Origin of the sequence: Terrimonas pollutisoli (assembly GCF_029360765.1) — a bacterium.
Lineage (GTDB): Bacteria > Bacteroidota > Bacteroidia > Chitinophagales > Chitinophagaceae > Terrimonas_B > Terrimonas_B pollutisoli.
Genome location: NZ_JARKNA010000003.1, coordinates 57,672 through 115,342, shown reverse-complemented (window position 1 = coordinate 115,342; position 57,671 = coordinate 57,672). Strand labels below are relative to the sequence as shown.

Annotated in this window: 53 protein-coding genes (2 of these 53 cut by a window edge); 36 read left to right on the top strand and 17 right to left on the bottom strand. The window is 41.5% G+C overall.

Going from position 1 to position 57,671, the window contains the following annotated elements:
- The 5 genes from P2W73_RS07040 to P2W73_RS07020 form a co-directional block, all read left to right on the top strand.
- On the top strand, nucleotides 1–93 hold the 3' end of the coding sequence (locus tag P2W73_RS07040) for a nuclear transport factor 2 family protein (protein WP_276501297.1). It extends 333 nt beyond the left edge of the window; the window shows 93 of its 426 coding nt (coding positions 334–426); its start codon lies off the left edge, out of view; its stop codon occupies nucleotides 91–93.
- A complete protein-coding gene (gene crcB, locus P2W73_RS07035; RefSeq protein WP_276501296.1) occupies nucleotides 90–464 on the top strand; it encodes a fluoride efflux transporter CrcB in 375 nt (124 codons plus the stop codon). Before P2W73_RS07040 ends, crcB begins: the two co-directional genes overlap by 4 nt.
- Before the next feature lie 48 nt (nucleotides 465–512).
- On the top strand, nucleotides 513–1,055 hold the full coding sequence (locus tag P2W73_RS07030) for an inorganic diphosphatase (protein WP_276501295.1): 543 nt from the start codon (nucleotides 513–515) through the stop codon (nucleotides 1,053–1,055).
- Nucleotides 1,056–1,082: 27 nt separating this feature from the next.
- On the top strand, nucleotides 1,083–1,487 hold the full coding sequence (locus P2W73_RS07025; RefSeq protein ID WP_276501294.1) for a sulfite exporter TauE/SafE family protein: 405 nt from the start codon (nucleotides 1,083–1,085) through the stop codon (nucleotides 1,485–1,487).
- Nucleotides 1,488–1,558: 71 nt separating this feature from the next.
- Nucleotides 1,559–2,188, top strand: a complete 630-nt coding sequence (locus tag P2W73_RS07020) for a hypothetical protein (RefSeq protein WP_276501293.1) — start codon at nucleotides 1,559–1,561, stop codon at nucleotides 2,186–2,188.
- On the opposite strand, the gene P2W73_RS07015 is transcribed toward P2W73_RS07020, so the two are convergent.
- A complete protein-coding gene (locus tag P2W73_RS07015) occupies nucleotides 2,162–2,929 on the bottom strand; it encodes a C40 family peptidase (protein WP_276501292.1) in 768 nt (255 codons plus the stop codon). The genes P2W73_RS07020 and P2W73_RS07015 overlap by 27 nt on opposite strands.
- 160 nt (nucleotides 2,930–3,089) lie before the next feature.
- On the opposite strand from P2W73_RS07015, the gene P2W73_RS07010 reads away from it, so the two are divergent.
- From P2W73_RS07010 to P2W73_RS07000, 3 genes are all read left to right on the top strand, one after another.
- A complete protein-coding gene (locus P2W73_RS07010) occupies nucleotides 3,090–3,674 on the top strand; it encodes an RNA polymerase sigma factor (RefSeq protein ID WP_276501291.1) in 585 nt (194 codons plus the stop codon).
- A gap of 7 nt (nucleotides 3,675–3,681) precedes the next feature.
- Nucleotides 3,682–4,044 (top strand): hypothetical protein, encoded by a 363-nt coding sequence (locus tag P2W73_RS07005; protein ID WP_276501290.1) that lies wholly within the window; start codon nucleotides 3,682–3,684, stop codon nucleotides 4,042–4,044.
- An 85-nt stretch (nucleotides 4,045–4,129) separates the two neighbouring features.
- Nucleotides 4,130–4,564: a DoxX family protein gene (locus tag P2W73_RS07000; protein ID WP_276501289.1), complete on the top strand. Its 435-nt coding sequence runs from the start codon at nucleotides 4,130–4,132 to the stop codon at nucleotides 4,562–4,564.
- A 3-nt stretch (nucleotides 4,565–4,567) separates the two neighbouring features.
- On the opposite strand, the gene P2W73_RS06995 is transcribed toward P2W73_RS07000, so the two are convergent.
- Entirely contained in the window at nucleotides 4,568–5,047 is a 480-nt protein-coding gene (locus tag P2W73_RS06995; RefSeq protein ID WP_276501288.1) for a nucleoside deaminase, read from the bottom strand.
- Nucleotides 5,048–5,220: 173 nt separating this feature from the next.
- On the opposite strand from P2W73_RS06995, the gene P2W73_RS06990 reads away from it, so the two are divergent.
- Entirely contained in the window at nucleotides 5,221–5,721 is a 501-nt protein-coding gene (locus P2W73_RS06990) for a hypothetical protein (protein ID WP_276501287.1), read from the top strand.
- A gap of 2 nt (nucleotides 5,722–5,723) precedes the next feature.
- On the opposite strand, the gene P2W73_RS06985 is transcribed toward P2W73_RS06990, so the two are convergent.
- Nucleotides 5,724–7,097, bottom strand: a complete 1,374-nt coding sequence (locus tag P2W73_RS06985) for a UDP-N-acetylmuramate--L-alanine ligase (RefSeq protein WP_276501286.1) — start codon at nucleotides 7,095–7,097, stop codon at nucleotides 5,724–5,726.
- A gap of 52 nt (nucleotides 7,098–7,149) precedes the next feature.
- Nucleotides 7,150–7,659 (bottom strand): YdeI/OmpD-associated family protein, encoded by a 510-nt coding sequence (locus P2W73_RS06980; protein WP_276501285.1) that lies wholly within the window; start codon nucleotides 7,657–7,659, stop codon nucleotides 7,150–7,152.
- A 105-nt stretch (nucleotides 7,660–7,764) separates the two neighbouring features.
- Here P2W73_RS06980 and P2W73_RS06975 point away from each other — a divergent pair, with 105 nt between their 5' ends.
- Entirely contained in the window at nucleotides 7,765–9,183 is a 1,419-nt protein-coding gene (locus P2W73_RS06975; protein ID WP_276501284.1) for a sialate O-acetylesterase, read from the top strand.
- Nucleotides 9,184–9,189: 6 nt separating this feature from the next.
- Nucleotides 9,190–9,480: a YciI family protein gene (locus tag P2W73_RS06970; RefSeq protein ID WP_276501283.1), complete on the top strand. Its 291-nt coding sequence runs from the start codon at nucleotides 9,190–9,192 to the stop codon at nucleotides 9,478–9,480.
- 2 nt (nucleotides 9,481–9,482) lie between these two features.
- On the opposite strand, the gene P2W73_RS06965 is transcribed toward P2W73_RS06970, so the two are convergent.
- A complete protein-coding gene (locus tag P2W73_RS06965) occupies nucleotides 9,483–10,001 on the bottom strand; it encodes a DinB family protein (protein ID WP_276501282.1) in 519 nt (172 codons plus the stop codon).
- Between the two features lie 221 nt (nucleotides 10,002–10,222).
- Between P2W73_RS06965 and rbp the strand changes: the two genes are divergently transcribed.
- A complete protein-coding gene (rbp, locus tag P2W73_RS06960; protein ID WP_276501281.1) occupies nucleotides 10,223–10,519 on the top strand; it encodes an RNA-binding regulator in 297 nt (98 codons plus the stop codon).
- A gap of 148 nt (nucleotides 10,520–10,667) precedes the next feature.
- Here the strand turns inward: rbp and P2W73_RS06955 are convergent, their stop codons facing one another.
- Entirely contained in the window at nucleotides 10,668–11,237 is a 570-nt protein-coding gene (locus tag P2W73_RS06955) for a DsbA family protein (protein ID WP_276501280.1), read from the bottom strand.
- Nucleotides 11,238–11,972: 735 nt separating this feature from the next.
- On the opposite strand from P2W73_RS06955, the gene P2W73_RS06950 reads away from it, so the two are divergent.
- Entirely contained in the window at nucleotides 11,973–12,386 is a 414-nt protein-coding gene (locus tag P2W73_RS06950; protein ID WP_276501279.1) for a hypothetical protein, read from the top strand.
- 73 nt (nucleotides 12,387–12,459) lie between these two features.
- Here P2W73_RS06950 and P2W73_RS06945 read toward each other — a convergent pair whose 3' ends face one another.
- A complete protein-coding gene (locus P2W73_RS06945; protein WP_276501278.1) occupies nucleotides 12,460–12,720 on the bottom strand; it encodes a hypothetical protein in 261 nt (86 codons plus the stop codon).
- A gap of 664 nt (nucleotides 12,721–13,384) precedes the next feature.
- Between P2W73_RS06945 and P2W73_RS06940 the strand changes: the two genes are divergently transcribed.
- The 6 genes from P2W73_RS06940 to P2W73_RS06915 all read left to right on the top strand — a co-directional run bounded on the left by P2W73_RS06940 (nucleotide 13,385) and on the right by P2W73_RS06915 (nucleotide 18,664).
- On the top strand, nucleotides 13,385–14,260 hold the full coding sequence (locus P2W73_RS06940) for a glycosyltransferase family protein (RefSeq protein ID WP_276501277.1): 876 nt from the start codon (nucleotides 13,385–13,387) through the stop codon (nucleotides 14,258–14,260).
- 73 nt (nucleotides 14,261–14,333) lie between these two features.
- Entirely contained in the window at nucleotides 14,334–14,996 is a 663-nt protein-coding gene (locus P2W73_RS06935; RefSeq protein WP_276501634.1) for a heme exporter protein CcmB, read from the top strand.
- Nucleotides 14,997–15,186: 190 nt separating this feature from the next.
- Nucleotides 15,187–15,894: a cytochrome c biogenesis protein CcsA gene (gene ccsA / locus P2W73_RS06930; protein WP_276501276.1), complete on the top strand. Its 708-nt coding sequence runs from the start codon at nucleotides 15,187–15,189 to the stop codon at nucleotides 15,892–15,894.
- 41 nt (nucleotides 15,895–15,935) lie between these two features.
- Entirely contained in the window at nucleotides 15,936–16,157 is a 222-nt protein-coding gene (locus P2W73_RS06925; RefSeq protein ID WP_276501275.1) for a CcmD family protein, read from the top strand.
- 66 nt (nucleotides 16,158–16,223) lie between these two features.
- Nucleotides 16,224–17,639 (top strand): Glu/Leu/Phe/Val family dehydrogenase, encoded by a 1,416-nt coding sequence (locus P2W73_RS06920; RefSeq protein ID WP_276501274.1) that lies wholly within the window; start codon nucleotides 16,224–16,226, stop codon nucleotides 17,637–17,639.
- A 215-nt stretch (nucleotides 17,640–17,854) separates the two neighbouring features.
- The gene (locus tag P2W73_RS06915) at nucleotides 17,855–18,664 is read left to right on the top strand and encodes an META domain-containing protein (protein WP_276501273.1); all 810 of its coding nucleotides are present in this window, start codon (nucleotides 17,855–17,857) and stop codon (nucleotides 18,662–18,664) included.
- Between the two features lie 84 nt (nucleotides 18,665–18,748).
- Here the strand turns inward: P2W73_RS06915 and P2W73_RS06910 are convergent, their stop codons facing one another.
- The 8 genes from P2W73_RS06910 to P2W73_RS06875 all read right to left on the bottom strand — a co-directional run bounded on the left by P2W73_RS06910 (nucleotide 18,749) and on the right by P2W73_RS06875 (nucleotide 30,751).
- Complete coding sequence (locus P2W73_RS06910) at nucleotides 18,749–23,914, bottom strand: PKD domain-containing protein (RefSeq protein ID WP_276501272.1); 5,166 nt, start codon at nucleotides 23,912–23,914, stop codon at nucleotides 18,749–18,751.
- A 161-nt stretch (nucleotides 23,915–24,075) separates the two neighbouring features.
- On the bottom strand, nucleotides 24,076–24,501 hold the full coding sequence (aroQ, locus tag P2W73_RS06905) for a type II 3-dehydroquinate dehydratase (RefSeq protein WP_276501271.1): 426 nt from the start codon (nucleotides 24,499–24,501) through the stop codon (nucleotides 24,076–24,078).
- A 39-nt stretch (nucleotides 24,502–24,540) separates the two neighbouring features.
- The gene (locus P2W73_RS06900; RefSeq protein ID WP_276501270.1) at nucleotides 24,541–25,104 is read right to left on the bottom strand and encodes a GNAT family N-acetyltransferase; all 564 of its coding nucleotides are present in this window, start codon (nucleotides 25,102–25,104) and stop codon (nucleotides 24,541–24,543) included.
- 4 nt (nucleotides 25,105–25,108) lie between these two features.
- Nucleotides 25,109–26,215 (bottom strand): glutamine-hydrolyzing carbamoyl-phosphate synthase small subunit, encoded by a 1,107-nt coding sequence (carA, locus tag P2W73_RS06895; protein ID WP_276501269.1) that lies wholly within the window; start codon nucleotides 26,213–26,215, stop codon nucleotides 25,109–25,111.
- 197 nt (nucleotides 26,216–26,412) lie between these two features.
- The gene (locus P2W73_RS06890) at nucleotides 26,413–26,841 is read right to left on the bottom strand and encodes a PepSY-like domain-containing protein (RefSeq protein WP_276501268.1); all 429 of its coding nucleotides are present in this window, start codon (nucleotides 26,839–26,841) and stop codon (nucleotides 26,413–26,415) included.
- 466 nt (nucleotides 26,842–27,307) lie between these two features.
- Nucleotides 27,308–29,131, bottom strand: coding sequence for an STN and carboxypeptidase regulatory-like domain-containing protein (locus P2W73_RS06885; protein ID WP_276501267.1), 1,824 nt, complete (start codon nucleotides 29,129–29,131; stop codon nucleotides 27,308–27,310).
- Nucleotides 29,132–29,146: 15 nt separating this feature from the next.
- Nucleotides 29,147–30,121 carry a FecR domain-containing protein gene (locus P2W73_RS06880; RefSeq protein ID WP_276501266.1) on the bottom strand — a complete coding sequence of 325 codons (975 nt, stop codon included), beginning with the start codon at nucleotides 30,119–30,121 and terminating at the stop codon, nucleotides 29,147–29,149.
- Between the two features lie 6 nt (nucleotides 30,122–30,127).
- A complete protein-coding gene (locus P2W73_RS06875; protein WP_276501265.1) occupies nucleotides 30,128–30,751 on the bottom strand; it encodes an RNA polymerase sigma-70 factor in 624 nt (207 codons plus the stop codon).
- A gap of 196 nt (nucleotides 30,752–30,947) precedes the next feature.
- Here P2W73_RS06875 and P2W73_RS06870 point away from each other — a divergent pair, with 196 nt between their 5' ends.
- Complete coding sequence (locus P2W73_RS06870; RefSeq protein WP_276501264.1) at nucleotides 30,948–31,694, top strand: hypothetical protein; 747 nt, start codon at nucleotides 30,948–30,950, stop codon at nucleotides 31,692–31,694.
- A 40-nt stretch (nucleotides 31,695–31,734) separates the two neighbouring features.
- Here P2W73_RS06870 and P2W73_RS06865 read toward each other — a convergent pair whose 3' ends face one another.
- Nucleotides 31,735–33,279: a hypothetical protein gene (locus tag P2W73_RS06865; RefSeq protein ID WP_276501263.1), complete on the bottom strand. Its 1,545-nt coding sequence runs from the start codon at nucleotides 33,277–33,279 to the stop codon at nucleotides 31,735–31,737.
- 209 nt (nucleotides 33,280–33,488) lie between these two features.
- Here P2W73_RS06865 and P2W73_RS06860 point away from each other — a divergent pair, with 209 nt between their 5' ends.
- The 14 genes from P2W73_RS06860 to P2W73_RS06795 all read left to right on the top strand — a co-directional run bounded on the left by P2W73_RS06860 (nucleotide 33,489) and on the right by P2W73_RS06795 (nucleotide 54,274).
- Nucleotides 33,489–34,655, top strand: a complete 1,167-nt coding sequence (locus P2W73_RS06860; RefSeq protein ID WP_276501262.1) for a 2-isopropylmalate synthase — start codon at nucleotides 33,489–33,491, stop codon at nucleotides 34,653–34,655.
- Nucleotides 34,656–34,667: 12 nt separating this feature from the next.
- A complete protein-coding gene (leuC, locus tag P2W73_RS06855) occupies nucleotides 34,668–36,071 on the top strand; it encodes a 3-isopropylmalate dehydratase large subunit (protein WP_276501261.1) in 1,404 nt (467 codons plus the stop codon).
- Between the two features lie 175 nt (nucleotides 36,072–36,246).
- Nucleotides 36,247–36,828, top strand: a complete 582-nt coding sequence (gene leuD / locus P2W73_RS06850) for a 3-isopropylmalate dehydratase small subunit (RefSeq protein WP_276501260.1) — start codon at nucleotides 36,247–36,249, stop codon at nucleotides 36,826–36,828.
- The gene (locus P2W73_RS06845; protein WP_276501259.1) at nucleotides 36,828–38,297 is read left to right on the top strand and encodes an ATP-binding cassette domain-containing protein; all 1,470 of its coding nucleotides are present in this window, start codon (nucleotides 36,828–36,830) and stop codon (nucleotides 38,295–38,297) included. Before leuD ends, P2W73_RS06845 begins: the two co-directional genes overlap by 1 nt.
- A gap of 22 nt (nucleotides 38,298–38,319) precedes the next feature.
- Nucleotides 38,320–39,435 (top strand): 3-isopropylmalate dehydrogenase, encoded by a 1,116-nt coding sequence (gene leuB, locus P2W73_RS06840; protein ID WP_276501258.1) that lies wholly within the window; start codon nucleotides 38,320–38,322, stop codon nucleotides 39,433–39,435.
- Nucleotides 39,436–39,906: 471 nt separating this feature from the next.
- On the top strand, nucleotides 39,907–40,803 hold the full coding sequence (locus P2W73_RS06835) for a branched-chain amino acid transaminase (protein ID WP_276501257.1): 897 nt from the start codon (nucleotides 39,907–39,909) through the stop codon (nucleotides 40,801–40,803).
- A complete protein-coding gene (gene ilvD / locus P2W73_RS06830; protein ID WP_276501256.1) occupies nucleotides 40,800–42,485 on the top strand; it encodes a dihydroxy-acid dehydratase in 1,686 nt (561 codons plus the stop codon). The genes P2W73_RS06835 and ilvD overlap by 4 nt, the downstream gene beginning before the upstream one ends.
- 67 nt (nucleotides 42,486–42,552) lie before the next feature.
- Nucleotides 42,553–44,322 carry a biosynthetic-type acetolactate synthase large subunit gene (ilvB, locus tag P2W73_RS06825; RefSeq protein ID WP_276501633.1) on the top strand — a complete coding sequence of 590 codons (1,770 nt, stop codon included), beginning with the start codon at nucleotides 42,553–42,555 and terminating at the stop codon, nucleotides 44,320–44,322.
- A gap of 61 nt (nucleotides 44,323–44,383) precedes the next feature.
- Complete coding sequence (ilvN, locus tag P2W73_RS06820) at nucleotides 44,384–44,974, top strand: acetolactate synthase small subunit (RefSeq protein WP_276501255.1); 591 nt, start codon at nucleotides 44,384–44,386, stop codon at nucleotides 44,972–44,974.
- Between the two features lie 5 nt (nucleotides 44,975–44,979).
- On the top strand, nucleotides 44,980–45,456 hold the full coding sequence (locus tag P2W73_RS06815; RefSeq protein ID WP_276501254.1) for a DinB family protein: 477 nt from the start codon (nucleotides 44,980–44,982) through the stop codon (nucleotides 45,454–45,456).
- 29 nt (nucleotides 45,457–45,485) lie between these two features.
- Nucleotides 45,486–46,616: a ketol-acid reductoisomerase gene (ilvC, locus tag P2W73_RS06810; protein ID WP_276501253.1), complete on the top strand. Its 1,131-nt coding sequence runs from the start codon at nucleotides 45,486–45,488 to the stop codon at nucleotides 46,614–46,616.
- Nucleotides 46,617–46,627: 11 nt separating this feature from the next.
- Nucleotides 46,628–47,917, top strand: a complete 1,290-nt coding sequence (gene ilvA, locus P2W73_RS06805) for a threonine ammonia-lyase (RefSeq protein WP_276501252.1) — start codon at nucleotides 46,628–46,630, stop codon at nucleotides 47,915–47,917.
- 202 nt (nucleotides 47,918–48,119) lie between these two features.
- Nucleotides 48,120–52,637, top strand: coding sequence for a glutamate synthase large subunit (gltB, locus tag P2W73_RS06800; RefSeq protein ID WP_276501251.1), 4,518 nt, complete (start codon nucleotides 48,120–48,122; stop codon nucleotides 52,635–52,637).
- A 47-nt stretch (nucleotides 52,638–52,684) separates the two neighbouring features.
- Nucleotides 52,685–54,274 (top strand): glutamate synthase subunit beta, encoded by a 1,590-nt coding sequence (locus P2W73_RS06795; protein ID WP_276501250.1) that lies wholly within the window; start codon nucleotides 52,685–52,687, stop codon nucleotides 54,272–54,274.
- 182 nt (nucleotides 54,275–54,456) lie between these two features.
- Here the strand turns inward: P2W73_RS06795 and P2W73_RS06790 are convergent, their stop codons facing one another.
- Nucleotides 54,457–54,588, bottom strand: coding sequence for a hypothetical protein (locus tag P2W73_RS06790; RefSeq protein WP_276501249.1), 132 nt, complete (start codon nucleotides 54,586–54,588; stop codon nucleotides 54,457–54,459).
- 412 nt (nucleotides 54,589–55,000) lie between these two features.
- On the opposite strand from P2W73_RS06790, the gene P2W73_RS06785 reads away from it, so the two are divergent.
- Nucleotides 55,001–57,181 carry a tetratricopeptide repeat-containing sensor histidine kinase gene (locus tag P2W73_RS06785; protein WP_276501248.1) on the top strand — a complete coding sequence of 727 codons (2,181 nt, stop codon included), beginning with the start codon at nucleotides 55,001–55,003 and terminating at the stop codon, nucleotides 57,179–57,181.
- A gap of 107 nt (nucleotides 57,182–57,288) precedes the next feature.
- On the top strand, nucleotides 57,289–57,671 hold the start of the coding sequence (locus P2W73_RS06780; RefSeq protein WP_276501247.1) for a SusC/RagA family TonB-linked outer membrane protein. The gene runs 2,557 nt beyond the window's last position; 383 of the gene's 2,940 nt are visible here — the first part of the coding sequence; the start codon lies at nucleotides 57,289–57,291; the stop codon falls past the right edge of the window.

The following is a 57,671-nucleotide window of genomic DNA, read 5'->3' as shown; positions in this document are numbered from 1 at the left end:
AATAAAGTGGATTCGTTAAAAGTAGTAAAGAACAATGGTGTTTGGATGGTGGATTTTAAATACATTTTTCACAAGACCGATAACCTGCCATGATAAAAAATATCTTATTGGTAGGTTTAGGTGGCGGGCTGGGTAGTATCGCACGGTATATTTGCCAGCGTTGGGTGCTTACTGCATTTCCTCACTCGTTTCCTTTTGGCACTTTTGCGGTGAATGTGATCGGTTGTTTTTTGATTGGTCTTTTCTGGGGCATCACCTTTAAATCTTTTGAAAGCAATGAACACTGGAAACTTTTTCTGATGACTGGAATCTGTGGTGGATTCACAACCTTTTCAGCATTTACCCTGGACGGAATGGGCCTGATAAAAGAAAATAAACCGACTCTTTTCCTACTTTATATTTGCGGCAGTGTAATCGTGGGACTATTGGCTACCTATGGCGGCATGAGATTATCGAGAGGCTAAAGCTATATTTCGACTATAAACTATTAAACTTAAAACAAACTATTTCCTATGCTCACAGTTAATCATCCCTGGCACGGCGCTCATTATGGCGAGAAGGTTCCTCAAAAAGTAAATGCATTAATTGAAATACCACAGGGATCAAGAGCAAAGTACGAGGTTGACAAAGCGACCGGCTTGTTGAAGCTGGACAGGGTGATCTATTCTTCTTTCCATTACCCTGTTAACTACGGATTTATCCCGCAAACACTCGGACAGGATAATGACCCGCTCGATATCCTGGTACTCTGTTCGCAATCTATTCAATCGCTTTGCCTCGTTGAAGCAAATGTGATTGGCAATATGCAAATGATCGATGCAGGGGAAATGGATGATAAGATCATTGCAGTAGCTTCAAAAGATCCCTCGGTCAATCACTATCACAATATTGAAGACCTTCCGGATCACTTTCTCCTTGAACTCCGTAACTTTTTTGAACAATACAAGGTATTGGAAAATAAAAAAGTGGAAATAGACAATTTCCAGGATAAGTATACTGCCTGCAAAGTCATTGAAGCCGCTATCGCTTACTATAAAGAACATTTCAAACATTGATTGGTGAACCCGCTTCAAAAAAGAACTATGACGGCTGAACTGGTGATCACTATTTTGCTGATTGGTCTTTTCGCCGGCATATTAAGCGGATTGGTGGGTGTAGGTGGTGGTCTTATCATCGTACCTGCACTCATCTTTTTCCTGGGATTTACGCAACACCAGGCACAGGGAACTTCATTGGGGTTATTATTATTACCGGTGGGAATACTGGCCGTGATCAACTATTATAATAAAGGGAATGTCGATATAAAAGTGGTGGCTGTGATGAGCATTGCATTTATTGCCGGCGGATATCTTGGCAGCAAATTGGCTTTGCGGCTGCCGGAAGACACGGTAAAAAAGATATTTGCCGTATTTCTTTTCTATTCTGCTTTTAAATTGCTGGGCTGGGACAAAGCTATTTTCAATTCCATAAAGGAATTGTTTAAATAACTATAATCATTTTAACAAACCGGTATAGCTGAGATCGAAGGGTTGCATTTAGATTTGAGCAAGCTCCGCTTATGAGAAAAATTTTACTCGTCTTTTTCTTAATTGCCGCATTTCATGGCGAATCTTTCTCACAAGATGGGTTGTTCCAATTCTCCAAAAGTTATTTCCGTTCTGATCCTTTTGCTGGTAATTTCAGTGACTTTATAAAACACCTGCTCAATGATCCTGCTATCCAGAACAAACAGGTGCTACATAGAACAGATACAAGCTTATTTTACTTCTTTGGCGCCTATAAAAACTATAATCCATTTTTCTTTAAACCCCGGTATATAGAAGTGAGGCTGCTGGAGTCTCCGATTCAATATGCGGATTCATTACCAACCGATACGATATTGATATACCAACTGACTGCGTATGCCGAACCAGGCGACGTGGGAAAACAGGAAGTGAAAAAAGAATTTGAGAAGATCCACCGTCAAATTAATAAAAGATTTTATACCAGCAGCTATAAGGAACTGAAAACAGGTACCACTATTACAGGCGGTGTCCACAACTATTTTGTTGGTTTTGCCTCATTGGCGCCGGTCTCAGTGCTTTGGGCAGTTTTGGATGAAACCAATGAGCCTGTTCTTAATATTATACTGCGCATGAAATCAAGTAACAACCAGGCAGTATTAGCGACATCGCTTGATAACCCTTAATGAGTGGGTTCGTTTTCCCGTTTCGCTATTGATAATTCCTTTCTTGTCAATGTTATCAATTCTTACTTTACCTGACGCATGTATAATCTGCTCACTGTTCAATAAAATTCCGACATGAACGATTTCTTCTTTGTCATCAAAAAATGCAAGATCGCCACAGATGGCCTGCTTTAATTTTCTTACCTGCACTCCCTCCTGGGCCTGCTGCCACGCATCACGGGGAAGATCAACTCCCATCATTTTAAAATTCACCTGCACAAAACCACTGCAATCAACGCCAAACATGGTTCTGCCACCCCACAGATAGGGAACGTTTAGCCATTGTCCGGTCAATTGCCGGATCAATTCTTCACTGATCGGCTGATCATCTCTTTTCAAATAACTTGCGTCGAGATGATAAGTCATACTATTGATACTTCCATGTCCTTCGTTAAAGCCCGGAAGCGTTGATGCCATTGGAACGCTCATTTTCATCTCCCCGATCCTGACCGTATTAAACAATCCAGCGGCGAGAAAGGAACAATAGCTATTCGCCAACTCTTCATCGATGGGGTGCAATAGCGTATTTGTCATCCAGCCTTCATAGCCATCATGAAGGCTCCTCACCTTTACCCACAGGTTGCCCCGCTGTTTCAGTACTTTCACCGTTTCGCCAAACAATAGTTGATTGGTCATCTCGCTTTGATGTCTTGCTTTTCTTCTGACCGGTGCTGCCGGCACTACTACCACTCCAAAATTCATGTCATAATTTTTTCGAAAATATTAAAATACTACTGCTGTCATTATTATGAAATTATGTCTTCTTTGCATCTTAATAGAGAATGAATTATTGTTATTCCTATATGGCAAATAAAAACAGAAGTGAAGTGTGGATATAGTATAAAATCCCTATTTTTCCTTTGTGAAGGCAGAGAAATATAATCATATAACCGACCAGGAACTGCTTCAGAAATACCAGGCTGATCATAACAGTGAGTGGCTTGGTGTGTTATTGCAGCGCTATACGCTGTTGTTATTGGGTGTTTGTATGAAATACCTTAAAAATGAAGAGGAAGCAAAGGATAGTGTACAACAGATCTTTCTAAAAGTGATCCAGGAACTGCAAAAATATAAAGTAGATTATTTTAAGTCGTGGTTGTACATGGTGGCAAAAAATCATTGCCTGATGAAACTGCGGGACAAGCAAAATAAGATACCGGCAGAACTGACAGAGAAATTGATGGCAGCACCTGAAGAAGAAACCGACTGGCAGGCTATGGTACAAACAGACCAGGTGATGGAACTAATGGAAGAATCATTAAAAGAATTAAACCGCGAGCAACAGGAGTGTGTAAATTTGTTTTACCTGCAGAAAAAAAGCTACCAGGAGATCAGTGATATAACTGGGTTTAGCATGTTGCAGGTAAAAAGCTATATACAAAATGGAAAACGAAACCTAAAACTACTGATTGAAAAAAAAATAAAGGAAAATAACCATTGGCAATAAACTCCAAATGCAGGAAAACCTGAAAGACATATTATCCCATTTGACTACAGACATTGATCAGGAGACTTTATTGCTTTACCTGCAAGACAAGCTGCCAGTCGAAAAAAAGCATGAAGTAGAAAAAACATTGGCCTCAAATGAGTTTGCCAATGACGCTTTGGAGGGTCTTCAGCAATTTGGCGACAAGAAGCAGATTGCTCATTTGGTTGAAACCCTTAACAGGGATCTCAAGAAGAAGATAGAAATGAAAAGCCTTCGCCGCGAGAAATTGAAGTTAAAAGACCAGTCATGGCTGTATGTCGCCATTTTTATATTTATTATCCTGATCGTTCTCAGCTACATGATCATTCACCGGATGTTGCAGCAATAATGCATTGTTTTATTTTTTGCTCTCTTTAAAAAATCGTAACTTTTACAGTCAACATAACATATTTCAGTTCTTTAAACTTTTTGTTATGGGTATGCTACATCAACTTGAAGAATGGAGTACCACCCATCATCCCCGGTGGCTGGTATTTTTAAGAGTTGCCCTGGGCATTTGTCTAATCATAAAGGGCATCTCATTTATGAATGATTCTGTCGGTCTTGAATCCCTGCTGGCAGATACAAGCATGGGCTTTACGAATACCTGGTTGCCCATTTTTATCACCTGGGTTCACATGCTTGGCGGCTTTTTCATTATTGTTGGGCTTTTTACAAGGGTGGCGACACTTTTCCTGATACCTGTATTGTTAGGCGCTGTTTTCTTCGTCAACATTCCGAGAGGTATTTTTGCTCCGGGATCTGAATTCGGTTTTTCGCTGGTAGTGCTTTTATTGCTGATCTTTTTCTTTATTGAAGGCGGCGGCCCTTTGTCATTGGACGATTATTTCAAACGGAATCCGAGATAAATATCAATACAGTTTTTTGTCCTCCATTGACTTCCATTGGGCAAAGACCTCCTGCGCCAGGGGGTGAGGAAAATGAATAAACGGAATTTTCCGGTCGAACATCGGGGCATTTATTTCTTTATAGATAAAATCATCGTCGAACTGGATGGCCGCGGCATCCTTTTTTGTATTGGCGTAAATCACACGCTGCGGCCTCGCCCAATAAATGGCTCCCAAACACATCGGGCAGGGCTCACAACTGGTGTATACTTCGCACCCGGTAAGTTGGTAATTATTTAATTTTTGACAGGCATTCCGAATGGCAACTACTTCGGCATGCGCCGTCGGGTCGTTAGACGAGGTAACCATATTGCATCCTTCCCCTACTATTTCATCCCCCTTTACAATCACACAGCCAAAAGGACCGCCATGTCCATCTTGCATCCCAAGCCTGGAAAGTTCAATGGCCCTTTCCAGGAATTTTTTTTCTTTTTCTGACAGCATAGTGTTTGTTTTACAAATGTGATATTTTTTGTGCATTATCACCTGTTTATCCACAGTTTATCACCCTTATTCCGCCTAATATGAAGTTAATATTAATTTTAAGTTAACTCCCCGGAGGCTATCCAAATCTCACTATTTTCAACAAATAGTCGCACACTCAAAACGATTTTGTTATGAAATGGGAAACCTTTACATCCACTATTGGTCAAACGGTGTATACCCTTTGCAATAATGGCAAGAAATTAGTGACACTTGTTTTCAATTCATCTTCCAATGCTGCAAGAATAGAATATGCCGATGAAAAACGAGTGTTCCTTATACGGGATGAAGGGTTTCGCAAAAACAAAACGGTGCTTAGAAATGAATATGGTATTCGTATTGGTCACGCCGGTTCGGAAAACAATGAAAACTTTATAGAGCTCAATAACCAACGTTATTTCTATTCGGTAGATGACAAACAACAACCTGCGGTAACGATCTATAAAGAATCAATTGAGCATCCTCTCGTTATTTGTAAGTTAGATATCAAAGACGATTTACTGACCCGTTCAGGAGTTAAAAAACCGTTGCACCAAAAAACACTTTATAGCCTGCTATTAGGTCTTTGCTTACATCTTTTCAAACCTTTGGCTGAACAACAGTCAAGACCGACCTACAGTTTTGCCATAGAATAATGCTATAATTGATTCCACACAGTTTTAGCAAATTGTTCCAGCGAAGGGTCCCTTGCTCCCATCAGTAGCAGCACGCAATCACTGGTAAGGTGGGGTTGCACGGCACTGACAAAATCATTTCTATCTTCCACGAAAAAAGATTTCTTCCCTTTTGCTTTTAGATCATTGATGAGGTCATTAGCCGAAATATCTTTTACCGCTGTGCCGCCGGCATAAAATATTTCACTCATCCATATCTCATCGTCATCACGGAGCACTTTTGCGATTTCCTCCACAAAATCATTTCGCAAAAACTTCGTGGGACCATATCCATGTGGCTGAAACCAGGCAATTACTTTAGGAGCGATGGGTTGACAAGCCTGGATGGCAGCGGCGCATTTAACCGGGTTGTGAGCAAAATCATCTATCACCCATACTCCTTTTTTATTTCCCAAAACCTGGTGACGCCGGTATATTCCTTCGTAATTTTTTAACGCGGCAGCACATGTTTGAAGAGGAATACCCAACTGTGCTGCTACCGTTGTTGCAGCTAATGCATTTTCCATGTTATGCTTGCCAACCAGGTTTAGCGTAAAGTCAATACCATTAACCTGAAATGAAACAGCGAGGCCATCCTGGTGAAAATTGCTGGCAGTAAACCCGGCTTTATTTTCATCGAGTGAAAAATCCTGGACGATTTGCTGCGACAATTGGCGGGCCTGTGGGTGTGATTGATTAATAATAAATTTTTTGCTGTTAGACTTAAACACGGAGAACACATCCATCAACACGTCCATTTCCTTATGATCCTTTTCTACGTTTAGCAACAAGCCAATCTCAGGTTTGTATTGAACTATTGAACCATCACTTTCATCCGCTTCGATTACCAGCCATTCGCCTTTGCCAACTTTTGCATTACCAATCTTTCCCTGGCGAATGATGCTTACGAGCCCGGCGCCACTTATTATGCTTGGTTGAAGACCGGCAAACTCCAATATATCAAAAAGCATGGCGCTGGTCGTGCTTTTTCCACTGGTTCCGCCCACTGCTATTGTTTTTTTGCTCGCTGCGATCAGGGCCAATAACTCGGAACGCTTGATAATAGGAATATTCAGTGCTTTCGCCTTTTTCACCTCTTCTACGGTGTCTTCCACTGCTGTCGATACGACAATAAGATCGGTATGCCCGGTAATCCCTTCACCATTTTGAGGGAAACAGGCTATTCCTTCGGCCTCCAGTTTTTCTTTTGTTTCATTTGGCTCACCCTTTTTAAAAAATCTGTCACTGCCTGAAACGTCTTTACCTATTCCTTTTAAATATTGTGCAATTGCACTCATACCTGCGCCGGCAATACCAATAAAAAAAGGCTTTTGAAAATCATGAATGGATGAAATCATATTGCAAATTAAGAGGAATATTTTTTGAGGCCAATTGATGCCAGCGCCAGAATTACATGTTTTTCTTTTGCATCGATCTCATCATTTCAGAAAAATTCATGCCGGTTGCAAGGGAGGAGACCGCTGCCGCTATTCGTTTTGTTTTAGTAGGCTCTGTTTTAGCACTCTCTATCCATTTGCTGTAATAGTTTTGAAAAGAACGGGGCATTGCCTCAAAATTTTTCAGCGCCCTTGGTTCATCATTGAGGCACTCCAGGAATTCCGCATTGAGCTCGTAGGCTTTTTTATCTTCCTGCAACGCTACTTTCAACATAGCGCCCTGCTTTTTCCCAATTCCTTTTCGCATCGTAGCATTAATGGCCATTATAAAAGAACCGCCCCCCATTGGCAATAGTGATACTCCAGCAATTTTAAATTGATCCAGTTTGCCCTTCACCCGGAAAGATTTTTTATTGCCCGGCTTTAACTGCTGGGCGATATCTGCCGGAATTTCGATATAAGTCCAGCCGCTTTTCTCGCCTTGCTTTTCAAATTTGTGTATTGTGGCCGTAAATTGAACCATACTAACACTAAATTAAATCTATAATTAATTTGATGAATAAGTGAGCTGATTTTCTTGTTTATTGTAATGCATGTTTTAATTATCTTCCCTCCCCAATATAAAAAAATGAAAAAGTTATTTCTGTTTCTTTCTGTTCCGGCCATCTTGTTATTGACAAATCATGCGATTGCTGCAATTCGTTTACCATCGGTTATTGCGAGTAACATGGTATTACAACAACAGTCTAAAGTCAACCTTTGGGGTTGGGCCGATCCCGGTGAAAAAATATTCATTACTACATCCTGGGATAATAAAACTGACTCCGTCACCACTACCCGTGATGCTAACTGGAAAATTAAAATTGCTACACCAAAAGCAGGCGGCCCCTATACGATTACACTTAAAGGCGGGTCCACGATAGTACTGGAGAATATCATGATAGGAGAAGTATGGGTTTGTTCCGGCCAGTCAAATATGGAATGGAGCAGCTATCAAAATCTGAAACAGATAATCGATGAATTACCCAATAGTAATAATAGTAATATCCGCCTGTTTCATGTTCCTAAGACTACGTCTGCGACCGTGCAGGAAAATACTGCCGGGCAATGGAAGACATGTTCGCCTGAAACATTAAAGGGATTTAGTGCTGTTGGCTATTTTTTTGGCAAAAAGCTACAGCAAGATTTGAATGTACCCATTGGTTTGATCAATGCAAGCTGGGGCGGCACACCGGCGGAAGTGTGGACACCGGCAAACGAAGTGAACGATGATCCTGAATTGAAAGAAGCCGCGGACAAACAAAACATGACCCCATGGTGGCCGGTATTACCCGGTTACACCTTTAATGCGATGATCGCACCGCTCACTAATTTTTCCATTGCCGGTTCTATCTGGTACCAGGGTGAAAGCAATACCGGAACTTCAGCAACCTATCAAAAACTATTCAGCAAAATGATCGGCAACTGGCGAAAGGCCTGGGAAAAAGAATTTCCATTTTACTATGTTCAAATTGCGCCCTACACGTACGGCAACAAAAATATCGCGGCATTACTCCGGGAACAACAGACAAAAACTTTATCGGTTCCCGGTACGGGCATGGTAATAATTACAGACCTGGTCGACAACCTAAAGGACATTCATCCGCAAAACAAAAAGGATGTTGCCGACCGGCTGGCAAATTGGGCGTTGGCCGAAACCTATGGATTAAATGTTCCTGCTTATAAAAGCCCGATATACAAAAGCATGGAAATAAATGACAACAAAGTTTCGCTCTATTTTGATAATGCTCCTAATGGGTTTATGGTGAAAGGAAAAGAAAAAGCAAGTGAGTTTTATATTGCGGGAGATGATAAAAATTTTCTGCCCGCTGAAGTAAAGCTGGAAAAAGATAAAATTATCGTATACAATAAAACCATAAAAAAACCAGTGGCCGTGCGGTTTGCATTCAGCAACACGGCAATGTCAAACCTTTTCAGCAAGGAAGGCCTTCCGGTTTGCCCTTTTCGGACAGATGACTGGGAAGTGGATACGACAAAAGAAAACTAAACTTTTATGCAACAATACCTCGTTTACGCCTGGGACGGTACCGACGATCAGGCTTTGGAAAGAAGAATGACTGCCAGGCCCGCTCATTTTGAGGGAGCCCGCAAATTAAAAGAGAATGGAAATTTTATTTTCGCCGGTGCATTGCTGAATGATCAGCAAAAAATGATTGGTTCGACGATGGTGGTGCAGTTTGAAACTCCTGAAGAGTTGAAGGGTTGGATGAATACAGAGCCGTACATCGTAAATAATGTGTGGAAAAAAATCGAAGTTCATCCCTTTAAAGTAGCTGATGTCTAGCATTAACCTCCGGGTTGTCTAACGATCCTGGCCGTTACCAGCAACTGACCGGTATGCCTTTGTATATGTTCAGCAGCGTGAAAAAGCAGGCCTAATACATTGGATGGGATCTGTTTTCTTCCGATATATCTTACTTCCAAAAGGCTGTCTTCCTTTGTGTCTTTTAATTGTTGGACAGCTTTTTCTACCTGCCGGCTGAAATGAACCAGTAAATCGGTGAGATGAATGGTGGAGTTTTCTTTTCCCTCACCACGTAAAACATTCAGTTGTTTTGGCGTAAGTTGTTCACCCCTTGCATAAGTAAATAAACGATCCAGAACACCAGACAGGTGTTGCAGGTGAAAGGCTGGCGATGCAACTCCTGCGGGACGCTGCCATAATAAAGCCCCCGGAAAGTCATTCATGGCGAGCTGAACCTCGTGATGCGCCTGAAGAATGGCGTGAGCGACTGGCTGCAGCAAAGGGATAATACCTTCTACTGGTCCTTTCTGCCAAAATTCCATTTGTTGATCTTGCAACATCTTAAAGGCAAGTTAATATAGAAATGATTTACATCATTAAGCCGGGCGATCTCCAAATAATAGTTTTTTTGTCGAATGAAAAGAGTACCTTCGCACCGTCAATTTGAGTAACACAGTTTTTTGTAAGTGAACGATTTTTTCTGCTACGCATTCTCTGCTAATAGTTAGTCTTCTTTACCCCTGCGTTTTTCTCAAGTATTTTTTATTATTTAATTTTTAAGATGAACATTTACGTTTCAAATTTAAGCTTCGCAGTTCAAGACGAAGATTTAAGAGAGTTTTTTGCAGAATACGGTGAAGTATCCTCTGCTAAAGTAATCGTTGACAAATTCACCAACCGCAGCAAAGGCTTTGGTTTCGTGGAAATGCCAGATGACGCCGCTGCTCAAAAAGCAATTGCTGAATTAGATGGTGGCATGGTTGAAGGTCGTGCTATCAAAGTAATGGTGGCTAAACCAAGAGAAGAAAGAAGCAACAACAATAAAAGGCCTTCTTACTCTTCTAACAGTCGCTGGTAATTGATCCTGAATTCAATTATTATTGAAAGATAAAAAGGGGAACAAATTGTTCCCCTTTTATTTTATTAGAATGATGTCCCACACAGACCGAAAAAAAAATGCCGCTTCCATCAACATGAGAACCGGCATTTAATTATATGGTTCTTCTTTATACTTTTTGCTTAGCCAAAGGCTTCTTTTTTGTTTTCTTCAAAGCAGACTCGATAGCCGCACTAAGATTTGCAAAAGTAGGCTTACCGGAAAACGGCTCGTCATTGATGAAAAATGCAGGAAGTTCTTTTACTCCCCTATCAATTCCTTCTTTCAGGTCATCCTGTACCTGCCAGCCAAATGTTCCATTAACCAATTCGTCCAGGAATTTCTTATTATTAACACCAGCTTCTTTTGAATGCAGTTTAAGACTGGTTGTTCCAAGATTGCGCCTGTTGCTGAAAAGCACATTATGCATTTCCCAGAATTTACCCTCCTGGCCGGCAGCCACGGCGGCTTCACTGGCTTTCATGCTACGCTGGTGAATCAATGTCAAGGGGAAATGGCGAAAGTTAAATTTGATCTTTCCTTCATATTCTTCAAGCAACTGCTTCACTACTTCGTTTGCTTTTGCACAATCCTCATTCTCGTACTCTCCAAATTCCATTAAAGTTACCGGGGCGTCTTTTTTTCCGACAAAAATGTCTTTAGGTTCAATAATTTCTTCGACCTCTTTTTTGAATGCCATTGTTTAACTCCTTTTTTATTAGCGCCAAAGCACCTGTAGCTTTGGCATTTATCATCTATATAACAACCTTCAGGCTATTTGGTTGGGTGTTTATCCACATTTCAAAGCACTAAAAAGTGTCTGAAAGCGGTTGAAGATAGTGTTTTTTTGCACCCGCCATATAAGCAAAAAAGCTAATTTTCTTTTCATCTGTTTTATTTATTGAGAATCACATATTTGAAGAAGATAAAAAATGAAGACTTAATTAAAATTTACGTTATTCTGACAAACCTTGTTATCAAAAAATATCTCACCAAACCGCTACGGGTGTTAATAACCTAAACCTGTCTAAACGACCCAATAATTAGCAAGCCTTAGGAAAAGAGGATTTCCACGTTACATCATACCGTAATCCTACCCAGCCGATGCAGAAATCTGCATTTTTGCGCATTTTTTTGCCTCAAATTTGCGGTTGGCCATCAGGTGGTTTGAATCAGGAAAAGCAGTACAGTCAAGGGTTTCACAATTTTAAAGTGCAGTTTGACACTCCCAAAATCCGTTTTTTATGTTTTGCATACACGATTTTGCGTTTCTATATTTGTATCGTCAAAGGAGAAAAAGCCATTCGGCGAAAATCTTTTAAAGCATTCAGTGAACTGAAATAACGCTTGCACTACTAATCCTTTGCTTCCATAAGATCCCCGATTGTACGTCATCAGACTAGTTATACATTTTTTAACTTAAACTATTACACTCATGAAAAACACATTCATCAACCCAAGAAACCTTGCAATCGCTATTGCAACCGTATTATCTTTTGGTTTTACTTCTCCTGCAAAAGCAAATGATGAGAAGAAAAATGAGAAGAAAACTATTCCTGTTGAACTGAAGTATCTCGGCAATATAGAAAACAAACCAGTGTTTCAGCTGACACTTAGCAGTGCCGATGAAAACGAGTTTACTATTGTTGTTCGCGATGAATACAATACTGTTCTGTACAGGGACAATTTAAGTGGCAACACCTCTAAAAAATTCTTGTTAAATACAGAAGAATTGACCGGTGTTGGTGTTCAATTCGAAATTACTGGTAAGAAAAGTTTCAAAACAGTAACCTACGAAGTGAACAAATCTTCACGCCTGGTAGAAGATGTTGTTGTAAACAAATTGTAGTCACGAATTACCTCCTAAGACAAAGCCAATACTGGATTTCCGGTATTGGCTTTTATTTTTAGAAGATTTTGAATTAATTGTTTTCCCGCACTCTTTTGTTTACCATTTTAGCTTGTTCCAGCCCTGTCGGAGTAATGCGGATTACCAGCGTATCCTGCTGTTGCATCCTGATCATTTCTTCCTGCTCTAATAACTGGAGGCACTGGTAAATAACTGACCACTCCTGCAGTTGGCGTAGAATTAATTCCCGCGGCCGGCACCCATAATGTTCGGGTTGCGGATCGTTTTTGACAATATCATAAATGGTAAGGAGAAGTTTATAATGGTCTTGCATCAACTAAAAATATCGGAAAAAAACTTTTCTTCTGAAAGAATTTATCAACACGCATTATGAATAACTTTTATTGGTCACGAAGCAGCGTTTTAGCCGTGAAGGCTTATAAGAATCGAAGAATGGGCCGTTCATCAGCTACAAGGACGTTCCCGGAAATCGGGCAAAAAGAAGTAATCGCAGCCCGCTTATAAATCGCCTGACATCAAACCCTCCATCAGATCTTCCGGACCCGGAGACAACACGGGTCTTATTTTATCAAATTGATCGCCGGGTTGGCGACTACCGTCACCTCGAATAAACGGATAAATGAAAAAGTTTCCCTAACGAGGAAACCGATAAAAAAGATCAATAGCAAGACTATTATCATGCGGGTAATAAAGGGAAAGTTGACTCGAAATGTTGATGTAGACAGGTAATTCATAGAGCATAATTTTGGATTAATGTTAGAATCAGCTGTATGCTTTTCCTTATCAAATATGGTTGAAAAAAATATGCCAGCCATCAACACCCGGCCTGTTTCTGCCCGGAAAATGATGTTTGATAGGGCATTTACCTGCTATTTTGATCGGGAGTTGGAAAAAACTACGAAAGGTTGAATGGGGCTAGTATCATTCCCGGTTACAGCACAAATTCTCCTAATTTTACAAACCTAAAATTTACAGGCATGAAAGTATGCGGGTTCTCGTTTGTCCGCAATGGAGTACAATTCGACTACCCATTTGAAGAAGCTATCAGATCCATTCTCCCTATATGTGATGAGTTTATCATCGCGGTTGGAAAATCAGAAGATGGTACCCTTGAACGAGTTCGAGCCATTGATCCAAAAATAAAAGTGCTGGAGACCACGTGGAACGAGTCATTGAGAAAGGGAGGTGAAGTGTTCGCGGCAGAAACAAATAAAGCTTTCCAGGCTATCTCCACTGATTATGACTGGGCCTTTTACATACAAGGTGATGAAGTAGTGCATGAACAATATCTGCCGGTAATCAAAAAAGCTATGCAGGATAATCTGGCAGACCAGGAGGTGGAAGGCTTACTGTTTAACTACCTGCATTTCTTCGGCTCCTACGACTTTATTGGCGCAAAATATTCCTGGTACCGAAGGGAAATCCGCATCGTAAGAAACCGTAAAGACATTTTTTCGTTCCGCGACGCACAAGGATTTAGAATTGGCGAAAACCGGAAGCTGAAAGTAAAGCTCATTGATGCGTATATCTATCATTATGGTTGGGTCCGGGACCCTAAGGCATTGCAAAAAAAGATAGAATCAAATATTCGCCTGTACCAAGACGGCATTGAGATAAAAAAAGACAGCGGAACTACTTCCGTTTATCAATACGATAAGGCGACCGAACCTGTTATAAAATTTGAAGGCACTCACCCGGCGTTAATGAAAGACAGGATACTCCGAAAGAACTGGCCATTCAATCCGGATCCAGAACTTAAATATGCATCCGCAAAAGATAAACTGAAACGAATCATTGTCAAATGGACGGGTTGGTATCCCGGGGAGTATAAAAATTATACGCTGATTAAGTAGGCTATTTTTGGCTAAAGCTGAGAATATTCAAACCTGGTCGTTGCTGCTTTCTATTCATTAATTTCGCAAAAAAATTATCATCGCTTCTTTCCAGCGTATATATACATTACTTAAGAAGGACCTGCTGCTTGAAGTAAGGCAGCAATACAGCTTTTACGGAATTCTTTTATATATAGGTGCGACCATCTTTGTTTTATTCATGGCGATTGATGATCCCGAAACCAGGGTATGGAACGGCTTATTTTGGGTTATCCAATTGTTTATATGCATCAATGCGGTGGCTAAAAGTTTTTTGCAGGAAAGTAAGGGGAGGATGCTTTACTTCTACTCCATTGCTTCGCCGGCCAATTTTGTGTTATCAAAATTGCTATTTAACTCCTTACTGATGCTGGTGATGTGCCTGCTCAGTTTACTTTTGTTTAGCTTATTTCTGGGAAACCCAATGGTAAAAGCCGGCGCCTTTATAGGTCTTGTTTTGCTCGGCGGCTGGAGTCTGAGCCTGATCTTTACTTTCCTGGCGGCAATTGCTGCAAGAGCCCAGCAAAATGCTGCTATCATGGCTGTTTTGGGTTTTCCGCTGATTATTCCACAGCTAATACTGCTGATGCAATTATCGAATGCAGCCTTTAATCCTATCTTAACCATCAAAGTCAGCACGATTTTGTTGCTCGTGGCACTCGACCTGATGGTCATCTTGCTTGCCGTTATCTTATTTCCCTTTTTATGGAAAGATTGAGGCGCTGATAATTGTAAATCATTTCACCTTCTTTATTGAAAAATATTTATGTTATAAGTGCTTTTACTATAAAATGTTAACTCAGTCCTGTATTATTAATAGTTTACGAAAAATTAGGCAGGATTAGACGCACCGCCTTAATTTTGCTGCGCTTTAGCTACACTTCTTAAAGCTGAAACAAGCCATAGCCATGGAAAAAAATTATATGTATAAATCCTGGTGGAAAATTCTCAGTGTCGTTTTGCTGGTATACACATTTATTGGTGGTTTGTTGTTTAAAGTCCCTCTCCTGCCGGCGTTGGAAGAAACTATCCGCAATCTTTATTTCCATGTTTGCATGTGGTTTGCGATGATGATCCTGTTTACCATCTCAGTGATCCAGTCTATTCGCTATTTACGTACACTAAATCACAAGTATGATATCTATGCAAGGCAATTTGCCGTGGTTGGGATTGTTTTTGGATTATTAGGATATGCTACCGGGGCTATCTGGATGAGTTATACCTGGGCCGACCCAAATAATCCTGCCTTTGAATCGTTCGGCGCCTTAGCAAGGGAACCCAAGCTGATTGGCGCAGCGATAGCCTTGTTAATTTATGCGGCTTATCTTGTACTTCGTGATTCAATCACCGATATGGATAAAAGAGCAAGAATAAGTGCAGTGTATAACATTTTTGCTTACGCTATGCTTTTCCCATCAATCTGGATTGTGCCCCGCATCCTGCCCAGTTTGCATCCGGGACAGGAAGGTAATCCTGCTATGAACTATAAAGATATTGATGCAGGCATGCGCATAGTTTTTTATCCCGCAGTTATTGGCTGGACTTTGTTAGGTGTATGGATCACCACTATCAAGATACGGTTGAGTTTAATAAAAGAAAAAAAGATGATGAGTTAACCGCTCATCATTTTGCTTAATACAGAAATAAAAATTTACAAATGCGAAAAACCAAAAACCTATTTTTTCTTTTAGCGGCAATGCTGTTAACAACCATTGTCAAAGCACAGGATGTGGAAGGTAAAACAGCTTTTGGAGAAACAATGCGTAGCAATGGAAGAATATATGTGGTGCTGGCGGTGATGCTGACCATATTGGCCGGTTTGATATTATACCTGGTAAGATTGGACAGAAAGGTCACCAAAATTGAAAAAGAAATCTAATCATTATCCAACTTATACAATTGCCTATTTATAACGATTGCTATTTGAAAATCAAAAATTCAATTCATGTCAGACAATTACAGTTTTTTTGGCGCTGTTGAAAAAAGCTTCGACAAGGCCGCAAAATTTACCAAATGGACTCCTGGTATCTTAGAACAGATCAAAGCATGTAACGCAGTGTACCAGATGAAGTTTCCGATCAAAAGAGACGACGGGACTGTCGAGGTAATGGAAGCCTACCGTGTTCAGCATTCCCAACATAAAACACCCTGTAAAGGTGGTATTCGTTTTGCCGCTGAGGTAAACCAGGATGAAGTAATGGCCTTAGCCGCATTAATGACCTATAAATGCGCTATCGTAAACGTTCCGTTTGGCGGTGGTAAAGGCGGTATAAAAATCAATCCCCGTAACTACTCAGCTTACGAACTCGAAAAAATTACCCGTCGTTATACTGCCGAGCTGATCAGGAAAAATTTTATCGGACCCGGTACAGATGTACCAGCCCCTGACTATGGAACGGGTGAAAGAGAAATGGCCTGGATACAGGATACGTATTTAGCTATGCACCCCGGAGAAATTGATGGCGCAGGATGTGTAACTGGTAAGCCGGTGTCACAGGGTGGTGTTCGTGGTCGTCGTGAAGCGACAGGCTTAGGCGTATTCTTCGGTCTTCGTGAAGTATGTAATATGGAAGATATCATGAAGAAGCAAGGCCTGACCGTTGGAGTTGAAGGCAAAAGAGTGGCTGTACAAGGTTTGGGGAATGTGGGATACCATTCGGCAAAATTCTTCCAGGATGCGGGTGCGATTATTGTCGGGTTGTCCGAACATGATGGAGCTATCTATAATGAAAATGGCCTCGACGTTGATGATGTTTTCAACTTCCGCAAAAACACCGGCTCGATTATCAAATATGAAAAAGGAAGCCATTTTGCCCGCAAAGAGGATATGCTGGAAATGGATTGCGATATCTTAATTCCCGCGGCGCTTGAAAATGTGATCGATAAAGAGAATGCTCCAAGAATCAAGGCAAAGATCATAGGTGAAGCTGCCAACGGACCTTTGACACCCGACGCAGATGAAATTCTTGCGGAAAAAGGAGTGCTGGTTGTTCCTGATATGTACCTGAATGCGGGTGGTGTTACCGTTTCTTACTTTGAGTGGATTAAAAACCTGAGCCACGTCCGTTACGGCCGCATGGAAAAACGTTTCAATGAAAATATGAATGCTCATATTGTCGGACAGATCGAGGCCCTTTCCGGCAAAAAAATGAACGAGAGAGAAAAGGAATACATCGTGCATGGCGCTGATGAGGTGGACCTGGTGTATAGTGGCCTGGAAGAAACAATGATCACTGCTACCCACGAAGTGATGAACGAGTGGAAAAACTACCCGGAAATTCCTGATATGCGTACAGCGGCTTATGTAGTAGCTATTAACAAAGTAGCTACCAGTTATGCTGAGTTAGGAATTTTCCCGTAATAGTTATATTTTTTATCTAAAGCCTGTTTCCCCGAGAGACAGGCTTTTTTTGTTTTCTTTTAAATCAGTTTTAAAATGACGTAATTTCCTTACAGAATCCAACAATACCAGTCATACTTCAAAGGAATTTTGTTTATCGTATTAAGCCTTCATTAACAAAATCACTTTATGTAATGGGCAGCAAAATCACATCCTATCAATCTAAAATTCAAGACATGCAAAAAATATTTTTTTCGGCAAGTGTTTTAACAATAGTAATAATGGCAGCAGGATGCGGTAGCTCTAAATCAACAGCAGGCACTTCCGGCGGAAGTGAAATGTTATATCAATACCAATGGAACCTTGAAATACTGGACGGGCAGCCAGTAAATACTTCAACTGGCAAAGGCTCCTACTTATTATTTTCACCCGGCCAGGTCAATACAGTTGCAGGCAATGCCGGATGTAACAACCTCAGGGGTAGTTTCGAACTCTCCGGCGAGAATGCCATGAAGTTTTCACCTTTAATGACAACCAAAATGGCATGCCCTGATATCAACATCGAAACCAGCTTTCTCGACGCATTGAGCAAAGTCGACAACTGGAGCATCATCGGTGATCAGCTTTTGTTAAGCAATGGGAAAATACCTTTGGCGAAACTCAGAGGGGTCAAGCCGATAGCAAAGCCAGTCTCAACTGCGCCGAATGCATCTTTAATAGGCACTTGGGAACTCAATTATATTTCAGGCAAAAAAATTGCTTTTGAAGGATTGTATCCGAAGACAAAACCTCAGTTAACTTTTACGGATAGCAAAACCGAAGTAGGTGGTCATACGAGCTGCAACTCATTCAGCAGTAAATTGACCATTGATGAAAATAAGATAATGATAGCAGAACCCACAGCCATGACCATGATGGCTTGTGAAGGAGAAGGTGAAAAATCTTTTTTGGACATGCTGAAAAAAGTAAACAAATATGCTCTCAGTGGCACAACACTTACTTTCCTGATGGATGATATTGCTGTAATGCGTTTTGAGAAAAAGTGAGAAAGAACAATCTAATCTTCTACCTGCTGCTTATTTTTTGCCAGCCCTGCGAAACCTTCGTTCCGCGGGGCTGTTTTTTTGACATCAATATACAACAGTCACCGTTCCTTTTTTAATTATAGGCGCCCGGCTGTCACACTCCATTTCTGCAAAATAAATGTAGGCGCCGGTGGGCACTAGTAGTCCTTTATTTTTTCCATCCCATCCATTTGACCGGTCATCAATACCAAAATTTCTTTTTTCAAACACCATCTCACCCCAACGATTGTAAATGATCAGCGATTTGATAATGCCAATGCCTTTACCCTTTATATAGAAGACGTCATTTTTTCCATCATTGTTAGGTGTAAAACTTGTTGGAATGAACACGAAGTTGTCGGCACATTCCAGCCTGACACCTACTGTATCGGACGCCTGGCATCCATATTGATTTTTGACAGTGACAATATAATCCATAGGTCTTCTTGGCTGAGCAATGGGAGAAGGACAGCTTGCGCAACTCAAATAATCAGCAGGGGACCACAGCCATTTCACTACATCATTACTTGCCGTTGCTCTTAGCTGATGGGTTTCTGCTGCAAGCATTTGGAAGTCGGGCTCAGCAGTAACTGCCGGCAACGGTCGCACCGCTACATTAACAGACAGGGTGTCTTTAAAACAATTATATGCATCGGAGCCAACAACCGTATAGACAGTATTAACAACAGGACTGGCAACAGGATTCGGGATCTGTGTATTATTTAATCCGGTGACTGAATTGATCCATTGGTAAGAGTTGGCCCCCCGTACATTTAGCTGCACATTGGATCCGCTACAAACAAATGTATCGGTGGCCATTACCATGTTGAAAGGTTGCACAACAGTCAATAAAATTGAGTCCCGCTTTGTACAACCAAAACCATTGGTTACATCAACCACATATTTTGTGGTTTGAATTGGACTGGCCAATGGAGAGCCGATGGTGGCACTGGTTAACCCGGTGGCTGATTGCCATAAAAATGTATCACCACCGGTTGCACTTAGTTGAATTGTTTCCCCACGGCACAACTGATTTTTAACTGCCGACACATTTGTAACAGGATTAGGATGAACAACCAATTGATGAGTAGTCGTATCATAACAGCCATTATATTTCACCACCAACTGTACGTTGTAAACAGCTGCCTGATCAAAAGTTTGCGCAGCGGGATTTTGTGCGTTGCTGGTATTTCCATTATTAAAATTCCATGCCCAATCAACAGGGCTCATGCTTGCATTGCCTTTGAACAGTACACTGCCCCCTGCACATAATTCACCAATGCCTGTAATACCTGCTTTTGCTTTTTTATAAACTGTTACTTTTTCAGATACTTCCTTTACACAACCAAACGGTGAAGTCACTTTAAATTTCACCGTATAGGTTCCCGGTTTATTAAAATTGAATATGGCATTTTTTATATTGGATGTATCCTCTGCGTTGCCGGTACCAAAATCCCAATGATAAATAAGCGGCACGCCGGCCTGGTCAGCCGCCACACTTCTTACATCAGGAGTAAAAAATATTTTAGTTGAATCACAAATCTGCGCAGGTATTCCTTTTATAGCGATAAACAGACTATCAATAATAATTTTTTCCGGCAATGTTGATGTAGCTGTACAACCACCGGCATCTTTCACGATCAGTTTTGGCTGGTATACTCCCGGCGTCAGGTATTTATGAACCGATGATGCAGTGGCATTATTATTTATCGTACCATCACCAAAGTCCCAAGTATATTTCGTGGTGTTTTTAACATCAGCTGAAAGCGTTACCTGCTGTGATGTACAACCTTTCAGTATATCCGCACTTATTTTCGCAGATGGTTCACTGATGGTGACAGAATCCTTGTAGGTTCCCGTGAGGCCATTATACCCGTAGGTGTATAAAGTAATCCGGTAAGTTCCCGGCTTGTCATACACATGCGAAGGATAATATTGATCGCTGGAAGTGGTTCCATCACCAAAGTCCCATTTAAGACTTGTAAAACCGACAGAAAGATTATTGATGCGAACAACAACAGGCGGACAGCTATTATTGGTAAGATAATTAGTGGTAAAACTAAATGCGGTATTAAAGTCTTTGACCGTTATCACCTGTATGGCTGTATCAGCACAGGATATACTTGGGTCATTAGCGATTAGTTTAACTGTATTGGTGCCGGCTTTTGTATACGTATGTTCTCCCCAGTATTCGTTAGAATTGGCCCCGTCTCCATATAGCCATTTATAATTAACTGAATTGCTGTACCAGGAAATGGTATTGTTATAAAAAGTCACATTGGTATTCAATGGCACGTTGGGAACATATAAACCCGATGCAGTAAAGGCGGCTTTTGGCCCTTTGGCATTAACCGTGTAGCTAAATGCAGATTGACAACCACTCGCATCCGTAACAGTCAGCCTTACTGTATAGTTGCCGGGTGTCTTGTACAAATGCGTCACCTTAGCCGATGAAGTGTATGTAGCATATTCTCCATCTCCAAAATCCCATTGCCATGTTTTTAACGGCGTATTGGTAGAAGTCTTAGAAGTGTCTTCAAATACAAATGAAGATTTATAACAAATATCATTGGCGGCAATTTTGAACCCTGCGATGGGACCATTTACTTTCAAACTGATGTAACTAGTAGTGTCCGTGCATCCGGTATTAGCGGCGGTTATAATGGCTCTCATGCTGGTAGTACCTGCCTTGAAATTCTGAAGTGTGCCATTAAAAGTGGTGTACTTAAAATAATCATAGATATAGCCATTGTAGATAGCCCCGGTGTTGTGCTCAAACTTTGACACATAATACTGCCCATACTCCCAATTGCCTGTATGGGGATTCGTCTCCACGCCGGTGATCTTCACCGTCAAATTATCATTACTGCATATCTCTGTTTTATTGCCGGTCAAAACTGGATTTTGTTTGAGCAAAATGGTTACCTGTTGCGTGCTGGTCAAGGTACAATTGCCTGATACTCCTGTCAGGGTCACCTGGTAAGTACCAGTTTTAGTATACGTATGTTTTACAAGATGTACACTTGTATCATAAGGAATTGTGGTGCCATCGCCAAAGTTCCAGGTGCCGCTACTAATACGCAAAGAACGCTGATCAAAACTGACGGTGCCCCGGGTGCCCTCGCAGGTATTTTCAACTTTGGTAATTGTTACGAAAGAAGGCAACACATTGGCATAAACCTGTTTTACAATTGTATCGGAGCAATGGCCGATATGGCTAATAAATTGAACATTGTATTTACCGGTATCCCTGTAAGTGTGATAAGGCGTCTGGTAAAAAGCAAACCCATTATCGCCAAAATTCCATTCCCACCTATCTGCGAAATTAGACTTGTCAGAAAATTGCAGGTCTAAAGAATTGCCACAGGGAATAGAATAGATAAAATCTGCCTTCGCTTTTCCATACACTCTTACAGAATAAGTTGTTGTACCCTGGCAACCACTTTCCGTAGTATAATTTAATGTGATAGTATACGCCCCTTCTTTGTGGTAAGTATGTTCAGGTGTTGCGTCAGCAGAGGTAGTACCATCGCCAAAACTCCAATTATAAGTTTTAATAACCTGGTTGCCATTAGCACCTAATTTTACTTTCAGTGAATCACAATCATAGTTCCACCGGAAACTGCTGGACGAGAGTAGTGAGATATTGACGCTGGGCTTAAACACATTCACCTGCCTGGAGATATTGCTGGAACAGCCTGCTGCATTGGCTACCGTAAGATAAACCCAGTAATATCCATCATAAGTGAAATTGTACGATGCATTTTGTTGTGTAGAAAAATTGGTGTTGGAAAAATAATCCAACCGCCACTGCCATTTTACCGCACCCGCCGTCGTGTCTTTAAATTTTATATTCACGGGTGAACCACATACTCCCCCGTAATCCACTACAAAACCTTTCAGATCCGGCAGATCGTTTACCACTATTTGTTTTGTTACTGTTTCTTTACAAGTTCCAAAAGTGTTGGTCAATTTTATCGTATAAGTACCGGCCTCGGCATAAGCATGATTTACTTCCGTCCACCAGTTGTTGGTGGAGCCATCTCCAAACTCCCAATAACTGCTGCCGGGAGGTGTGTCGCTTTTACTTTTAAAAATTGAATTCCCCGCTTTACATAACAGGCCCGGCACTTCTATTGAGCTATTAAACTTTACCTGGTCCTCCACCTTCACTGTTTTAGTAACTGAATCCTTGCAGGTTTCGTAGGTATTGATAAGTGTAACATCATAAGTTCCCGGGTTGGCATAGATATGACTGGCACCCGAATAAGAATTGACAGAATTACCATCACCAAACTTCCACAAACTGTTATTGGGATATAAATAGCTGCTACTGGTAAACGACAGTTCACGACAGAGAGGACGGACATTAAAATCCGTATTAAAGTAAGCTGCATTAACGGAGACAGGATAACTGGTGGCAGAACAGCCATCCGTATTAGAAACAGTCAGGGTTACCGGGTACACTCCCTTTTTTGTGAATTGATGGACAGGATTTTTTTGAGTGGAGCTGGTGCCATCTCCAAAATTCCATTTATAAAGCAAGGAACCCGGCCCGGTACTGCTATTGGTTAGTTGCAAGGTTTGATCGAGTGAACATAAAAGATTTTTATCTGTGGTGAACACTGGCTCGATCCTTCCCAGTATTTCAATGGTGTTGGTCTTTGTGACGGTATTATAACAGCCGTAGCTATTGGTAACGGTGAGATTAACAGCCGGCTTTTGCTGGTAGCTATAATAATGAGTCATTGTTTGACCATAGCCTTGTTGTGTTTGGCCATCGCCGAAATCCCAGGAATAGTTGCTGATATAACCATCACCGGCTGTGACATTAGCATTAAAGCTGACAGCAGCAGGTATACAAACTTTTGGCGCAGTTGCTGTAAAGTCAACTGTCGGTTTTTTATAAACAGTAATAGTAGCTGTCTTAGACGAAGTTTGATTTCCGTCCGTGACGGTGAGCGTAACAGTGTATTCTTTTTCTTCCGTATAAATGGCACCGGGATTGGGAAGTGCTGAAGTATTACCGTTTCCAAAATCCCAGCGAAATATGGCATTGGCCGAGGCTCCAAAACTTTGATTGGAAAAAGAAACGGACAACGGCGAACAGCCGCCGGATTTATCCATTGAAAAATTCGCTGTTAGTTGCGCCTGGCTAAATGCAGGGAAAGCAGCAAGCAAAAAAAAGACAGGGGCGGTTCGTCCTTTGAAAAAAGCAATTAGGTGGCTCATATTATAAACTTCCGCAGAATGTGGTCATGAAACGGTGGAGCAATATAATCAGGGAAAACAGTTTTTACAAGCCTGCTATAGCATTAAGCGACCTTAGGTGTATTTTCACCCGGTCGCGGTGAAAACAAGATGATGGTTTTCCCCTACGAGGAGAAGATGACTTATTGATTTTGGGAAATCAAATATTCCACCGCCAGCACATAGCCTTTCATTCCGAGGCCAATTATGCTGCCTGCTGACTTCCCTGATACATGGGAAAGCTTTCTGAAATCTTCCCGTGCATGCACATTTGAAATATGCACTTCTATAACCGGAGTTTTAATTGCCGCAATCGCATCACCGATTGCAACGGACGTATGGGTATAGCCACCGGGATTAAGCACAATACCATCGAAGTCAAAACCCACTCGTTGCAGTTCATTGATCAACTCGCCTTCAACATTACTTTGATAATAATTAAAGGAAACTTGCGGGTACGATGCTTTTAACTCTTCAAAAAAATCGTCGAAAGACTGGTTGCCATATATACCGGGTTCTCTTTTACCGAGCAGGTTAAGATTGGGGCCATTGATGATCGCTATCTTCATTAAACAATGCTGATTTATAAATAACGAATTTAACGGATACTATTTACTTTCATTGGCCAGTAAGCTGTATAAAAGCAAATTGACCCTTTTCCCATTTTTGATTTCCGCTTCTCTTAGCTTTCCTTCATACTTAAAACCCAGCCTTTCTGCAAGCCGCCAGCTTGTTTCATTACCATCTTCTATCACCGCTTCGAGGCGATGCAATTTCCAGTGAGTAAATAAATGACGGATCATTACGGGCATCACTTCGGGCATGATGCCTTTCCGCCAAAACTGTGGCAGCAACCAATAGCCGATCTCGGCTTTTTCATGTGCAGCACTATAATAGTTCATGCCACAGGCGCCAACCGGCTCGCTATTGTCACGATCAACAATTTTCCACCAGATACCCGTTTTCTCCCGCCATAGCCCATCATAAAAATCCATTTGTGACTTTGCTTCTTCAAATGTTTTATAGGAGACCCCATAAAATGGAATCACCTCGGGATGACTCAAGCCTTTAAAAATAAAAGCCTGGTCAGTAGCAACAATCTGTTTTAGGATGAACCTATTGGTATGTAATTCCGGAAACATAAAAAAAACATCCGCCTGGGCGGATGGCAATTTATTAGTTTTTCTGTTCTTTTATCATTTGTATAAACTGGTCGAAAAGATAACGGCTGTCATGCGGACCGGGTGTAGCTTCCGGGTGATACTGCACTGAAAACGCCGGTTTGCCTTTTACCCGTATACCTTCGATCGATTGATCATTTAGATTGACATGCGTTACTTCTATATGATCAGCTTTTTTTACAGCTTCAGGATCTACGCCGAATCCATGATTTTGTGTCGTGATCTCTGATCGCCCGGTAACTAAATTTTTTACCGGATGGTTTAAACCACGATGACCATGATGCATTTTAAAAGTAGGGATATCATTAGCCAATGCCAGCAACTGATGGCCCAGGCAGATACCAAATACAGGTTTCTCTTCTTTTAGAATTTGTTTCAGGCTGCTTACTGCATAATCCATTGGAGCAGGATCACCAGGCCCGTTGGAAATAAAATAACCATGCGGATCAAATTTCTTTACTTCATCCAACGGCGTTTTGGCCGGGAACACTTTTACATGTGCTCCCCTTTCTACCATACAGTTCAGGATATTTCTTTTTACACCATAATCCATTACTGCGATGCGGATAGCAGAATCTTTATCACCCAGCTCATATGTTTCTTTGGTGCTGACATGCGAAGCCAACTCCAGTCCGTCCATATCAGGTACTGCGTCAAGCTTCTTTTTTAGTTCATTAATATCTGTAGTTTCGGAGGAGATGATACAATTCATGGCTCCCTTGGTGCGGATATGTGCGACGAGAGCTCTTGTGTCCACATCAGCTATCGACACAATGTTGTGTGTTTTCAAATAATCTTCCAGCGAACCTTGTGCAAGTTTTCTTGAATACTGGTCTTCGAGGTTACGACCGATCAGCCCTTTAATTTTTACACTGTCAGACTCCACATCAGCTTCTTTCACTCCGTAGTTACCCACATGTACAGCATTCATAATGAGAACCTGGCCATAATAGCTGGGGTCAGTAAATACTTCCTGGTAGCCGGTCATGCCGGTGTTAAAACATACTTCGCCGGTGGTAGTACCAATGGCGCCAAAAGCTTTACCATAACAAACAGTGCCGTCTTGTAACAGCAAAACAGCGGAAGGTCGGGTTGTTGACATAGTTGTAAAAGAATCTGCTCTTTAAAAACAAATTGCGCAAAAGTAGGGACTTAAATGTTTCCGGGATGAGAAAATTTTGAACATAATTTGCCCTCAATAAAAAAATCCCGCAGACTGCGGGACAACAACCTTAAATGGGTGTTTATCACCGAAATCTGCGAGATCTGTTCTTATGGCAATTGATGATTTTGGGTCGATTATCCTTTAACCCGCAAAAAATTTCCGTTTTTGTCAAACTCGAGTTGCAGGCCGGATGAAAGCTTGGTTTCCTGTGAAGCATCCTTGATTTCCCAGCCGCGGATAAAATCTGTTGGATAATGAGTGTCGACATATTCCAAAACAAGCGAAGGAATAACCGTACCTGGTATGGCTTCCGTTCCTTCTATTTTTTTGATATTTCCCTGCCGGGTAAAATCGAGTTTTGTGCCGTTGTTGAGGTAAACATGAAAATAGGTTTTCAGGTTATCCAATTCTTTTACGACCTGCAGAATTTGTTTGCCGGGATAGTGGGTAGTTACAAACCCGCTGGCGTTGGCGGGAAGATCATCTGACTGCACTACCTTCTCTTTATCGCAGGCCACCAGTAATAAAGCGGAGAGTGTCATAAGAAGAAAAGTTTTTTTCATAAAATAAAAATTGTGTTTAATGATTGTTGCTGTCAAAATGTGACAACCTGCTTTCATCAAACCCCTACTTTATTGAGATGAAAAAGAGTTAAATGCTTGTTATCAGGAAGAATGCTGATCGTTTATAATAAATATTTTTTTGTCGTCGGCTGCAGTGCTAATGGCATCGCCTGTTGTGTCACACCCTTCTACGTTCCGTTTTCATGGCGTCAGTTAATTTTATTTTTCGTCACAGCAATGTTTACAATTGAAAAGACAATAAAACCTTTTTCAATCGGGGCGTATGAAATGATGTCATTGTGTTGATACAATTGCCACGTAGTGACAACCTGTTTATAGATAGTCATCATTTATTATTAAACAGACTCCATAGGGGTCGCCCGTAGAACAAAACAGGAGGCTCCTACAGAGCCAATGCAGATTCCATGAATATTTCCAACAAACAGGAAGCTCCTGACAGAGCTAATCAAAAGATATTAATTCCCGCACTCCAGCCAAACCAACCGCGAACTTTTGGATCACCGAGCTCAAAGCTTTTATAAGAGCTCGGAATAATGTTGTATTTATAACCATCAACAGCAGCGGGTTGCTTAGAGTAGTACACAGAAAAGGAGGGCCCGCCGAAAATGGAAAATCGTTTTCCAAATTTTATATTGAACTGCAAGTCTAACCGATTCAGCAAATTGAGATAATCCCAGGTTCCAAGATAGACGTATTGAGAACCCAGCTCAGGATTGATGGAAAACCATTTGGCTAACCTTAACTCTGTGCCCAGCCCATAACCAAATGTATAAAGCTTGTCATCTTTTCGATCCAGGTTCATACCCGCCTGCAGGATACTATAGAGCTTACGGCTGCCCGTTTTAAAAGACAGGTTGCCATTGACCACTTCATTGGTTGAAAGAGATAACTTATGATATCCTTTCAAAACAATATTGATCAACCCGATGCTATATCCATCCGATGTGTCGGCTATATTGATGATACCGATCTGTAATCCTTTTAATTTTTTCGCATAATTAAATACGCCACTGGCCTGTATTCCCCGTACCAGTCCACCACCAATATTGCCCACTCCGCCGATTTGAATTCCGCCAACATTCCTGTTTTGGTAGTTAAACACACCCGCAGCCTGGAAACCTTTCATCGTGCCGCCGCTGATATTGGCCACTCCTGCAATTTGCAATCCACGCATATTCCCTTTTACATAACTATTAATCCCGGCAGCCTGCAGCCCTTTCACATTTTTCAACACCGTATTTTGAAGACCCCCGATTTGCAAACCAGTTACTGATCCACCGGTGATATTAAACAACCCGGCTCCCTGCAAGTATCGTACATCCTTTTTATTCAAATTAAATAGTCCACCAATCTCCAACCCTTTGACACCAGCCGTATATCCGCCGAATAAATTGAATGAAAAATTATTCACCACCTGCCCGCTTAGTTTACCCTGTGTACTCACACCCGGCACAACAGAAAACTGGAAAGGTTTTTCGGTAAAGAATTTTTTCATGTTCAGGCTCCTGATCTTTTGTTTAGCTGTCAACAAAAATCTTGCTATGCCCGTTTCTTCTACTTCATTGACAGAAGTGCTTGCCTCCGTAGTATCGGCTACAATTGAACTGGTACTTGTATCAGCCAATTCAAAACTGTTGGGAGCCGAAACAACAGTTTCATTTACTACCGGCACAATCGCAATCACCAATTGCAGATCGAATTTTTGCGGAATGGTAACCATAGTGTCTTCAAAAGCATCCTTGTTTATCGCCAGCGAAGTGGTTCTATATTTATCCTTTAGTTTGATTTTAAAATTACCATTGGCATCTGTCAATGTAGAGGTGAGATGCGTGGTTTCATATATACTTACATCACTCAACCGTTCACCTGTCTCAGCATTTACCACATAACCTGAAATGAACCAGCTGTTGTCCTTTGCGGGTGCTGTTTTTGTAACAGTAGTAAGTTGCAAACTCACCCGGCGTAGTATTACATAGTTACCACTCTCCTTGAATTCATAAGCGCCGTTAAATAATTGATTCAGTACCTGCCGCACCGTTTTATTGTTTACGGATAAATTAACAAGGCTATCCCGTTTTAAAATATTACTGTTATAGGAAAAACTGAAGCCTGCTTTGTTGCTGATAATGGCTAACACATCATCCAGCCGTTGCCGGTCGGCGGTAAACGACACCCGCCTGTCTAAAATATTTTGCGCCTCACTGCAAACTGAATACAGCATAAAAATCAGCATTAGCGATCCGTAGAATATCCCTTTCTTGTTTACCATGTTCCGGCTGATCAATTAGTGCAAAATAATTTCATTCTCTTTTTTTGAAACTTTTATCATCAGGGTCTGGCCGATGATATCAAGAATGGTATCCAGTGATTCCTGGTCAAATGTCACGGTAAGCGGAAGTTTTCGCAATGATTCCTTTTCAATCCTGATATTAACATCATAAGCTTCGTTCAGTTTCTCGATCAGTTTCCAAAGAGGCGTATTATCACAAACAAAAGTTTTACTAACATAGTAGTTATACAATTTATCTTCAGTCTCCTGTTTCTGCAATGAAGTGTCTGCATTCACAAGAGAGGTCTGTTCTCCTGCTCTCAGTTCAACCATTACTCCATTCCTTGTTACCTGCACAACACCTGTTTCCACAATAACTTCCGTGGAGCCATTTATACTTCTTACATTAAAAGAAGTGCCCACCACTTTTACCTGCACATCATTTACATCAATGATAAAAGGTTTTGTTTTATCTGGCGTGACATGAAAAAAGGCCTCTCCTTTCAACTTCACTTTTCTTGTTTTGCCTTTAAATGAAGATGGATAGGATAAAACAGAATGTTTGTTCAACGTTGCTACTGAACCGTCCGGCAAGGTGTCTTTTTTCACTTCGTTGGCAGCAACAACACTAAGCACTTCAGGATTTTTCGTTTCGGTTTGCCATTGTGACCGGATGACCAGGCCAGCAGTTACGATGATCAAAACACTTGCAGCTATTTTCCACCAGCCGAAACCCTGGCGCTGTTTACGCCCCTCTTCCTTTTTTATCCTGCGTTGAAATTTTTGCCAGGCTTTATTTTCATCTACCGATGTGGTTACAGCCAATTGACGGCTTTGCTCCCAGATCATTTGAAAATGCCGGAAATAATGTTGGTTGGCTTCGCTGGCACTGATCCATTCCTCTACCAGCTTTTGCTCCGGCACAGTAGCTTCATCGGTGAGGTATTTCACCAGCAACTCATCCATTTTATCGTGTGTAAAGTTTTCCAAATATTTTCAGGGTTTACTATTGAACAGGAATAAAATCAGTAAAGGCAAAAACTCTACAAGCTTTTGCCGCAATAATCTCAGTGCTTTGCCCATTTGGTTCTCGATCGTTTTTACAGACAGGCCCATTTCATCGGCGATCTCCTGGTATTTCAATCCTTCAAACCGGCTCATCTGGAAAATGGTACGACACTGCTCCGGCAGTTCATTCATGGCGTCATGAATATGTTCTTTTAATTCACCCTGCAATATTTTATCGGATGCATTTTCAATTTTGTCATTCGCCTGTCGCACTACATGCATGGCATGTGTTGATTTTACTTTTTTATGTTTGATATAATTAAGGCAATCATGATAAACAGCTTTGTAGAGATAAGCCTTTGGCGAAGATTCGATCGCCAGTTGATCTCTTTTTTCCCAAAATTTATAAAACACATTTTGCACGATCTCCTCTCCCATCGCCTCGTCTTTCAAAATGGTAATAGCATAGGCGTGCAAACCCCTGAAATGCATTTTAAATAAATGCTCAAAGGCCGTTTCGCTGGTTGGCGCCAGCGACCTGACGATGGCAGTATGACTTTGTTCCACTTGCAATATCCTGTGATCAGCTAAAATATGGCTATTCCCTGTCAAGATGGTTTATAAATGGGACAACCGGTAAGGGGCTTACCCCTATGGCGAGAAATAAAAACTTAATCGGCACTAAAAAGCCGAGGCCTTCTTCGTTAAGAGTTATTGCTTAACCACATTGTGGCACTTATTAAAAGTTCCGGCTTGTGGTATAGGAATAGCGACAGCATCTTCATAATTTACTATTGAAAATGGTTTTATGAAAAAAAACAAATCGCCTTTTTCAATATTTCCGCTTCTATTTTTGTGTTCATTCCTATTCAAAAACTCTCTATTTGCACAAAGTAAAGAGCCTATTTTTTCGGTAAGAGTTTCTGTCCAGTCAGACTTTCAAAAAGCTGATTTTAAAGATGCATCGTTTCCATTCGATTATAAAAGACATTCAACAACTACAATTAATTTTGGAATAGATGCATTGATCGAAAAAGAAATTACAAAACAAATAACAGCTTACATTGGTGCGGGATATTATAGAAATAAATTTACTTTTAGCAGGTTCTATGATCACAGACTTCTAAACATCGGAACAGACAGCATCCTTATTGGTACGAGCACTCGTAATTATACATTTCATTTGCTCAGATGCCCTGTTGGTATTTATTATCAGCTTATAAAATTAAATAAATATGCATTGAATTTTGGATTAGAGAATATAGTCAATTTTTCATTTCAGCAGGCTTACAATGGAGCAAAACCCTTCCCTACTGCAAATAATAAATATTCTGGGTTTCGATACTATGGAAATTCAATACTTATTTCTATTTCTGGAATGAAGAGAATTTCCCCCACATCTTTTCTGGAGTTAGGTCCTTATGTTAGGGTTTTAAATATTTACAAAAGAAAAGATCCAATTTTATTCGATTACAATACGAAATTTTATTCAAGAAATTTTGATGGAATAGGGTTCTCAATTAAGTATTCATTCACTCCCAAAAGGATATCTTGAAAGCGGGAAAAATGGCCTGAACGCTTGAGAGTAAGTCCTTTCATTTCACTCTTCTCTTGTATCTCTCCCTGATCACATCTTGCACATTCACATTATGAATCTTGCTTTCCAACCAGGAGATTACATCGAGATAGGCAAATGCCCGCCGTTCGAGGGGATTGTGTTCGTATTTCTTGAGTTTGTGGAGCAGTTTTTCAAACTCGGGCTTTAGTGCCCTGGCGCCTACGTGGAAGGATTGGCGTAAGAAAGCAAAGATCTCTTCTTCCACCCGGCTCAGACTTTCCATTTTCGACATGTACCGATACACTGATTTGATCAGGTATTCCAGCAGGTCAAAATTGCCCAGCTCATAATGAGCAATCAGGTGAAGCAATCTCGCATAACATTGCAGGTCATTTCTCAATCCTGATTTTTGATTGATGATGCGGTTGAGGTAATCAATGGCTTTTTCGTTGTTACCACTGCCGAAATACAGGCAGGCGATTTTATAATAAAACACCAGCACCCGATGCGTGTCGAGATAAAGACCATATTCCTTAAGCATCTCTTCCAGGTGCGGCACCATCAATAGTCCTTTGTTAAACGTGCCCTGCAAAAAATAGAGATTGATACGGGCTGTATATAAATATTGGTAAGCCAGGATGCGGTTATTATCATTTTGGATTACCAGCTTATGCCGGGTAAACTTTTCAAACTGTTTGATTGTTTCTTCCAGTTTCTCATGGTTGAGCAAATCAAAATGGGCACTCATCAGGTTGTGCATTCCTTTTATATAACTGGCTGTTTCCACGGCCAGCATGTCCGGGTTTTTGTCAAACAGATCTACCCATTTCTGGCAATATCGGTAGTACTGTAAAAAATCAATCCGGATAAAAGCATACCAGCACTGGCTCTGGTAATAGTATAATTTTTCATAAAACCCCTGGGCTGACTTTGCTTCCGGGGGTAAATGAGTTTCAAAAAAAAGCCGGATGCTTTTAATATCATTTTCGTTACGGGCATGACCATGTTGAATATACCAGCTATACAGTTGCAAGGAAAGGTTGGACAGCTTATTGATCAGCGCCAGTGTGTCATTTACCTGGTTGGCTTCAGTGCTCAGTTGTTCCGCCCGGTTTTGCATGCTGCGGGTAATGTAGAGGACTTCGATCTTTTTTTCAAAAAACAACGCCTGTTGCAGGTAGGTAACCTGGTTATGGGCCCGGGCGGTATCTTTCAACCGGTCAAGAGCCTTCAGGCTTTGCAGGTATAAGCCCTTGTTAAACAAGATGCGGGCATAGTCCATTTGCTCATGTAGCTGAATATCAATATTATTTTCATCCTTTATGATCCGCAGGCTGGACAAAATCTGGCGGTACAATTGGGCCTTGATGTTCGAAAGCTGCTGCTTACTGATCGACTTGTTTTTTTTCAATAGCAATGCTTCGTCGTAATCATTCAGTTTGTCCAGAGCATCAAAGAGTTGGATAGTTTTCAGGGTGTCGCTGGAGGAGTTTCGCCTCACATATAGCTTAAAATTCCTCTTTTCTGACTTTTCCAGCGATTTTACCAGTTGAAAAAGGGCATCTGTGGACCGGTTGGGCATCGTAATTCAGGTGATTTAAAATCCTTTACAGCAAAGGGTTTCAGGGGATTTTCCCCTTTTTAAACTCTGTAAAACAGGGTCAATTTTGGTTTTACCTGCCCGTACATCTGGGCTACCTTAGATGATCGGGTTGCTTGTTTTGTTGTCGGTAGCAAGCGGTACAAAAATAAGCAGCCTGTTTTTTTATCACCACAATATATTACTTAATTATGGCTGATGGCAAAATCCACATCTTTGACACCACCCTCAGGGATGGTGAACAGGTACCTGGTTGCAAACTGAACACAACGGAAAAAATACGTCTGGCACTTGCATTAGAAGAGCTTGGAGTTGATATCATCGAAGCAGGATTTCCTATTTCGTCACCGGGAGACTTTGAATCGGTGAATGAAATTGGTAAGGTGGTTAAAAATGCCACGGTTTGCGGTCTAACCCGGGCGGTGCAAAAAGATATTGAAGTGGCCGCCGAAGCATTAAAGTCTGCTAAACGTCCACGGATCCATACCGGTATCGGTACTTCTGATCTTCATATCAAGGCAAAATTCAATTCAACGAGGGAAGAAATATTGGCCAGGGCTGTCCAGGCTGTAAAATGGGCCAAGAACTTTGTGGATGATGTTGAGTTTTATGCGGAAGACGCCGGCCGTACCGACAATGAATATCTTGCTAAAGTGGTGGAAGCGGTGATCAAAGCAGGCGCAACAGTTGTCAATATTCCGGATACTACCGGTTATTGCCTGCCACATCAATATGGTGAAAAAATCGCCTACCTCATCAATAATGTGCCCAACGTCGATAAAGCTATCCTGAGTTGCCATTGTCATAATGACCTGGGGCTGGCAACAGCCAATTCTATTTCCGGTGTGATCAATGGTGCACGACAAATAGAATGTACAATTAACGGCCTGGGTGAGAGAGCGGGTAACACTTCGCTGGAAGAAGTAGTAATGATCCTGAAACAACATCATTCACTGGGTTTTTATACCAATATCAATACACAACAACTCAACCCCATCAGCCAATTGGTTTCTGAAACCATGCGTATGCCGGTTCAGCCTAACAAGGCTATCGTTGGTGCTAATGCATTTTCGCATTCGTCCGGTATTCACCAGGATGGTTTCTTAAAAGAAGCATTGACTTATGAAATCATCAATCCTGAAGAAGTAGGTGCCGGCGTCTCTAAGATCGTGCTTACTGCCAGGAGTGGCCGCTCAGCATTGGCTCATCGCTTTCACAAACTGGGTTATCAATATACCAGAAACGATATCGATGTATTGTATGTAGAATTTTTAAAAGTGGCGGATTTGAAGAAGGAAGTGGCGGACGAAGACTTACATGCAATGGCAAAAGAATACACTGCTGTAGAAACCGCATAAACGTTTAGCACTATGGCGAAAACATTATTTGAAAAAATTTGGGACAAGCACATCGTCAAAACGATTGAAGATGGCCCATCTGTTTTATATATTGACCGGCATTTTATTCACGAGGTAACAAGCCCACAGGCATTTGCCGGACTGAATAAACGAGGAATAAAAGTTTTTCGTCCCAAACAAATTGTAGCGACAGCGGATCATAATGTACCTACCCTGAATCAACATTTGCCCATCAAAGAAGAATTATCCCGCCGACAGGTAGAAGCATTGAAGAAAAATTGCGAAGAGCACGGTATCGAATTATATGGCCTTGGACACCCGTTCCAGGGCATTGTTCATGTTATAGGGCCTGAACTTGGGATCACACAGCCCGGCATGACGATCGTATGTGGCGACAGCCATACTTCCACACACGGAGCCTTTGGTAATATCGCTTTTGGTATTGGCACCAGTGAAGTAGAAATGGTGATGACCACGCAATGCCTGTTGCAAAGCAAGCCCAAACTGATGCGTATCAATATCGACGGGCAGTTGAACAAGGGAGTAGTGAGTAAGGACATTGTTTTGTATATCCTTTCAAAAATATCAGCGAGTGGCGCTACTGGTTATGCTGTCGAGTTTGCAGGTTCTGCTATCCGTTCATTATCGATGGAAGCAAGAATGACCATTTGCAATATGAGCATTGAAATGGGTGCCCGTTGTGGTATGATCGCTCCGGACGAAACAACATTCAATTACATTAAAGGCAGAAAGTTTGCCCCACAAGGCGAAGCCTGGGACAAGGCCGTTGCTTATTGGAAAACGCTGTATAGCGATGGCGACGCAAAATTCGATAAGGAAATTTTCGTCAAGGCAGAAGAAATAGAACCTATGATCACCTATGGCACCAACCCCGGAATGGGAATTGGCGTCGGAGGACATGTTCCTGCCCTAAACGAAATAGACGAAAAAGAAAAAGCCTCCTTTGAAAAGTCCTTAAACTATATGGGCCTTGAAGCAGGCGCTACGATCAAGGGCAAAAAAGTGGATTATGTCTTTATCGGCAGCTGCACCAATTCAAGAATCGAGGACCTGCGCATGGTGGCTTCATTCGTAAAAGGAAAACATAAAGCCAAAGACGTAGAAGTATGGATTGTACCAGGAAGCAAACAAGTGGAAGCACAGGCAAAACAGGAAGGCATCGATAAGATTTTTGAAGAAGCCGGCTTCATGCTTCGTCAGCCAGGTTGCTCAGCTTGCCTGGGTATGAATGAAGATAAAATTCCCGCGGGCAAATATTGCGTATCTACTTCCAACAGAAATTTTGAAGGGAGGCAAGGTGCTGGTGCAAGAACATTATTGGCAAGCCCTTTAACGGCTGCAGCAGCAGCTATTACAGGCGTGATAACAGATGTAAGAGAAATGCCGCCCCTCTAAATCTCCCCGAAGGGGAGACTTGGCTAAGCACAGACCCGAAGAGTTGAAAATTGCTGATAAGATCAAAAAGTTGAAACATGCAAATCACATTATTAAAAAATAAAAAAAGACTTTCCGGAAAGCGGGGGCTGTGCATTGGTGGCCTTCCCCTTCGGGGAAGGTCGGGAAGGGGCTTATGAAAGCATTAAGAACCATCAATAGCCGGTTTGTTCCGATCAATATCGAAAACATCGATACAGACCAGATCATCCCTGCCCGCTTCCTGAAAGCAACCACCAAGGAAGGTTTTGGTAAAAATCTCTTTCGTGACTGGCGGTATGAAAATGACGATGAAACAAAGCCAAAGAAAGATTTTGCTCTAAATCAGTCGCAATACAAAGGTGAAATATTAGTAGCGGGTAAAAATTTTGGCTGTGGTTCTTCCCGGGAACATGCTGCGTGGTCCATTTTAGATTATGGATTCAGGGCTGTTGTATCCAGCTTCTTTGCTGACATTTTTAAAAATAATGCACTCAACAACGGTGTGCTTCCGGTCACGGTTTCTGAAGCTTTCCTGAAAAAAATATTTGAACAGGATAGTGAGGCTACACTGACCATCGACCTGGAAAAACAAACCATCACGATCGATAAAACAGGAGATCAGGAACATTTCGATATCAACAGTTATAAAAAAACCTGCTTGTTAAACGGATATAATGATATCGATTATTTATTAAGTATAAAAAAAGATATCGAGCAATTCGAGGAAACATTGTAATGTCATCAGCTTCTATCATAGTAAAAAATATCAGTGCACAACAGTTTGGCAAAACTGTATTGGACAATATTTCTTTTACTATTGAAGCCGGCCAGCATTTGGCTGTTATTGGTGAAAGCGGTAGTGGTAAATCCTCGCTGGCAAAAGCTTTAGCCGGAAAATTATTTACAAAAGGTTCCATTGAAATTAACTATACCCATCATTCTTTTCTGAAGCCAACAACTGTTTTATTAGAATCGTCGGAAACGTTGAAAAACTTATCTAATGTTTCTGACTTCTACTACCAGCAACGCTACAACAGCTGTGATGCGGAAGATGCATTAACAGTGGAACAGGAACTGGAAAAAACCATTGGTGCATCCAGTGAAGTTGACTTGTTATTAAATCAACTGAGTCTATCACACCGGAGGCAAACGCCGTTGATCCAGCTTTCAAATGGTGAGCAAAAAAAGCTACAGTTAATAAAAGCATTGGTGCTACAGCCACAAGTATTAATACTGGATAATGTATTTGTCGGCTTAGACGTGAGTAGCAGGAAAGAGTTACATCACATTATAGATGAGCTTGCCAAAAAAGGTACTACACTTATCCTCGTTACCGACGAAAGAGAGCTGCCCTCCTGCATAACGCATATTGCTGAATTATTCAATGGAAAATTGGTACAGGCAGGTGAAAGAAAAACATTTGTTGCCTTTCACCCGGAGAATGCGAGGGAAGACAAGAACAACATCAATGCTTCTTTGTTCTCGGGCCGGATTGATAAATATGACAATATTGTAAAAATGAAAAACGTCACCATTCAATATGGCGACAAGATCATTTTACAAAACATAAACTGGGAAGTAAAGCAAGGAGAACATTGGCTGGTAAAAGGTCATAATGGTGCCGGCAAATCAACATTGCTTAGTTTGATCACTGCTGACAATCCCCAGGCCTACTCGCAGGAAATCTTTCTGTTTGACAAACGTCGTGGCACCGGTGAAAGCATTTGGGATATAAAAAAGAAAATAGGTTTTGTATCACCAGAGCTGCACAAGTTTTTTGATATGGGCACTTCGGTGCACAATGTAATTGGATCCGGTTTCTTTGATACCATGGGGCTATTCCGTTTGTTAAGCAACGAGCAGGAACAAATGGTAAATGAATGGCTTGAGTTTTTTGATTTAACGGATCAGCGGGAAAAGCCATTGTTTCTTTTATCAACCGGACAGCAACGCAAAGCACTGTTGGCAAGAGCATTGATAAAAAATCCTGCGCTGCTGGTCTTGGATGAGCCGTGCCAAGGATTAGATGATCATCAAACCAAACATTTTTTGCAACTAATCGATTCTATCTGCAATTGCTCAGCTACCACCCTGATCTACGTAAGTCACTATGACAACGAAATACCTGCCAGCATCCTGCAAAAAATGGAATTGCAACAGGGCAAACAAATTAGTTTAATTAAACCGCAACCAATAACTGTATAGTCCGTACATAAACACACAGATCATGAAAAAAAACATTGCAGTCATAGAGGGAGATGGAATTGGTCCGGAAGTAACCAAACAGTCGATTCGTGTGCTGAATGCCATCGCAGAAACTTTTAATCACCAATTTACATATTCCCATTGCCTGATGGGTGCCGATGCGATTGACAAAACAGGCAATCCCCTACCAGACGAAACAATTGAAGTATGTTTAAAAAGTGATGCCATTCTATTTGGAGCTATTGGGCATCCAAAATATGATAACGATCCTACCGCTAAAGTAAGACCGGAACAAGGTTTATTGAAGCTACGTAAGTCACTGCAACTATTTGCCAATATCCGCCCGGTTAACACCTACCCTGCCTTGCACCATCTTTCACCACTGAAAACAAAAAATATTGAAGGTGTTGATTTTGTCATTTTCCGTGAATTGACTGGCGGAATTTATTTTGGGAAAAAAGAATTGAATGCAGAAGGCACACAGGCGTCCGATGATTGTGTTTATAGCCGCGAAGAAATTGAGCGCATAGCCCATCTTGCCTTTCAATATGCACAAAAAAGAAGAAAGAAATTATTATTGGTTGATAAAGCCAACGTGTTAGAGACCTCGCGGCTCTGGAGAAAAGTGGTCCAGGAATTGGCTACTTCCTATCCGGATATCACTGTTGAATATATGTTTGTCGACAATGCTGCTATGCAGATCATTATTAATCCCAAACAATTTGATGTAGTGTTGACCGAAAATATGTTTGGCGATATCATCAGTGATGAAGCCAGTGTAATCAGTGGATCGTTGGGGTTATTGCCCTCTGCTTCTATCGGTAATGGCTCAGCGCTGTTTGAGCCTATTCATGGCTCTTATCCACAGGCAGCCGGTAAAGACATTGCCAATCCATTGGGTTCAATTCTTTCGGCGGCCATGTTGCTCGATCATTTTGAATTAAAGGAAGAAGCTGACCTGGTGCGTGAGGCAGTGACCTGGACTTTGCAAAATGGCTTTGTGACCAAGGACATTGACCCCGTTAATTTTTATTTGACATCCACCATCGGTGAATTGATCAGTGATTACGTACAGGGGAAAATTCCCGGATCGATAAAAAGAGAAAATATTGAGTTGAGTAAGTCAACAATTATATAAAGCCCCTCTAAATCTCCCCAAAGGGGAGACTTAGGTAACGCACAACGCCGAATAGCGAGAATTGAGCAAGTAAAAAGTAAGTTTGAAAAGCGTGGGCTGTGTGTTGATAGCTTCCCCTATCGGGGGAAGTCGGAAGGGGGCCAAAAAAGTTCTTTGTTTTTACAGTTGGCGGGAGTATATTCGCAATACAAACTCCTTCATGTTAAAAAGCATAGTAAATAATGGCCTAAACATCACCACAATTATTATTGTGGTAGTCGTTATTATACCTGCACTTAACGGAGGAGGATTACTAGTATAAATATCAAAAACGAAATACTTAGAAACCCGCCTCCGAAAAGGCGGGTTTCTTGTTTGGCCCATCCTAAATCCTTCCCGAAGGGAAGGACTTGCGAGGCCGCCGAAATAAGAAAGAGAATTACAATTTAAAAATTTTAAAAGCCTCCCCTTCGGGGAGGTTTGGAGGGGCATATGTATTACAACGAGCATACAATTATTTATCACAACGGTGAGCTGGTAAAAGCGGCGGAAGCAAAAACCGACTTCTATAGCCAATCATTGCATTATGGTTATGCGGTATTTGAAGGCATCCGTTCTTATCGGGTAGCGAGCGGTGAAACAAAGATCTTCAAAGAAGTAGAACATTACGAACGCTTGAAAAGATCAGCACTCGCCTTAAATATGCCTTATCCGTTTGATACGACTGAACTAATTGATGCTACGTACCAGGTATTGCAAAAAAACAACCTGCAGGATGCTTATATCCGGCCGGTAGTATATGCTCCTGCCAATATGAGCTTTAATAAAAACAAAGAATCCTTTATTGTTATTGAAGCCTGGAAGATGGAACCTTTCCTGGGTGAAAAACTGATCCGGGTAATGACATCTTCGTTTGAACGTCCCAACCCCAAAGGTTTTAAAATAGAAGCGAAAGCATCGGGCCATTATGTGAATTCTATTCTTGCCAGCCAGGAAGCAAAAGCCGCTGGCTATGATGAAGCGTTGCTAAATGATATGAACGGGTTTGTGGCAGAAGCCCCCGGCGCCAACGTGTTTTTTGAAAAAGATGGCAAGCTATACACACCGGCGACAGGAAATATTTTACCCGGCATTACAAGAGCTACTGTCATTGAACTGTGCCAGGAATTAAATATACCTGTCGAAGAAAAATTATTTACGACGGATGAATTAAAAAAAGCTGATGCCGCTTTTTTCTGTGGTACAGCAGCGGAAGTCATAGGCTGGGAAAGTATTGATGATGTAAAGTTTGTACTGCCATGGGCGCAGTCTGTCGGAAAGATTATACAAGATGCATATAAACATAGAGTAACAGAAAAAGAATACAATAAAATAGAAGAATTGGCATGAGTGAATTAAATAAATACAGTAAGACACTAACACAGGATCCTACGCAACCAGCGGCACAGGCCATGTATTATGCGATTGGATTTAAAGAAGAAGATTTTAATAAGGCACAGGTTGGAATCGTAAGTATGGGCTGGGATGGCAATCCCTGCAACATGCACCTGAATGATTTGGCTGTAAGCGTTCGCAAAAGTGTGAACGCAACAGATGGCTTACTGGGCTTACGATTTTATACTATTGGTGTAAGTGATGGTATCAGTATGGGAACGGACGGCATGCGGTATAGTTTAGTTAGCCGTGATGTAATCGCTGATAGTATTGAAACCAATGCCGGTGCTCAATATTATGATGCATTGATCGCCATACCTGGCTGTGATAAAAATATGCCCGGTGCTGTGATGGCTATGGGAAGATTAAACAGGCCATCAATCATGTTATATGGCGGCACCATTGCTCCCGGTCATTATAAAGGCGAAGACCTGAATATTGTAAGTGCTTTTGAAGCATTAGGCCAGAAGATAGCCGGTAACCTCAGCGAAAATGATTTTAAAGGAATAGTACAACACTCCTGCCCCGGCGCCGGTGCTTGCGGTGGTATGTACACCGCCAATACAATGGCTTCTGCTATTGAAGCATTAGGAATGAGTTTGCCCAACTCATCGTCCAACCCGGCCTTGAGTGAAGACAAACAAAAAGAATGTGAAGCAGTCGGCAAAGCGATAAAAATTTTGCTGGAAAAAAATATTACGCCAAAAGATATCATGACCCGTAAAGCATTTGAAAATGCGATCACTGTGATCATGGTATTGGGCGGAAGTACGAATGCAGTGTTGCACCTGATTGCAATGGCAAAAAGTGTTGACCTGAATTTAACACAGGATGATTTTCAAAAGATAAGTGACCGCATTCCGGTGTTGGCTGATTTTAAACCTTCGGGTAAATACCTGATGGAAGATTTACACAAGCATGGCGGTGTTCCTGCCGTGATGAAATATTTATTAAGTAATGGCTTGCTCCATGGCGATTGTTTGACAGTAACTGGTAAAACAGTAGCAGAAAATTTAGCAGGTGTGCCGGATCTGGATTTTAACGCACAGAAAATTATTTACCCGCTTGAACAGCCGCTGAAGAAAACGGGACACCTGCAAATTCTGTATGGCAATTTGGCTGAAAAGGGAAGTGTGGCGAAAATCAGTGGCAAAGAAGGCGAACGTTTTGAAGGAACAGCCAGGGTATTCGATGGCGAAAAGGATTTTATCGAAGGCATAGCATCGGGCAAAGTAAAAGCTGGTGATGTGGTGGTGATTCGTTATATCGGTCCGAAAGGGGCACCCGGCATGCCTGAAATGCTGAAGCCAACCGGTGCTATTATCGGCGCAGGATTAGGAAAGTCTGTTGCATTGATAACAGATGGCAGGTTTAGCGGCGGCACGCATGGTTTCGTAGTAGGTCATATTACTCCCGAAGCATTCGATGGTGGATTGATCGCATTGGTGAATGATGATGATATCATCGAAATCGATGCAGTGAAAAATACGATCAGCTTAAAAGTAAGTGACGACGAGATCGCAAAACGAAAAGCCAATTGGAAACAACCGGCTTTAAAAGCAACAAAAGGCATTTTATATAAATATGCAAAATCTGTAAAGCCGGCTGACGAAGGTTGTGTAACAGACACCCCCTAACCCCTGAAGGGGGAATTAAAAAATCCCAAAATCACTGGTGAAAAAAGTCAACATCAATAAAAATAGTATGGAAACATTGCGAAAAATACAAGAAACACCAAAGGCAAAGAATCTTCAAAACACCCCTTCAGGGGTTGGGGGTATTAGCGGTTCGGTCGCTGTGCTGGAAGCTTTTATTGCTGAAGGTGTTGATACCATTTTTGGTTACCCTGGCGGGGCCATCATGCCTATCTATGATGCCCTGTATGATTATAGTGACCAGCTTAAACATATACTCGTCCGTCATGAACAGGGTGCAATACATGCGGCACAGGGTTATGCCCGTACATCTGGTGAAGTGGGAGTTGTATTCGCAACAAGCGGACCGGGTGCTACTAATCTTGTTACCGGCTTAGCCGATGCAATGATTGACTCCACGGCTGTTGTCTGCGTCACAGGCCAGGTGTTTGCACATTTGTTGGGCACAGATGCTTTCCAGGAAACCGATGTGATTAATATTACAACACCAGTAACCAAATGGAACTACCAGATCACTGATGCTACAGAGATACCTCATGTATTGGCGAAAGCATTTTACATAGCGAAAAGCGGAAGACCCGGCCCGGTATTAATTGACATCACCAAAAATGCGCAACTACAACTGTTCGAATACAGTGGTTATAAAAAATGCGATCATATACGCAGCTACAGGCCTAAGCCGATAGTACGCAAAGAATACATTGAAGAAGCGGCACAACTGATTAACAGTGCAGAGAAACCATTTGTGATTTTCGGGCAGGGCGTTATTCTTGGCAAAGCCGAAAAAGAATTCAAAGCTTTTATTGAAAAATCCGGTATCCCTGCTGCCTGGACCATCATGGGTATGAGTGCTATACCAACTGATCACCCATTGGGCGTCGGTATGTTGGGCATGCACGGAAATTACGGGCCGAATGTGCTGACCAATGAGTGTGATGTATTGATCGCTATCGGCATGCGTTTCGATGATCGGGTTACCGGCCGGCTGGATAAATATGCAAAACAGGCAAAAGTTGTTCACCTCGATATTGATCCGGCAGAAGTAGACAAAAATGTAAAAGCTACCGTGCCGGTGTGGGGCGATTGTAAAGAAACTCTTCCTTTACTCACGGAGCTGATCGAACAAAAAGTTTACCCGCAATGGATACAAAAGTTCAGGGATTACCAGCAACAAGAAGAAGAAAAAGTAATTCGTGAAGAGTTGAACCCAACCGGTGAAATCTTAACGATGGGCGAAGTAATAAAAGAATTAAACGAATTAACAAAAGGTGATGCCATCATCGTAACAGATGTCGGTCAGCACCAAATGGTAGCCTGCCGCTATGCAAAGTTTAATCAAACAAAAAGTAATATCACCAGTGGAGGGTTGGGAACAATGGGATTTGCATTACCAGCAGCAATTGGTGCCGCCTACGGCGATACTTCGAGGACAACGGTTGCCATTATCGGCGATGGTGGCTTTCAAATGACACTGCAAGAGTTGGGTACCATCATGCAGTTTAAACCCAATGTCAAAATACTCATCCTGAACAACCAGTTCCTGGGGATGGTGCGTCAATGGCAACAATTGTTTCATGAAAAAAGATATTCGTTTGTTGATATCACCAGCCCTGACTTTGTACAGGTAGCCAAAGGGTTTAATATTCCCGGCAAAAGGATACATGAAAGAAAGGATGTGAAAAGTGCATTGAAAGAAATGCTGGACAATGACGGTAGTTATTTGCTGGAAATAATGGTGGGCAAGGAAAATAATGTATTCCCTATGGTACCGCAGGGACGTGGAGTGGCGGAAATTGTTTTATCAAAAGACGATCTCTAATCTGCCTGATGAATGATGATTTTTCCGGTAAGCCGGAGATAAAAATTAAAGACTATAAAACATGCTAAAGCTAGAATATACAATAACAGTTTATACCGAAAACCAGATTGGCATTATAAGCCGTGTATCCACCATTTTCTCCAGGAGAAAAATAAATATTGAAAGCCTTAATACCTCTCCCAGCGAAATAGAGGGGATTCATCGCTTTACCATTGTGATCCACGAAACAGAAGATGTGGTAAAAAAACTGGTACGCCAGATTGAAAAGCAAGTGGATATTCTCCGGGCTTTTTATAACACCGACAACGAACTCGTTTGGCAGGAAATGGCTTTGTATAAAGTATCTACCGATGAAATAGCAGAGAAAGTAAAAGTGGAACGCCTGTTACGGGAGTTTGGTGCCAGGGCGGTAGCTATAAGAAAAGATTATATCGTATTTGAAACAACAGGTCATCATGAAGAAATCGATAAGCTGGTAAAAGTATTGGAGCCGTACGGACTGATCGAATTTGTTCGCAGTGCAAGAGTTGCTATCATCAAAGACAGTGCTGGCTTCCATGAACGATTAAAAGATTTTGAACGTAAAGATCCAAGTGAAGAGTTGATAGAAAATGAATTCCTTAGTGATAATGAAAAAGTGTTTAGCATGTAATTGTTATGACAAACCAGTTTAACATAACAAAACAGAACAGGCAGGTTTTCATTAACCTGGTAGATAGTTTAACAACCGATCAGCTCAACGAAATACCTGAAGGGTTTAATAATAATATCGCCTGGAATTTTGCACATATTGTCGTCTCGCAGCAGATCCTGTGTTATGCAAAAGCGGAAAAGCAAATGAAGATCGATAAAGAATATATAGAAAAATATCAGCGTGGTTCAAAACCCGGTGAATACATCGGACAGGAAGAGATCAATTTTTTTAAGCAGCAGGCGATTCAACTGATAGATGAATTCCGGGAAGATTGGGAAGCGGGAACCTTTGAAGAATACCAGGCTTTTACCACTTCCATGGGAGTAAAGATTGAAAGCTGCGAAGAAGCGCTGCATTATGCAGCAGGTCATGATCAATTACATTTTGGCTATTGCCTGGCTCTCAAAAGAGCCGTCTTACATAAATCAATGGTTCAATAATATTTTAAACTTTTAAACAACAATAAAAAATGGCACAACTAAATTTTGGTGGCACATTGGAAAATGTGGTAACGAGAGAAGAATTTCCTCTGTCAAAAGCACAGGAAGTTTTAAAAAATGAAACAGTAGCAGTTATTGGTTACGGCGTACAAGGTCCGGGCCAGGCGTTGAATCAAAAAGATAACGGCATCAACGTTATCGTTGGTCAGCGTAAAGATTCAAAGACATGGGATAAAGCTATTCGTGACGGATTTGTGCCTGGTGAAACTTTGTTTGAAATTGAAGAAGCATTGCAACGCGGTACCATCATCTGCTACCTGCTGAGTGATGCTGCACAGATTGCGCTGTGGCCAACAGTAAAAAAACATTTAACTCCCGGTAAGGCATTATATTTTTCTCATGGCTTTGGCATCACATTCAACGAGCAAACAGGCATTGTTCCGCCAGCGGACGTGGATGTGTTCCTTGTAGCACCTAAAGGATCAGGCACATCTCTTCGCAGAATGTTTTTGCAGGGCCGTGGTTTAAATAGCTCCTATGCTATTTTCCAGGATGCTACAGGCAAAGCATTTGAAAGAGTTATTGCATTGGGTATCGCTGTTGGCAGTGGTTACCTGTTTGAAACAGATTTCAAAAAAGAAGTTTACTCAGACCTGACCGGCGAAAGAGGAACGCTGATGGGTGCTATCCAGGGGATATTTGCAGCGCAATACCAGGTATTAAGAGACAAAGGCCATACTCCTTCAGAAGCCTTCAACGAAACAGTAGAAGAATTAACACAATCACTGATGCCATTGGTAGCAGAGAATGGTATGGATTGGATGTATGCCAACTGCTCTACTACCGCACAGCGTGGTGCTTTGGATTGGTGGAAAAAATTCCGCGACGCAACAGCGCCTGTTTTCAAAGAATTGTATGAAAGCGTAGCCTCCGGTAAAGAATCACAGCGTTCGATCGATAGCAACAGTAAAGTTGATTATCGTGAAAAGCTCGAAGAAGAATTGAAAGAATTGCGTGAAAGTGAATTGTGGCAAGCTGGTAAAACAGTGAGAAGCCTGAGACCAGAAAATCAAAAACCCGCCGTTGTTGTTGAGCCTGCTTCGGGGTCTGTAAAAGATACATTCAGACACCAGGCGGAAAAAACTGAATCGGTCGGCTAATTGTAAAAGACGTGAAACAACCGGTAACAAATACAACTGGATTTCCTGCTGACACAGCATCATCAAACTATTCATTGAAGTTTGATGATGCTGCCAGGCGGCTAAAAAATATTGTAACAAGAACTCCGCTTCAGTTAAACATTCATCTTTCCCGTAAATACCAATGTAATGTTTATTTGAAAAGGGAAGACCTGCAGGTAGTTCGCTCCTATAAACTGCGTGGCGCTTACAATATGATGAGCAGCCTGCCAAAAGAACAATTGGCAAAAGGCGTGGTGTGTGCCAGTGCAGGCAATCATGCCCAGGGTTTTGCTTATAGTTGTAAAAGACTAGGTGTTAAAGGCGTTGTTTTCATGCCGGTCATTACTCCCAGGCAAAAAGTGAATCAAACCAAAATGTTTGGTGAGGATAATATCGAAGTGAAATTGATCGGCGACACATTTGATGATTGTGCTATCGCGGCCAAAAAATTCACCGAAAAAAATCAAATGGTTTTTATCCCCCCCTTCGATGATCCCCGTATCATTGAAGGCCAGGGAACGGTGGCGCTTGAAATATTAGAAGATCTTTCTGATGTGGATTATATGTTTGTGCCGGTTGGTGGTGGCGGGCTTAGTGCAGGTGTTGGCACTTACTTTAAAATGTATTCTCCTAAAACAAAGATCATTGGCCTGGAGCCGGAAGGTGCGCCTTCCATGACAGAAGCATTAAAAAATGGCTATCCCGTTACATTAGACAGTATTGATCGTTTTGTAGATGGAGCCGCCGTGAAGCGGATCGGTGATCTTACTTTTTCCATTTGCAAAGACGTGCTGGACGATATGCACCTGGTGCCGGAAGGAAAAGTTTGCACTACCATCTTAAAACTATACAATGAAGATGCGATTGTCGCGGAGCCTGCCGGTGCTTTGAGTATAGCGGCATTGGACGACTATGCGCAGGAAATCAAGGGAAAAAATATTGTCTGCATCGTCAGCGGCGGCAACAATGATATCGACCGCATGCCGGAAATCAAGGAAAGAAGTTTGCAATATGAAGGGTTAAAACATTATTTCCTCATCAATTTTGCCCAGCGACCGGGAGCACTAAAAGAGTTTGTCAACCACGTTTTGGGCCCAACAGATGACATCACCCGGTTTGAATATATGCAGAAGACCAATAAAGAAAGCGGTCCTGCATTGATCGGCATAGAGTTGAAGAACCGGGAAGATTATGACATTTTACTGACAAACATGAAAAAGTATCATATTAATTACACCGAACTCAATAAGGATGATACACTTTTTGGCTACCTGGTATAACTTTGGAGCTCAGAAAACATGATCGAAAACAAGAATTCATAGACCTATCCTGCGAACACTTATTAGCCTACAAGTCTTGTGGAAAATAAGTGGCTAAGATGAACAATCCTTTGAAAAAAAAGCAGTAATTTACAGGCTTACTTGCCATACGTTTAACCTTTTCTATATTTTTTTATAATTTATCTAAACTATTACTTTGCCTATGGCAAGCAACATTGGTTTATATCACCCTTCGTATGAGCATGATGCATGCGGTATCGGTTTTGTAGCAAACATCAAAGGTTACAAATCACATCAAAACATTTCTGATGCTTTAACCGTATTGGAAAACATGGAGCACCGCGGTGCCTGTGGATGTGATGCCAACAGTGGTGATGGAGCAGGCATAATGATTCAAATGCCACACGAGTTTTTCTTTGATGAATGTATCAAGTTGGGCGTGCATCTCCCCTCTTACGGAAAGTATGGAGTTGGTGTTATCTTTTTCCCGAAGGAAATAAGATTGCGTGAAGAATGCCGTGATATTTTCAACCGCACCGCTGAAATACTCGGCCTTGACATTTTGGCCTATCGCAAAGTGCCTGTTAATACCAGTGACATCGGACCTACGGCCTTGAGTGTTGAACCTGAGATGGAGCATGTATTCGTTGCCTGCCCTGATCATATTTCCAGCCCTGATGATTTTGAGCGCAAGCTTTATATTCTCCGCAACCTGGCGAGCCATACCATTTTAAACACGGTAAAGAAAGATGAAATCGGTTTTTACATCGCTTCTCTTTCTTATAAAACCATTGTTTACAAAGGGCAATTGACCAGCAACCAGGTAAGAAAATATTTTACCGATCTTAATAATAAAAGAATGGTGAGTGCATTCGGTTTAGTGCATTCCCGTTTTGCGACCAACACTTTTCCTTCGTGGAAACTGGCCCAACCGTTCCGCTACATTGCACACAACGGTGAGATCAACACCTTACAAGGAAATCTGAACTGGCTGAAGACAAGCGAAAAAGGATTTACTTCTCCTTACTTCACCAAAGAAGAAATGGAGATGCTTCTGCCGATCGTAACAGAAGGACAAAGTGATTCTGCCTGTCTCGATAACATGATCGAACTGCTGACTCTTACCGGTCGTTCTTTACCCCACGTGATGATGATGCTGATACCAGAGGCATGGGATGGTAATGAGCAAATGGACCCGGTGAAAAAAGCTTTCTATGAATTCCATTCGGCAATGATGGAGCCTTGGGATGGACCTGCTTCTATCTCCTTTACCGATGGAAAAATAATTGGTGCTACGCTGGATAGAAACGGTTTGCGTCCTTCCAGGTATTGTGTAACAACAGATGACCGTGTGATCATGGCTTCGGAATCAGGTGCACTGCCAGTAGATCCTTCTACTATCATTGAAAAAGGAAGGTTGCAACCTGGAAAGATGTTCGTGGTTGACATGGAACAGGGAAAGATCATCAGTGATAAAGAATTAAAAGAACAAATCTGTTCGCAAAAACCTTATGGCGAATGGTTGAATAAATATAAGATCAGGTTGGAAGAGTTGCCTGAGCCAAGGATCACTTTTACACATCTTGAACATGAGCATGTGTTTAAATATCAAAAGGCATTTGGTTACACCACCGAAGATCTTGACAACATCATTGCCCCAATGGCGGTCGATGGCAAAGAGCCGATTGGTTCTATGGGCACAGACACACCTTTGGCCGTGTTGAGTGATCAGCCACAGCATTTAAGCAGTTATTTCAAACAATTATTTGCGCAGGTTACCAATCCCCCTATCGATCCTATCCGTGAAAGATTGGTAATGTCACTGGTGAGTTTTGTTGGTAACAATGGGAATTTGTTGATTGAAGATCCATTGACCTGCCATTGTGTTTCTTTGAAACAACCGATACTCAACAATCATGATTTGGAAAAGATCAGGAGTATTGACACAGGACTTTTCCAGGCCAAAACCCTGCAATGTTATTTCAAAGCCGATGGTAAACCCGGATCGCTGAAAGCTGCATTGGACAGGATTTGCCGCTATGCAGTTGATTCAGTAGAAGACGGCTTTAAGGTATTGATATTACAGGATCGGGCAGTTGACTCCGACCATGCTCCTATTCCTTCTCTTTTGGCTGTAGCTGCCGTGCACCATCACCTCATCCGTAAAGGACTACGTGGACAGGTTGGCATCATTGTAGAGGCAGGTGATGCATGGGAAGTACATCACTTCGCCTGCCTGATTGCCTTCGGCGCTACTGCAATTAACCCTTACCTCGCTTTGTCTTCTATTCGTGATATGAAAGAGACAGGCAAGCTGCAAACCACCTTACACGAAGATCAACTGAAGAAAAATTATATCAAGGCGGTGAATGAGGGTTTGCTGAAAGTGTTTTCAAAGATGGGTATTTCAACTTTGCAGTCTTACCAGGGTGCGCAGATATTTGAAATACTCGGACTGAATAAAGAAGTCGTTAATAAATATTTCACGGGTGCCACCTCCCGTATTGAGGGAATGGGGCTTGATGAAATCGCAAAAGAAGCATTGGTAAAACATTACTTTGCCTTCAACAAAAAAGATATCCCTGTTGACCGCTTACCCGTGGGTGGTGTTTACCAGTGGAAACGCAAAGGCGAGTTCCATTTGTTCAACCCGCAAACCATTCACCTGTTGCAGAACGCAACAAGGATGAATGATTATAGTACGTTCAAAAAATATTCAAAGCTGGTGAATGAGCAGGGTGAAAAAGCCTGTACACTTCGCAGCTTATTTCAATTCAAGAAGAGCCGGCCATCTATCTCCATTGATGAAGTAGAACCGGCGGAAAATATCTATAAACGTTTTGCTACAGGGGCGATGAGCTTTGGTTCTATTTCCTGGGAAGCACACACCACATTGGCTATTGCGATGAACCGTCTCGGTGGTAAAAGCAATACGGGTGAAGGAGGTGAAGACGAAAGAAGATATGATCCATTGCCCAATGGTGATTCAATGCGCAGTGCTATCAAACAGGTAGCTTCTGCAAGATTTGGTGTTACCAGTTTGTACCTGACGGAAGCTGATGAGTTACAGATCAAAATGGCGCAGGGTGCAAAACCTGGCGAAGGGGGACAGTTACCCGGTCATAAAGTAGACGAGTGGATTGGTAAAACAAGACACTCTACTCCAGGTGTGGGTTTGATCTCACCACCACCACACCACGATATCTACTCCATCGAAGATTTAGCCCAGCTAATATTCGATTTGAAAAATGCCAACCGTAAGGCAAGAATCAGTGTAAAACTGGTAAGTAAAGCCGGGGTTGGTACAATCGCTGCTGGTGTTACGAAAGCAAAAGCGGATGTAGTATTGATCGCTGGTCATGATGGTGGTACAGGTGCCTCACCGGTATCATCGATCAGGCATGCCGGTTTACCATGGGAACTAGGCCTGGCAGAAACACACCAAACACTGGTGAAAAATAAACTGCGCAGCCGGGTGGTTGTACAGGCAGATGGCCAAATGAAAACAGGTCGTGATATTGCCATTGCTACTTTGCTTGGAGCTGAAGAATGGGGCATTGCAACGGCTGCCCTGGTAGTTGAAGGTTGCATTCTGATGCGCAAGTGCCATTTAAACACCTGCCCTGTTGGTGTTGCTACACAGGATCCAGATTTGAGGAAACGTTTTAATGGGGCTGCGGAACATGTAGTGAATTTTTTCCAGTTCATGGTGCAGGAGCTGAGAGAAATCATGGCTGACCTCGGCTACAAAACAATCAATGAAATGGTGGGCCAGGTTGAAAACCTGGAGGCAAGAGAAAATATTGCACACTGGAAATATAAAAAACTGGATCTCTCCCCGATCCTGTACAAGGAGCCTGCTTCACCATATACAGGCTTATATTGCCAGGAAGAACAGGATCACGGAATTGAAAATGTGCTGGATTGGAAATTATTGGAAGCTGCAAAACCTGCGCTGGAGTCACAACAAAAAGTAAAAGCTGAATTCAACATCATCAATACAGACCGCACAGCGGGTACCATTCTCTCGAATGAAATCACTAAAAAGTACAAAGCGGCAGGTTTACCTGATGATACCATTCATTTCAAATTTACCGGTACAGCAGGTCAAAGCTTTGGCGCATTCAATACAAAGGGTGTCACCCTTGAAATAGAAGGTGATGCCAACGATTATTTCGGTAAAGGATTGAGCGGTGCAAGACTGATCATTTACCCTGATAAAAAGGCAACTTTTACGCCTGAAGAAAATAGCATCATCGGTAATGTGGCCTTCTACGGCGCAACAGGTGGTGAAGCTTTTATTCGTGGTAAAGCAGGTGAACGTTTCGGCGTTCGTAATTCAGGCGCCAATGTAGTAGTGGAAGGTGTGGGTGATCACGGTTGTGAGTACATGACCGGTGGCAAAGTGGTGATATTGGGTGACACGGGAAGAAACTTTGCAGCAGGTATGAGCGGCGGTATTGCTTATGTATATGATGTCAATGGCAAATTCAGGGAGAACTGTAATACAGAAATGGTAGATCTTGATGCCTGTGAACTGGAGGACAAAAATGAGCTGTTCACCATGATCCAAAGACATCTGGAGTATACCGGAAGTACTGTAGCAAAGTTCATTTTGCAGGACCTGGATAACCAGTTACAACATTTTGTGAAAGTATTCCCAACCGATTACAAGAAGGCGTTGCAACAGAAAAAAGTGGGAGTTGAGATTACCAAGTAATTGTTGAGTAGTGAACAGAACCTGCCTGTCGGCAGGCAGGCGCTGAAGTGAGTGACACAAGGGACGATGATAGCAGCACTTCAGCCGGTAACAAAAAAAATAAAAAAGATAAAAGACAACTAATTCAAATGGGCAAACCAACAGGATTCAAAGAATTTACAAGAGAATTGCCGGGCAAAAAACCAGTAGCTGAGAGATTGCAGCATTATGATGAGTTTGTAGAAAAATTCAGTGATGATAAGCTCAATCAGCAGGCCGCCCGTTGTATGAATTGTGGGGTTCCTTTTTGCCATAGCGGATGCCCGCTGGGAAATGTAATACCTGAATTCAATGATGCGGTGTATCGCCAGGACTGGAAAGAGGCTTATGATGTGCTGGTATCAACCAATAATTTTCCCGAGTTTACCGGACGCATCTGCCCTGCGCCTTGTGAGTCGGCTTGTGTATTAGGCATCAATCAACCACCCGTAGCGATTGAAGAAATAGAAAAGCATATCATCGAGATCGCCTTTGAAAAAGGTTTTGTAAAACCTAAAAAACCTAATCTTCGCTCCGGTAAAAAAGTAGCAGTGATTGGTTCAGGTCCTGCAGGTCTTGCTGCTGCGGCGCAATTGAACTATGCTGGTCATACGGTTACGGTGTTTGAAAGAGATGACAAGCCCGGTGGTTTATTGCAATACGGTATTCCTGATTTCAAACTGGAAAAATGGGTGGTTGACCGCAGAGTAAAATTGCTCGAAGAAGAAGGAATAACTTTTCAATGCAAAGCTAATGTTGGTGTAAATGTCAACATCAATGATTTGCTGCGTGAATACAATGCCATCGTGTTGGCTTGTGGCTCTACTGTTCCAAGAAATCTTGATATTCCAGGTCGTGACCTGAAAGGAGTTTATTTTGCGATGCAGTTTCTTAAACAACAGAATAAACGCAATGCAGGCCTGGATCCTTTTGCAAATGCAAACATTGAAAGCAATATTCTTGCTGAAAATATTATAGCCGAAGGCAAAAACGTAGTAGTGATCGGTGGCGGTGATACAGGCTCAGACTGCGTGGGTACTTCCAATCGTCATGGTGCTAAATCAGTGACGCAATTTGAATTGTTGCCAAAACCACCAGCCGAAAGAACGAACCTGATGCCATGGCCCACGTACCCGATGGTGTTAAAAACTACTTCTTCTCATGAAGAAGGTTGTGAAAGAAACTGGTCTATCGCTACCAAAGAATTTATTGGCGACGGAAAAGGCAACCTGAAAGCATTGAAGATTGTGGACCTTGAGTGGAAAGCATCAGAGGATGGCAGACCGGCACGATTCGAAGAAAGACCGGGAAGTGAAAGAGAAATTCCCTGTGAATTAGCATTACTGGCGATGGGCTTTTTGCACCCACAACATGCCGGCTTGCTGGATCAGTTGGAAATAGAAAAAGATGAAAGAGGCAATGTGAAAGCAACCGAAAAAAGTTACCAGACAAACTTATCCAAGATATTTGCAGCCGGTGATGTGCGCCGTGGTCAATCACTCGTTGTATGGGCCATTAGCGAAGGGAGGGAATGTGCAAGAAAAGTAGATGAATTTTTGAGTAATGGCAGTTCTGTTTTAGAGAGAAGGGATGCAATGCTGCAGGCATATTCTCTGTAATAGACATATTTAATTTCCAGTGAAACGATACCTGCGGGTATCGTTTTTTATTTAGGGGTGTGTTTGATGGGTGATACTGACTTTGGTGAGATTCGAAAAGGTACCATACGTTTCTGAGCGACACTGAATGTAAGGTCACTGTGTCAGTTAAAAGATAAATCAGAACTAGTTCTTATTTTCAGTTAGGCCATGCGAAAAATTTCTCCCTGGTAATATTCATGTCTTTCTGAAGCTGCTCTCTCAAACCGGAGGTATTCTTCAACAGTAAATTTATTTTTACCGTAAGCAACTTCGGGTTCTCTTACTTCATTCATAACTACAAGTTACAAAATATATTTTCACTACTCTTGTAGGAAACACTCTCTCTGGCAGGTAATAATTTAAATCCTGGGCATGAGAATAGTGACAATGAAAAGAAAAAACAGGCTAAAAATTTCTTCAAAGAGATAATTATAAGCAGGGAAATTACAGCCTTTAGCTCAAACAAGGCTTCTCAAACTGAAAATTACCCGTCCAAAGCAACTCATTACCCTTTTAAACCGCAGACTGCTCATCGCCGCCAAAAAATCACCGGTATTCATGGAAATTTGGAACCAAAGAAAATGGTTTAATATTCAGACAGGCTCTACCTTTATAGTACTTTCTTACAAAGGTTGACATCGGTTGCCCTAACCGAATATCAAACCAGGTCTGCTCCCTCATTACAAATTAATTGTTCTTTCCAAAATGAGGCACTTAAAATTCATATTAACTTTTTCTGCGCAGATTCTATTGATTGTTTTTTGCGCGGCACAAAATGAAATAATACGACAACAGGAAGAACAGATTTATGAGCAACACAGGTTGCAAAAAGCAAGGATTGACAGTTTACAAAGAATATTACTTACTGCAAAAGATACTGTAAGGGTAAATTGCCTGAACAGGTCAAGCCCTGAGTATTTGATATTCAATACAGATACCGCATGGAACTATGCAAAGGAAGCTTATGAGTTGGCTGTTAAACTAAATTTCACGAAAGGCATCGCGGAGAGCTTACAGAATCTTGGGCAAATAACACAGGAACGGAGTGATATACATGGCGCAGAAAAATATTTCAGGCAGGTTCCTGATTTGTATAAAGAAATTCATGCTTTAAAAGAATATAATAATGCTATCAGAATACTTGGTTATAATTTTTTACTTCAACTCAGATTTGATGAAGCAAGAACTTTGTTTGAAAAGACTTTACCTTACTATAAGGGTATACACGATGAAGAACGCATGGCATATACATACAGGGTAATTGGAAAGACTTATGAGGCCCAGGGCTATTATGAAAAAGCTTTTGAATACTTCCGAAAAGACATGGACATCAGCCGGAAACTAGTAGAGAATGGCTCACGACGCTCGCTATTCATGTGGGGGAATTATTATATGGCCAATTTATATAAAGATGCAGGTGATGAAAAAACCGCTTTAGTCTATTACCGTTTAAGCGCACAAAGAGCTAAAGAAAATAAGCTCCCGGATATTTATAATTCCAGGATGGGCGATATGTACGTTTTGCTGCATAACTATGATTCTGCAAGGTACTATTATGAACGTGCCCATTATCTTATTACACGGATATTGGCAGATCCTGTTATCAGGAAAACTTTCCTTTCGGATCCTGAAATAAATATTGGAGAAACTTATCTGGCCCAAAAAAAATATGATAAAGCACTTGAATATTTTATAAATCCCCTGCAATTTTCTTTTCCTACTAATCCTTTTACAATGAGGGTATTGTATGATGTTGCGTGGATATATGAAGGTCAAAAAAAAACCACGCAATGCTTTCAATACGCGAAGCAATTGCTGAAGGTGGCTCAAACTACCGGGGCAAGACAATATATACGAGATGGATATGAATTGTACTGGAAACTATATGATCAGCAGGGCAAAACAGATAGCGCCTACAAATATTCTCTTCTTTACACTGCCATGAAAGACTCCCTTGCAAGAGATGTACAATTAAGAAACATGGGTATTACTGAAATGAAAATTGAAGATGAACAACAGGAATCAAAAATTACATTGTTAAGTAAAGAAAAAAAAATTCAGCAGCAGCAAAAGCAAATTCTTTTCATCTGTATGATTGGCTTTACCTTACTAAGCATCGTTGTGTTCAGGAATATTTTATTAAAGCGACGGAATGAGATTATTAAAAGAAAACAAATTGAAAATGCATTAAACTTACAAAAATCAGAAGCAGATAGAACTAAAGCAGAACTTCAACAACAGGCCACCGAACTGGAAATGCAGGCCCTTCGTGCACAAATGAACCCTCATTTTATTTTTAATTCGCTTAATTCTATCAATCGTTTTATACTTCAAAATAACAAAGCAAAGGCTTCGGAATACCTTACCAAGTTTTCAAAACTGGTGCGGATGATATTGCAGAACTCACAGGTGTCTTTGATCACATTGGAAAGCGAACTGGAAGCATTGAAATTATATCTCGATCTCGAAGCATTGCGTTTTGAACATCATTTTACCTATAAAATTTCAGTACCAAAAGATATGGATGTTGAAATATTAAAAGTGCCGCCGCTGATCATTCAGCCTTATGCTGAAAACGCTATCTGGCATGGACTGATGCATAAAGAAGAAAAAGGAGATTTAGATATAGAGATGATACAAGAAGGAGATTACCTGTTTGTAAAAATAACTGATGATGGCATTGGCCGTAAACATGCGGCCGAATTAGCCAGCAAATCTGCCACCCGGCACAAATCAATGGGATTAAAGATAACCGCTGACAGGATCGCCATGCTACAACGACTGAATGGAAATGAATCTCCGGTAACCATCAACGATCTTGTAAATGCTGATGGCAGCGCTGCTGGAACGGAAGTAATAATTAAAATACCTGTGTTGTATGCATAAAGCATAGTAAGACATGGTATTAATCAAATCATCATCCAATTCTATTATAAAACCGCATATCACATTAAGGAAACAAGTAGCATTAATTGAAGCTAAAACTTACCGCTATGGCAAAGAATCTACTTCATCCTTCTTTTACCGGATTGTTTCTTTTATTGCTGAGCTTTCTGCTTAATTATGGTTTTGCCTTCAGCCAGAAAAAAATATCGGGACTTGTATTAGATGCCGATCATCAGCCGGTGGATGGTGCTACCATTGCTGTAAAAGGTTCTAATGTTGGTACTCTCAGCGCTGCAGATGGAAGGTTTTCAATAGCAGCCGGGGCTGGGGATATTTTACTTGTTTCATCCGTTGGATTAATAGGAAAATCCGTACCTGTTAAAAGTGACGCATTTATTATTATCATGCTGTCGTTTGCTGTCAATAATATGGAGGAAGTGGTGGTGATTGGTTATGGCACAGCAAAGAAAAAAGACCTGACAGGAGCCGT

What these genes read in the sequence shown, in the direction of transcription:
- crcB (WP_276501296.1), top strand. Translation starts at nt 90, where the DNA reads ATGATAAAAAATATCTTATTGGTAGGTTTAGGTGGCGGGCTGGGTAGT.
- P2W73_RS07030 (WP_276501295.1), top strand. Translation starts at nt 513, where the DNA reads ATGCTCACAGTTAATCATCCCTGGCACGGCGCTCATTATGGCGAGAAG.
- P2W73_RS07025 (WP_276501294.1), top strand. Translation starts at nt 1,083, where the DNA reads ATGACGGCTGAACTGGTGATCACTATTTTGCTGATTGGTCTTTTCGCC.
- P2W73_RS07020 (WP_276501293.1), top strand. Translation starts at nt 1,559, where the DNA reads ATGAGAAAAATTTTACTCGTCTTTTTCTTAATTGCCGCATTTCATGGC.
- P2W73_RS07015 (WP_276501292.1), bottom strand. Translation starts at nt 2,929, where the DNA reads ATGAATTTTGGAGTGGTAGTAGTGCCGGCAGCACCGGTCAGAAGAAAA.
- P2W73_RS07005 (WP_276501290.1), top strand. Translation starts at nt 3,682, where the DNA reads ATGCAGGAAAACCTGAAAGACATATTATCCCATTTGACTACAGACATT.
- P2W73_RS07000 (WP_276501289.1), top strand. Translation starts at nt 4,130, where the DNA reads ATGGGTATGCTACATCAACTTGAAGAATGGAGTACCACCCATCATCCC.
- P2W73_RS06995 (WP_276501288.1), bottom strand. Translation starts at nt 5,047, where the DNA reads ATGCTGTCAGAAAAAGAAAAAAAATTCCTGGAAAGGGCCATTGAACTT.
- P2W73_RS06990 (WP_276501287.1), top strand. Translation starts at nt 5,221, where the DNA reads ATGAAATGGGAAACCTTTACATCCACTATTGGTCAAACGGTGTATACC.
- P2W73_RS06985 (WP_276501286.1), bottom strand. Translation starts at nt 7,097, where the DNA reads ATGATTTCATCCATTCATGATTTTCAAAAGCCTTTTTTTATTGGTATT.
- P2W73_RS06980 (WP_276501285.1), bottom strand. Translation starts at nt 7,659, where the DNA reads ATGGTTCAATTTACGGCCACAATACACAAATTTGAAAAGCAAGGCGAG.
- P2W73_RS06975 (WP_276501284.1), top strand. Translation starts at nt 7,765, where the DNA reads ATGAAAAAGTTATTTCTGTTTCTTTCTGTTCCGGCCATCTTGTTATTG.
- P2W73_RS06970 (WP_276501283.1), top strand. Translation starts at nt 9,190, where the DNA reads ATGCAACAATACCTCGTTTACGCCTGGGACGGTACCGACGATCAGGCT.
- P2W73_RS06965 (WP_276501282.1), bottom strand. Translation starts at nt 10,001, where the DNA reads ATGTTGCAAGATCAACAAATGGAATTTTGGCAGAAAGGACCAGTAGAA.
- rbp (WP_276501281.1), top strand. Translation starts at nt 10,223, where the DNA reads ATGAACATTTACGTTTCAAATTTAAGCTTCGCAGTTCAAGACGAAGAT.
- P2W73_RS06955 (WP_276501280.1), bottom strand. Translation starts at nt 11,237, where the DNA reads ATGGCATTCAAAAAAGAGGTCGAAGAAATTATTGAACCTAAAGACATT.
- P2W73_RS06950 (WP_276501279.1), top strand. Translation starts at nt 11,973, where the DNA reads ATGAAAAACACATTCATCAACCCAAGAAACCTTGCAATCGCTATTGCA.
- P2W73_RS06945 (WP_276501278.1), bottom strand. Translation starts at nt 12,720, where the DNA reads ATGCAAGACCATTATAAACTTCTCCTTACCATTTATGATATTGTCAAA.
- P2W73_RS06940 (WP_276501277.1), top strand. Translation starts at nt 13,385, where the DNA reads ATGAAAGTATGCGGGTTCTCGTTTGTCCGCAATGGAGTACAATTCGAC.
- ccsA (WP_276501276.1), top strand. Translation starts at nt 15,187, where the DNA reads ATGGAAAAAAATTATATGTATAAATCCTGGTGGAAAATTCTCAGTGTC.
- P2W73_RS06925 (WP_276501275.1), top strand. Translation starts at nt 15,936, where the DNA reads ATGCGAAAAACCAAAAACCTATTTTTTCTTTTAGCGGCAATGCTGTTA.
- P2W73_RS06920 (WP_276501274.1), top strand. Translation starts at nt 16,224, where the DNA reads ATGTCAGACAATTACAGTTTTTTTGGCGCTGTTGAAAAAAGCTTCGAC.
- P2W73_RS06915 (WP_276501273.1), top strand. Translation starts at nt 17,855, where the DNA reads ATGCAAAAAATATTTTTTTCGGCAAGTGTTTTAACAATAGTAATAATG.
- P2W73_RS06910 (WP_276501272.1), bottom strand. Translation starts at nt 23,914, where the DNA reads ATGAGCCACCTAATTGCTTTTTTCAAAGGACGAACCGCCCCTGTCTTT.
- aroQ (WP_276501271.1), bottom strand. Translation starts at nt 24,501, where the DNA reads ATGAAGATAGCGATCATCAATGGCCCCAATCTTAACCTGCTCGGTAAA.
- carA (WP_276501269.1), bottom strand. Translation starts at nt 26,215, where the DNA reads ATGTCAACAACCCGACCTTCCGCTGTTTTGCTGTTACAAGACGGCACT.
- P2W73_RS06890 (WP_276501268.1), bottom strand. Translation starts at nt 26,841, where the DNA reads ATGAAAAAAACTTTTCTTCTTATGACACTCTCCGCTTTATTACTGGTG.
- P2W73_RS06885 (WP_276501267.1), bottom strand. Translation starts at nt 29,131, where the DNA reads ATGGTAAACAAGAAAGGGATATTCTACGGATCGCTAATGCTGATTTTT.
- P2W73_RS06870 (WP_276501264.1), top strand. Translation starts at nt 30,948, where the DNA reads ATGAAAAAAAACAAATCGCCTTTTTCAATATTTCCGCTTCTATTTTTG.
- P2W73_RS06865 (WP_276501263.1), bottom strand. Translation starts at nt 33,279, where the DNA reads ATGCCCAACCGGTCCACAGATGCCCTTTTTCAACTGGTAAAATCGCTG.
- P2W73_RS06860 (WP_276501262.1), top strand. Translation starts at nt 33,489, where the DNA reads ATGGCTGATGGCAAAATCCACATCTTTGACACCACCCTCAGGGATGGT.
- leuC (WP_276501261.1), top strand. Translation starts at nt 34,668, where the DNA reads ATGGCGAAAACATTATTTGAAAAAATTTGGGACAAGCACATCGTCAAA.
- leuD (WP_276501260.1), top strand. Translation starts at nt 36,247, where the DNA reads ATGAAAGCATTAAGAACCATCAATAGCCGGTTTGTTCCGATCAATATC.
- P2W73_RS06845 (WP_276501259.1), top strand. Translation starts at nt 36,828, where the DNA reads ATGTCATCAGCTTCTATCATAGTAAAAAATATCAGTGCACAACAGTTT.
- leuB (WP_276501258.1), top strand. Translation starts at nt 38,320, where the DNA reads ATGAAAAAAAACATTGCAGTCATAGAGGGAGATGGAATTGGTCCGGAA.
- P2W73_RS06835 (WP_276501257.1), top strand. Translation starts at nt 39,907, where the DNA reads ATGTATTACAACGAGCATACAATTATTTATCACAACGGTGAGCTGGTA.
- ilvD (WP_276501256.1), top strand. Translation starts at nt 40,800, where the DNA reads ATGAGTGAATTAAATAAATACAGTAAGACACTAACACAGGATCCTACG.
- ilvB (WP_276501633.1), top strand. Translation starts at nt 42,553, where the DNA reads ATGGAAACATTGCGAAAAATACAAGAAACACCAAAGGCAAAGAATCTT.
- ilvN (WP_276501255.1), top strand. Translation starts at nt 44,384, where the DNA reads ATGCTAAAGCTAGAATATACAATAACAGTTTATACCGAAAACCAGATT.
- P2W73_RS06815 (WP_276501254.1), top strand. Translation starts at nt 44,980, where the DNA reads ATGACAAACCAGTTTAACATAACAAAACAGAACAGGCAGGTTTTCATT.
- ilvC (WP_276501253.1), top strand. Translation starts at nt 45,486, where the DNA reads ATGGCACAACTAAATTTTGGTGGCACATTGGAAAATGTGGTAACGAGA.
- gltB (WP_276501251.1), top strand. Translation starts at nt 48,120, where the DNA reads ATGGCAAGCAACATTGGTTTATATCACCCTTCGTATGAGCATGATGCA.
- P2W73_RS06790 (WP_276501249.1), bottom strand. Translation starts at nt 54,588, where the DNA reads ATGAATGAAGTAAGAGAACCCGAAGTTGCTTACGGTAAAAATAAATTT.
- P2W73_RS06785 (WP_276501248.1), top strand. Translation starts at nt 55,001, where the DNA reads ATGAGGCACTTAAAATTCATATTAACTTTTTCTGCGCAGATTCTATTG.